This is a genomic window from Methylovulum psychrotolerans (genome assembly GCF_002209385.1).
Taxonomy (GTDB): Bacteria; Pseudomonadota; Gammaproteobacteria; order Methylococcales; family Methylomonadaceae; genus Methylovulum; species Methylovulum psychrotolerans.
Genome location: NZ_CP022129.1, coordinates 4,840,106 through 4,897,270 on the forward strand (window position 1 = coordinate 4,840,106; position 57,165 = coordinate 4,897,270).

Here is a 57,165-nt window from a genome sequence, read left to right on the forward strand (position 1 = left end):
GCCGGAACCTGGGCTGGATACCAAATTCAGCACCAACATGCCGCGTTCGCTGAAATAGCGGCGGTTTTCGCTGGCATAACGGTTATTTTTCGCCAAAATATCCTGTTCGATTTGCACCATCCGCAATGGGCTTAAGCCGGGGGCATGGGCGTGTGAATGTCCCGCACTGTGATCGTGAGCATGATCATGGGGATGGTCGTGATCGTGCGAGTGGCCCTCGCCGCAGCCGCAGACAGCACACATTATTCTACCTCCAATTCTTTGATACGCATTTGATCTCCGTTAGTGATCTGTAGTTGATAGCTGCCGCAGTGCGGGCATACATCATATAATTGCTGGACGGTAACATGGCTGGCGCACGGCAAACACCACGCTTGGCCGGGTACGGCAACCATTTCAAGGTGGGCTTGGTCGGCCAAAGAGCCTTGCATAACGACATCGAAACAGAACCGCAACGCCTCGGCATCAACCCCGGCCAACGCGCCGATTTCTAACCAAACGGTTTTGACTTTGTGGTAGTGCTGAGCTTCCGCCTGTTGCTCCAATACCTGCAAAATGCTTTCGCACAGCGACATTTCATGCATGTTTTTTTACTCGATCATCAAGTTTTTCATAAAACCTACCCTGAATAGGGTGGGGAATTTGTTAAAAACACAGACCTTAGGGTAAGGCCGCTCCCTCCCCTGATGGGGAGGGCGGGGGTGGGTAGAATAAAATCAATAACTTATTCTTATGTCTCAGAGATTTTAAACAGGCTGTTTTTAGTCTGTTTAATGAAAAAAATCCTTATTTAGATTCTCCCCACCCCAACCCTCCCCATCATCGCCGACAAGCCCGTCGCCGTTGCAAAGCCTTGATTGCAGATCAGGTAGTCTGTGTAGAGTTCTATTTTTTCTTTTTCCATCCGTCAATGATACTCTTTTTGGGATGGGGTGCGTAACATCAGTTAGAAATATCAAGATCAGTTACAGTGTGTTCTGAAGTATCCCCCAGTTTGAGCGATTTTTTGAGGTGCCGCCTATACTCGATGATTGCGCGATCTGCGCGGATAAACCGATCCTGGTTTGCATCTAAACTATTTGTCGGGGTTTGCTTCAAAATTACTCGTTTGTCTTGGTTAAGAATAAATAAATTGCTTAACCCCATTACCTTTTCGAAGAGCATCGAAATGATGGGTATATGAACGTGGTGATAGAGGCGCAGATAATAGCGGGTTGACTGATTGTTAACCGGCACAAACGCAATAAAGTTCTTCAGGTCAGAACTGATATTCAACAGCCATGTTCCTGGGAATTGGAAACTCAAGCTAGGTTCCTTGCCATCGGCTTCCTTGGCGAGTTCCTGTCGTGCAAGATGCGGTTGCCCATGATCCTGATGATTGGTGACCCAGACCCGTATCCCTTGTTGGTCAGCTTCGACATACGGGCCATCAACGAAGCTTTTTCCGCCAGTCCCAATCGTATTCGCGTGAACAAATGGCAAATGCGCCACATCAAGTTGATTCTCAATAGCCCGGGTGTAGTGGACTGGCCATTCAACGATGTTTGTATGGTATTTCCAGCCAGTTTCCAGAATAGAAAAAAAAGGAACCCCCGGATATTCATCCTGAGCATCACCCCACCAGAGCCAGATAAACCCATGGGTTTCACTTAAAGTAAAACTGGTGGCTGACATGCCTTTTGGTACTGTAGACTCCTTGCCGTTGGCGGGAATGTGAACACAAGCGCCAGAGCCATCAAACTCAAATCCATGGAAAGGGCAAACTAACCGATCACTGATAATGTGTCCTGCACTTAGCGCCGCACCAAGGTGCGGACACCGTTCGATTTGCGCATGAGGTTGTCCATCCTCAGTACGCCAGAAGACCATTCTCTGTCCAAGGCGTTCGATTCCAAGTGGCTTATGCGTGAGTTCTACGCTTTCGAGTACCGGATACCATTGATCTCTCATAAGCGCCATAGTGGAAGAAAGTGCTTTCGTGCAAAATTGGATACTGTTCATCGGAGTTTGTCTGTAAGACTGAAACGATCATAAATAATGACTACATGAAAATGGGAGCCGCTAAGCGCAATAACCGTAGACGTGTCGCAAGAAAAATATGCGGCAGTGATAATCGGCGTTACGCAAATGGCTTGTATCGATAGACAACCGTTAATTCGGTCTGGGGCAAGAATTTAATCAACCCAGGCGCGATTACACGGAAATCTTGCGCAAGTCGGATAATATGGGCCGCTGTTCAAAATGGCAACTATATACGCAATGTTCGACTTTTTAGGCCATTTTAAGGGTACAAAGGCTTAACCGACATTCCGCATACTTTTTTAAATTTTTGATATTTTATTAACCTATTGATATTTAATGGCTATGTATTTAGAGCATGAAAACTTATTGCTTCTACAAATTAGAAATAGTGTCATTGTCATTATTTTCCTTAGGGTTATTATGTCATCAGGTAAGGTTTTAGGATGAATTTATTCACCGCAATCTCATGCGAATAAAGCAGTAGAGGCGAATGTGCCAGCATCGGCAAATAAAGTTCCTTTATAACTTGCCGGGTATTTTCATAACACATTGAAAATACCCGTTTCATGGCTTTTTAAAGCCGTCTTCGCACATGTTCTGACAATTGACTTTTTGGTCAGTTAAAAAATGACTAATCATCAATAGGGCAACCCAATAATGAAACAACTTCTTCATAGCCGATAAGGATTTTGTTGCCATCGATAATATAGTTGGCCAATTTGGTAATCGCCGCCCAGCTTTGCTGATCTTTTATGAAGCCAAACGCTATAGAAAACAATTCATCCCGCTTCTTGTCCTGCTGTTGTTTGTATGGAGAAAAGCTTTGTAAATAGTCATTAACTAGCGCAAGATCAGAGCGTCCGCCATAATGCTTCAATGCGTTCAAGTTGACTAATTTCTGGTTAAATATTTCACCGTCAGTATCGGCAACATATTTGGCTTCTGCTAGTGGCCCTATAAGCAGGTTAATGATGTCGGCTTCAATGGCTTTTATTAAATCAGCCATGGATTCATCATGGCTTGTTGTGTTATCCGCCAAAGCATCGATAGATGAGGGCAGAAACTCGACTAACCGGCCTCCTTCAACTCCCACAATGCAGTCATCATGCATTGTCTGACGTGTCTTAAGATATTCTTCAGGCTTTCCGTTTATGTTTTTAAGATTAATTTGAAAAAAAACTGGCGGCAGATTTCTGGCTTTATTGTTGAAATAAATAGCCGTCGCATGTCCCGCCTCATGGAAGGCAATCCGTCGCTTATGCTCCTTTAATTGATCCTGGCCGATATTTTCAGATGTCACTATTACCCTTTATTTTGAATGCCATAAAATGAAATTGATAGGTGTTCGGCTTAATGCAACGGCACATAAGTAACCGCTCATAAATCATTTAACATTTTTATCTCTGCAAGCCTTTAAAAATCTGGCTTGCCTGTTAAAAGACTTTTGCACAGTTGTTTAACCGGCTTTTGCGGCAATACCTTGTCCTTCTGGAGAAATCATAAAATCTACAAAAGTCCGCAATACCGGAGAGGGCGGCTTGTTTTTGGGCTAGTGAATGGCAATGCCCAAAATACGGCTCATCAGGTACTGTCCAGAGCAGATATTGTCGGCCATAGGCACTAAGCCAGAGCGCCTTTACGCGCGGTAATGGCAATTGAATGGATACCCACCGCACGCATTGTGTTGCTGATAAAGCCAATACGGGCAGTATCAGTGATAAGCTCTTGGCGTATGGACGAGACGACCATCAAAATCAAAGGCGAATGAGTTTAACTGTACCTCGCGGTCGTCAAGTTTGGTGATACGGTTAATTTTATGCTGTCCGAATGCCGCGACGAAGCGGCGGCCACCGGTTTCTTCAAGTAAGCCATTGATGGCTATGGTTTGCCCGAAAAAGTGGTCATGGACAAATGCGGTGCCAACCTGGCCAGGTTGGAAAACATCAACGTACTGCTGGTGTTGGCAGGTTTGCTATACCTGATGGTCGACATTTGCCAAGTCAAATGCCTGAATGACCTGATGGGACAGGATCACCGATTTACTTGTGCCCTTTGGGTATCAAAAGGATCACCGGGCCAATTTTAACCTGTCAACGTTTATATGGTCAGCAACATTTAGGAAAGATGTCTATTAAATCATTTCATTTTGCCTGAAAAGGCAAAGTGGTAGGGACACGCGATTAACCTATTCGGTCGTTTTGCCGTCGAAATGCTCGTTGTCGGCGTCGGCATCCTTGAAATGGTCTAATAAAGCCGGACACTTCCAAAGGCATATTATAATGTCAGCAGAGGTGAAAAATGAGCAAAACAGATAAAGTCAAAAAACCCAAATTTACCCTGGAATTTAAGCAAGATGCGGCCAGCATCGCCGACAAGCCCGTCGCCGTTGCAAAGCCTTGATTGCAGATCAGGTAGTCTGTGTAGAGTTCTATTTTTTCTTTTTCCATCCGTCAATGATACTCTTTTTGGGATGGGGTGCGTAACATCAGTCATTAAAAATATTAAACGTCCTTTCTGTAAATCGTTCTGTCAGGTGGTTAGATAGGTATCCACCCGCTATTGCATCAAATTTACCGTTTCTGTTTGAACTAGCCATTTTTTCACCTAAACAAAAGATCTAAATATAATGTCTACCCTCAAGCTTTTACTTAATCTTAAATATTCCTGGCTAGTCGCATTGATGTTATATTCTGGCATCGGTGGCATTCTGTCCATATTCATTACGTTTAACAAAAGGTTAATATATTGATATTCGCTAAAAAATAACAAGCAGTAGGTTTAAAGCTGACGGGGTTCAAAATAGTATCCTGAAATTTGTGGTAAATAGTGTCTGACCGAAAATTCATATTTTTATTTAAAATCATGTACTTAATATGCTTTTTCGGTAACGAGTTTTTTCTCGACCAAAAATAGCACTATTAATTTATGCTTATTTTTCATGCTATTATAAGTCTTACTGTAGCATCTATATGTTGCCGCAGGGCGTAATCATGCATTTTTTAAAAAACTCGCGTTCAAAAAATCGCTGTATGCCTTATACCGTAAGGCTTGTAGCCTTTTTCGGTCAGGCACTAAATAGGCATCCGATTTACACAAAAAACACCAACCCAAAGGTCAGTGTTTTAATCGTGTTAAAATTTAGTTCAGAACTCTAAAGGTTTCAAATCAACTGTGGTTGGGTCAAAATCTTGACCCATTTCCCACGCTATAAAAATGGCTGCATACCATTTTTGTTGGAGGTCTGTAAATGTCCCAGGGTGAACCAACACTTCAGGATACCCTTCTTCATCAATGTCCCACAGAGAGTTGTGGTATATGGTTTGGGTAGCTGATGTGGTGGAAGATGGAGTGTCCAACGGTTCCAATTCAACCAGAGAGGCAAGCGTCTTTTCAGCAACATTAATAACCTTTTCAGAATCATGAGAAATTCCTCCGTCATCATTAACCAATGGCGTTTCCATAACAGACTTAATCGTTTTGGCAATGGAAGCAGCCATAAAAACGCCCTTTTTATCGGCTTCTGAATATGTTGAATAATTGGTGTTTGACAAAACTAATGCTGTTAATGAAGACAGTAGCGGAATAAACCTGTCATTCAAAGCGGTTAGCACGGAATTGGTTTCATTGAAGCGTCGTTCGATACCCTTTGTCGCCACTGTCGCCGATTTCATTTCCTCTGCTGCAAGTTCAGCTTTATCGTGATCGGCGTAAGCATCATGTTTTGCCGCCTCAGCTTTTGAGGCCAATATCATTCCGCCTACAGCGAGAACAGGCCCTGCGACGATCCCCCCAGAACATACACTCCCCCTGCCATACCCCAACCACCAGCAGCAAGTGAACCTCCGCCCAACCAAGCTAAGGTGGCGTTTGTTGCCGCAACACCACTCAGCGTAGCAATTGCTGTTCCTGTTGAAGCAGTACCCAATAAACCAACGCCACCATAAGCGGCTAAACCAGCCAAACCGCCAGTGCCTAGCGCGGCAATTCCACCGCCAACAATTTCTTTCATTGCTAAAGCCGCTTCCCTAATTTCTTTAAGCTCCGTGTTGCTCACTTGAGGTAAATCACGCGCATCAAGAAGGCTATTGTCATCAAAGTTAATGTGTTTTATATTCGAAAAAACCTCAACGAAAGGAATAATGGATTTTTCGTAGATTTCAAACTTTGATTCCCCCAAGTCTTCCATTGCTTGCCTTGCATTATTATGGGCAAATTCCAGATCATTTTTTGCCTCATCGTATAGTTCTTGGGCTTTTTCTCTCCAGTATTTAGCAGAGTCAAAATCCGATTTTGCATTCATACCTTTTTTGATCCCATAAACGGCAGAAATAAGAGCCGCCCCCCCTAAAATAATCGGTAATGGCATAATATCCTCAGTATCCAATGAAATTTACAATAGTCCGCCCTTAAATGGGCGATAAGGGGCAATGATGGTGTAAAACCATTAAGCGACAATAACATTTGAAAATAGCAAAAGATATTAACTTTTACCTAATAATAAGTGAATTTTTCACTAATTATTAAAGCGTCTGTTTTATTTACGGATTTTCTTAATTTTGTTTTTAAATTTTTTTGGTTTCATCAAAAAAAACTGAATTTCATCCAAAATAGCCGTATTCGCTGCGGAGCGTAAGGGGAGAAATAGCTGGCATATAAAAAATGGGGCTGATAGTGAGATAAGCGGGGGTAAGCTACTCGGCAAAATGCGGTGGGGTGGGGAGCTACTTATTGGAACCCGTCATTATCTTTGCGATAGCGTGACTAAATCCCATCGAACCCAATTAAAAATGAAGGTATCCTGCTATCTATATGTAGGACGTAAATTCGCCTTGGATTTTAAAATTAGACCTGTTATGTCCGGTAGCTTTGTGGCTCAAGACACTAGGCACGGTAGGGTTTTTAACCTGACCATACAGTCGGATTGGCATTACAAAGCCCCTACATTCAACTCCGCCGCAATCCCTTATGAATAGGCGTTTTAAGGACAAGTCCGTATACGTTTTTTGGGCATTTTATTGGCTGATCTTAGGGGGGTCTTAAGGCTTCCAGGTTGGGGAAATATTCAGGCATAAACACCCTTGACCGCTTGCCATGAGGTGTCAGATTAGCGTAGCCAGATTCTGGAAACCGCACTCGCCACGGCCAATGGCTTGTCAAAGCATTCTGGCCGACCGCCCTATATCCCTATCGCCCTCTTCTTCAATCGCGGCATCCTAATCCTGAACGTTATAGGATATGATTGCCCGACCACATATTGATGTGGCAACCGTGCCAAATTTAAGCAAAGGCCATTGGTTGCCCTATCCGTGCCACCGCCCATCATTAGGTTTTACACTTAATCCATAAAACCTCCCATACCAAGACTAATAAAATTCTTCGCCTTGGTATGGGCGATAATCAAATTATCCAATGGGTAAGTATGTATATGATTTATATTGCATTGTTATAAATTTTACAATAGCCGAACCTAGACGGTTAGCGGGATTGCAAGATTTTAATTTTTTGTTTATCGCTTATTTTAATTCTGGTTAAATTATAAGATTATAAGCAAAAGTTATATTAATTATATAGTTACAAATTACATTCTTGATATATTGGAAATTGGCTAATTATTAAAAAACCAAATCAGATTATTTTATATACAGTGAGAGAAGATTATTTGCAATACCACTCAGCACACTATCAGGGAGATAGTTTGACTTAAACTCATAAACGTCAATATTGATAATAATAACTGATGTTACGCACCCCATCCCAAAAAGAGTATCATTGACGGATGGAAAAAGAAAAAATAGAACTCTACACAGACTACCTGATCTGCAATCAAGGCTTTGCAACGGCGACGGGCTTGTCGGCGAAAGCTGTCCGCATCGATCAGATCCCGGCTCCGCTCAACTGCCCGCTTTTTTTAACCATGTTAATAATCTAAAAAATTCGTTTATTATCGTCCATATAGCCACAAAAACCCTTAACTTAATGGCAGTGACCCCAACCCTCCCCATCAGGGGAGGGAGACGGGCTTCGCTGCAACTTGTTGTTTTAAATAATTTTACAATATCCGCTAGCTAAGCTATTTATCTGAATGTTAAAAACTTGAACATCGAGTTAAAAACCCTACTTCACCAACTCCAACTTAGCATAACTCAACATCAACCACTTAACCCCCTCGGCAAACTTAACCTGCACCCGCTCATGCTTGCCTTCGCCCTCACTTTGCAAAATCCGCCCAACCCCAAACTTTTCATGGCGCACGGTCTGCCCAGCCTGAAAATGGTTACTTTCAGTCAATAAAGCCGGTTTAGCAGCGACATTGACAGTCGTCACCGGGCGGGTGATTTGCGCCCGCAGGCGCACTTCTTGGATGGTATCGGCAGGGATTTCGCGCAAGAACCGGGACGGTTTCGGGTAGCTTTCGCGGCCATAGAGCTGTCGGGATTCGCTGTAGGTGATATAAAGCTGTTCCATGGCGCGGGTGATGCCGACATAACACAAGCGCCGCTCTTCTTCTAAGCGGGCAATATCATCAACAGATTGTTGCGACGGGAACAGGCCTTCTTCCAGCCCGACCAGAAACACCAGCTTAAATTCCAAGCCTTTGGCGGAATGCAGGGTCATCAATTGCACACAGTCGTCGAAATCCTCGGCCTGCATGTCGCCGGACTCTAAGGCCGCGTGGGCCAAAAACCGATCTAAGGGGCTAAAATTATCCTCATCGGCGGGCAGTACCGCCAAGTCAAAATGGCGGGCGGCGTTGACCAGCTCATCCAAGTTTTCGACTTTTTCCTCGCCTTTATTGGCGGTATCTTTGGCATAATAATCCCGCAGGCCGCTTTTTTCCAAAACCACTTTGACCTTTTCATGCAGCGGCAACGGTTCGGCCTGTTCGGCGAGTTTTTTAATCAGCATTAAAAACCCGCTCAGGGCGTTGGCGGCACGTGCCGCCTGTTGCCCGCTTTGCAGCAAGGCAATCGCCGCCGCCCACAGCGATTGGTTATCGCTACGCGCCAGGGCGCGGATGTCGTCTAAGGCTTTCGCGCCGATACCGCGCGTGGGGGTGTTGATAATCCGCTCGAACGAGGCATCGTCATGGCGGTTGGCGAGCAGGCGCAAGTACGCCAAGGCGGTTTTGATTTCGGCGCGGTCGAAAAAGCGCAGGCCGCCATAGACCCGGTAGGGGATGGCGGCCTGCATCAGGCGTTCTTCAAATTGCCGGGATTGGGCGTTAGAACGGTATAATATAGCGCAACCGTTGCGGGCGTTGCCCGCTTCCGCCCAGGCGCGGATGCGTTCGACGACAAAATACGCCTCGTCCTGTTCGTTAAAGGCGGTATATAACAGGATAGGCTCGCCGCGCCCGGCTTCCGTCCATAGCTCTTTGCCCATGCGCCCGTTGTTATTGGCGATAATCTTATTGGCGGCACTGAGGATATTGCCCGTAGAGCGATAATTTTGTTCCAGTTTAATGACTTCGTGGTCGGGGTAATGCTGCTGGAAGCCGTAAATGTTTTCAATTTTCGCACCGCGCCAGCCGTAAATGGATTGGTCGTCGTCGCCGACCACAAACAGATTATTGCTCTCTTGGGTCAACAGGCGCAGCCACGCGTATTGGATGGTGTTGGTGTCTTGAAACTCATCAACGTGGACTTGCTGGAAGCGTTGTTGATAATGTGCCAAAATAGCAGGGTTATCGCGCCATAATTCATGGACGCGCAACAACAGTTCGGCAAAATCGACCAAGCCGGAACGGTCGCACAGCTCTTCGTAAGCGCGGTAAATCCGCAGCATGGTGCGCTGGTACACGTCCCCGGTCTCTAAACCATGGCGGGCGCGGATGCCCTCGTCTTTTTGGGCATTGATATGCCATTGCACTTGTTTGGCGGGCCATTTGGCCTCATCATAATTTAATGCGGCCAGCACCCGTTTAATGACCCGCAATTGGTCGGCGCTGTCCATCACCTGAAAGGTGTCGGGCAGTTTGGCATCGGCGGCATGGCGGCGCAACAGGCGGTGGGCTATGCCGTGGAAGGTGCCTATCCACATGCTGTGCGCCGAGACATTGAGCAGGGTTTCGATACGGCTGCGCATTTCCCGCGCCGCCTTATTAGTAAACGTCACCGCCAAGATGCTTTGCGGCGACAGGCCTTCCACTTCAATCTGCCAGGCAATGCGGTGGACTAGCACACGGGTTTTGCCGCTACCCGCGCCCGCCAAAATTAGCATGGCCTTGGAAGGGGCAGTGACGGCTTGGCGTTGCGCGTCATTTAAGGGGTCGATGATTGTCGTTACGTCCATAATAAATTTATATCGCTTGCAGAATTTTGGGAGCTGTGTATATTTGATCCGGCTCTTATGAGCCATAACCTATTGCTGGCAATAGAAATAACAACTACATAGAGAGAGGATTTTCAGATGAGTTTTGATTTTAAACGTATGCTCAAGTTTGAACACAACGTCGGTGAAAAAGAGAAAAAATACCGTTTATACGCAGGCGCAGGCTTGCTCGTTGTGTCCGTATTCACCGCCCAAATTGCTTTATTGTTAGTTGGCTTAGTGTTGGTCGGCACAGGTTTTACCGGTTTTTGCCCTGCTTATGCGGGTATGGGTAAAAGCACTTGCGACGCTGCCGCCAGCGAAGCCAGCACCCCAGCCGCTGATGACAGCGCCGCCAGCTAAACCTTAGTTAAACAAGAACTACAAGGAGGTAGTTCTTTTGGGTTTTAGTCTTCTTTACGGAACTCGCCTTCCAAGGCATCGCGTTCGGGCGTTTGGCCTTGACCGTATCCCCCTACCGCTTGCAAGAGATGGTTTTCCAAAATATATTGGGCAATGCGTCGGCGCAAGGCCGGCACCAAACAGGCAAAACCCAGTATGTCGGTCAGAAAGCCCGGCGTTAACAGCAATGCGCCACCCAATAAGATAATCGGCCCCTCAATCATCTCATAAGCCGGCATTTCGCCTTTTGCCAAACTGGCCTGAAAGCGTTGGAAAGTCGCCAAGCCTTGCCGTTTTAATAGCCACGCGCCCAGCATGGCGGTGAACACGACCAGAAAAATGGTCGGAAACGCCCCGATCAGGCCGCCCACTTGCAATAACAGGTAAATTTCTATAAACGGTACGGTCAGCACCACCAGAAACAGTATTTGGATGATTTTCATTGCAGGCTCCTTGGGCAGTCGTTATCTTTAAATCTGAGGTTCAAATTAAAATAAATGGTTCAGATCGCGGGTAACAAATAAGTTATTATATTTAATTAATACAACAAGTTGCAACGAAAATCCGTCTCCCTCCCCCTGATGGGGTTCAAGCTCGAATGCCTGAAGATAAAACATAAAACCAATCATTTCGCTATGCGGGCCAAGCTGTTCGTCAAGGCCAACCAAATGGCTTATGAAGAGTTGCAAAAACTAAGGGCTGCGTAACATCAGTTATTTCTTATATGTATGCCTCTTGTTCTTATAGTGCGACATCAACACCTACGCTGGGACAATGCCCCATCTACGCCCCCAGCCCGGGTCCCAAAAACTTTGGTCCGGGTTCCAACTGCCCCGTAGGCAACCCCATCAACCCCGGTACCGGCGACAAGCTCCAAACCGAAACCGATTACCCCGGCAACGGTAAGCTGCATTTTGTCCGTTACTACCACAGCTCAGCCATCGCCGCCACCGGCAGTGTCGGCAGCCAATGGCAGCATAACTACGACAGTAAGATATATTCTGATGGCAGCACTGTCGCCCGGGTCATGTATGCCAACGGTAAGCAAATCGTTTATAAGCCTGGCAGCGGCGGTTGGTTTGCCGATGCCGACAACGATGGCAATATTGATACCGACATCACCGACAAGCTTGCTAAAGTATCCGGCGGTTGGCAACTGACCACTGCTGACGACACAGTGGAAAGCTACGACGCTAACGGCAAGCTGATTGGCATCAAAGACCGTTCCGGTTATACCCAAACCTTGTCTTATAATGGCTTAGGGCAATTACTGAGCGTCACGGATACCTATAACCGCTCCCTGACGTTTGCTTACGACACCCAAGGCCGCGTCTCCACCCTGACCGACCCAGCAGGTAGCCAGTATATTTACGCTTACGACAGCAATAATAACTTGGCCGGAGTCACTTACCCGGACGGTAAGCAACGCACCTATAGCTACAACGAAAGCGCATATACCGCCGGTGCCAACTTGCCCCACGCCCTCACTGGCATCACCGACGAAAACAGCAACCGCTTCGCTACATTCAATTATGACGCGACGGGCAGGGGCATCTCCACCGAACATGCGGGCGGAGTCGAAAAATACCAACTGGCTTACAACACCGACAGCACTGGGCAACAGATCCTGTCCTCAGCCATTACCGAGCCGTTAAGCTCAACGTATACGCGCAATTTCACCAGTATCCAAAATGTGGTTAAAAGCACTGGCCAAAACCAGCCCGCTGGCCCCGGCACCAACTGCCCCGCCGCCGCCAACGCCATCAGCTACGACACCAACGGCAATGTCACCCGCCGCACCGACTTCAACGGCAACACCACTTGCTACGCCTACGACACCTCGCCCAACACTATCGGAAAAGGCCGCAACCTCGAAACCGTGCGTATCGAAGGCATGGCCTCCGGCACAACCTGTCCGGCCAATTTAACCACCTACACGCCCGCCGCCAACGAGCGCAAGATCACCACCGAATGGCACAACCGTTGGCGGGTGCCCATCGCCAAAGCCGAACCGTTGCGCCTCACCACTTGGGCATGGGCGGACAGCACCGACAGCACCGCCCCGGTCTGCGGCGTGGCAAAAACGTCTTTACCACCATGGACACCAATGGCGGGCAAGACACCAGTGCCGCCCTAGGCACCGAACGCACTTGGCAATATACCTACAACAGCGATGGCAACCCGCTCTCGGTTGACGGGCCGCGTACCGATGCCAGCGATGTCACCACCTATACCTACTACCCCGCCACCGTCGACAGCAACACCCCGGCCAACGCGGTTAAGCGGCTGCATACCGTCACCAACGCCCAAGGCCACACCACCACCTACAGCAACTATGACGGCCACGGCCACGCCCTGACTATCGTCGACGCTAAAGGCCAAGAAACCGATTTGACCTACGACCTGCGCGGCCGCCTGCTCAGCTCTACTACCGCCGGACGCACCACCCAGTTCGTCTATTATCCGACCGGATTGCCCAACACCGTCACCACCCCCGCCAACGGCACCATCACCTACGGCTACGACCCCGCGCACCGCCTGACCAGCATCACTAATGCGGCGGGCGAAAAAATCACCTACACCTTGGACAATATCGGCAACCGCACTAAAGAAACCGTCACCTACGCCAACGGCAGCACCGCCACCGCCGTCAACCGCACCTTCGACAACCTCAGCCGCCTGTGGCAAACCCTCAACGCCGCCAACCTGCCCGTACACACCTATAACTACGACGCGCAAGGCAACGTGACCTTAGACATGGCCAGCCCCGGCGACGGCACCAGTCAAAACACCCAATACACCACCTACGACACCCTCAACCGCTTGTTGACGATGCTTGATGCGGCGAACGGTAACGTCAGCTACCAGTACGACAACCTCAGCCACCTGAGCCAAGTTACCGACCCGAAAGGCAACCCCAGCACCTACGACACCGACGGCCTCGACAACCTCACCGATGAGAGCAACCCCGACCGTGGCACCATCACCAATAGCGTCTACGATGCCGCCGGCAACCTGTTGACTAGCCAAGACGCACGCGGCAACACCGCCACCTACAGCTACGACAGCCTGAATCGCCTGCTCAGCGTCGCCTATGTTTCTGCTGGTAATGCGGCTGCGTCTAACATGGACACCAATCCTAACGTCACCCTCAATTACCGCTACGACGGCAACCCCAACCCCGTCAACAACGCCAAAGGTAAGCTCAGCCATATCGACGACCCCACTGGTGCGACCGATTGGGTTTACGACAGCGAAGGCCGGGTGCAAAGCAAAACCCAAACCCAAGGCAGCGTCGTAAAAACCCTCAGCTACGGCTACGACACCACCACCGGACGGCTGCTAAAGATGACTTACCCATCCGGTATGGTCGTCCAGTACAGCTACGACAGCACAGGCCGCCCCAGCAGTCTTGCCGTTAAAAAACCCACTGGGGCTAACTTCAATACGCTAATCGGCAACATCAGTTACCGCCCACTCGGCCCCATCAGCCGCTACCAACTGACTGGCGTGACTGGCACACCCACCATCACCCGCAGCTACGATAGCGACGGGCGCATGACTGGCTACAGCCTGATCAACGCCACCAAACAACTGGGTTATGACCGCTTGGGCAACATCAAGACCTGGGGCAACGGCGATGCCAACGACCAAACCTATACCTACGACGCACTCAACCGTCTGACCGACACTATCATCCCCAACACCAGCAAGGTACATTACGATTACGACACCAACGGCAACCGCACCCATGCCTACACTTACATACCGCCGACTATAGCTAATCCGATATAAAAAGATGTCCTGTAACCGCCCCAGTGAAGAGGTCGTCAACGGAACATCGTGCTTGGTTGCGGATGGATTTAAGCTGTGCCCATTTGTGTTCGATAGGGTTAAGGTCTGCCCAGCCCCCACTACAAACCGCCCGCGCAAATCCGGCGTACCGTTCGTGCCGTCACATAACGCCCAATGCGCCGGAATGGTATTCACCGCCCCCGACCACATCGCAATCATTCCCACTGGCAAACGGTTCCTGACAAACTGGGTACGGTTCAGCAAGGCCTGAATGACCGTATTAAACACCCCATCCGTCACCTTATCGGTGCTGACCACCTTATACACCGCATCAAAACTATCCACCGCCGTTAAATTAGCCACCTTACCCCCTATAAAAACTCAATCGACCAACGCCCCGACAATGAAATATCGCCCGTCTTCGCCAACGCCTGGGTGCGCACCTTCCGCGCGAACAGCGTGCCATTGCCCGCCAACAGGCCAAACTCAAAAATTGCCTTACCGTTTGCCTCACCCGCGTCCAAACTAAAGGCAAACTCCACCTTATTCGCCGCCGGATAAGCCACCCCATCCACCGCCTTAACAAAACCATTCGCCAACACCGTCTGCTGAAACGTCGGCGTCACCCCGCTAGTGCCGAAGCCGATCTGGCTGACCGCCCACTGCCCTGCTAAGCCGCTGCCCAACAACTGCGCCAACATCGCCTGATAACCCACCACAATTAAATTCGGCTCATCAACCCGCTCGCACAACTGCCCGTCCCGGAACACCTCCAACACAAACCGCCCCTGCGGACGCAATAAACTGTCTCTCATAACACCTCACCCGTCATCGTCGCCTGAAACTGAATAACCCCGTTAAACCCATAACGGCCATCAAAAAAATGCGTCTGGCTAATGGTCAGCGGCAAACGGTCGCGGGCTTTTTGCGCCACCGCCAGACTGTCGCCAATCGTCGGCGTGACCAGGCTCAACGAATCCAACTGCGTCCCCGCCGCCTTAGTGCTGCCGATAAACGCCGCCATCGCCGCCGCAAATTCCGTCGGCGACGTACCGCCCAACAAATCGAACGCCGACCGCACCCGAAACCAACTGGGGCGTTCGGCAATATCTTCAACACTCACCGCCTGCCGGAACAACGCCTCAATAGCCACTTCCATACTGACATTATTACACTTCGGCTTAATCAGCCCGGCGACGATACGGCGCACATAATCGTCATCCGCCTCGTCCAACAGCCGCGCCACGCCAAAATAACCGCCCCACACCTCCAGCCATTCGCCCGCCGCCGTAGCCAAATACGCCTGCGCCAGCATCGCCGCCATATCGTCACGCACCGCCTCCAACTGCGTCGCATAAGTATCCAACAGCACATACAACAGCGACTGGTACGCCCCGATCACAAACACAAACTGCCCGGAAGACGAATCCATAAACCGGCGCGGCGGCAACAAAATCCGCGCCGACTTATCGTCTAAACCGCCCTGCAAGACACTATCGGGATACAGCACCGCCAACTGACCATACACCTCGGCCACCGTCAGCTCATCCACCACCACACTCAGCACCACCGCATCCGCCTGACGGCACACCAAGGTGTTATCCTCCAACGTCAGCCGCAAACTGCTGTCCGGGGCGCGGATAACGATCACTTCCACCGCCGCAGGCGAGCGGCTAAACCCGTCATGCACCCAATCCAAAAAGCGATTAAGTAAACGCATACGCCCCCTTAATCGCTTTTTCATAAGGATTGACCGCCACATCCGCCGCAGGTGCAGTCAGCTTAATATTCGCCACCCCCGCCACCCCCATCGCTGCCGCGACCAACTCCGCCACCAACACCGCCTGACCGCTATCCAAGCCCGCCAAGTACGCCGTCAATGCCGCCTCGATCTCAACCGCCACCACCGCCGCATCCGCACCGGACACCAACGTCACCTCGCCCGCCAAATCCACCGCAACATTACTGGTCGCCGCCACCACCAACTTCACCCCCGCCGCCTTCCAACCCGGCACCGCCACGCCATCGGCATCGGTATAACCGCGCAACACTTGGTCACACGCCGCCAACAACGCCGCCGACGCACCATCAATCCCGTTATGGATATAACAATGCGCCTCGACCACATCACCGACCACCACTTCCGCCACCCGCGCATACTTCACCGCCTCCACCACTACCCCATCGCTATTCAGCAACGCCACCGTGGTCGCGCCATACGCCAAGGCCGTTTCGGTGCTGCGCCCCAAATTCTGCACATAAGCGATAAAACGCTGCTGGCGTTGCGTGTCGGTCTCCTCATCCGAGCCGACCGAAAAATCCGCCTTCGCCACCGCCGCCGTCAACCGCGGCACCGCCGCACTAAACCCCGTTCCCGCCAGCACCGCCGTGGTCACCCCCGCATTAATGCTACTGACCTGCACCTCCAGCGTCGTTTCCACTGTCGCCTGCGTCACCGCCACATCCACCAAGGTCGCATACACCACCGCCGACGAAGCCACCGAAGTAAACCGCGTCCCCGCCTGCAAAGTAAACGCCTCGCCCGCACTCAAGGTCAGCGTCACCACCCCCTGCGCCGCCGTCGCCGGCAAACGCGCAAAATCAAACGCCGCATACACCGCCACCGGAATCGCCTCCTTCAGCCCCCACCACATCTGCTGGTACAACTCATCCATCTCAATCGCCGCGCACTCCAACACCGTCCGCACCGCCGAACCGACCGTAAAATCCGTCAACTTATTCTGGGTCGCCTTCGCGTAATTCATCATCGACGCGGCAATACTGGCAAAATCTTTGATTTGGAACATAGTCAAAGCCAAGGTAGTGGGAATTGCCGGGGAGTGTAGCGTCACGACGGGGGAGAATAGGCGGGGAATGGGGAGCAAAACCGCCGACCCAATTTACGCGGTGGCACTTTAATTTTATTTACAATGTAGACTCTACATTATAGAATATATTCCGTTGCCAAAGCCCAGTAGGTAGCGAAACCGAAAGGCCGTTCCCTGAGCGAAGCCGAAGGGAACGGCTCCTAGAGCTTTCCTCCTAGCCCCACCTGTACGACAGGGAAGCCCTTCACTCCCTCCCCTGCGAAGGGGAGGGCTGGGGTGGGGTTTTGAAATGGTCTAATAAAGCCGGACACTTCCAAAGGCATATTATAATGTCAGCAGAGGTGAAAAATGAGCAAAACAGATAAAGTCAAAAAACCCAAATTTACCCTGGAATTTAAGCAAGATGCGGCCGCGGCTTCCGGGATGGTCAGGCCCTGTTCTTTCATCACTGAAAGCAGTTTTTTTCTGAATGCCGCTGGATAAGCCATTCGTTTTCCATTCAAGATGATCGTTTTTACAATAGCCTATTATCATATCAAATTATATTGGCTTGGCTATAGACAGCGGTTACAGGGTGTTTGGGACGCTGAGAACCGCCGCAGATGCGGTCCGTTGCCAAGCTAAGTGGGGGGGTTGTTCGTGCCTTTGCTTGCTGACGTGCGGGACGGGGCTGCCTTGCGCCAGGCGGTTGTGACGGTAGAAGCGGCTTTGGCAGGCAGGCCACTCAATGTTATTGTTAATAATGCGGGTATTGTCATGCCCGCGCCGCTGCAATTGCAACCGCTGGATGACATACAGACGATGCTGGAGGTGAATGTGTTGGCGCCGGTTCGGGTCATACAGGCTTTTTTGCCGCTATTGGGGGCGGATAGTGCGGGCATTAGGCCTAAAATCATCAATATCAGTTCGGTTTCTGGGCAACTGGCCATGCCATTCTTAGGCGGTTATACGGCAAGCAAACATGCGCTGGAAGGCTTGTCTTATAGTTTAAGGCGTGAATTGCTGCTGTTGGGCATTGATGTTGTCGTGGTTGCGCCGGGCAGCGTCAGAACGCCTATTTGGGCAAAAGCGGCAACCCCTAATTTCTTTCCGGGGAGCTGCTACGAGCAGCCGTTTAAAAAATTTATCGCCATCTCTTTGGCGGGCGAGAAAAAAGGCTTAAGCCCTCTCGTTATCGCTAAGCTGGTGCTAAACATCATGCAGGCCAAGCGCCCTAAGGTGCGCTACAATCCGGTTCCGCAAAAATTTGCCAATTTTTATTTGCCAAAGCTGTTGCCCGCGAGGCTATTGGATAGGCTGTTGTTTGTGTTGTTGGGGGAGGGCAAGTCTGGCTAGGGGAAAAGGTGGCGTTTTTACTTCTTAATGGGGCGGATATGTACAAGCTTTATGATTTTTTGCCGTCGGGCAATTGCTACAAAATACGGTTGTTGCTTAAGCAGTTGGGCATTGCCTACGAAAGGGTTGATGTCGATATTTTAAGCGGGCAATCGCGTACTGATGCGTTTTTGCAGCTTAACCCTAATGGCCGGGTGCCGGTGTTGGCGCATAACGGCAACTATTTGCCGGAATCGAACGCTATTTTGTGGTATCTGGCGATGAATACGGCGTTTTTGCCGACCGATGCCTTTGCCCAAGCGCAAGTCTTGCAGTGGCTGTTTTTTGAGCAGTATAGCCATGAGCCAAATATTGCCACAGCACGTTATTGGATCAGTATTCTCAAGGCGAAAGACCATTATGCGGAGCCGCTGAAGGGTAAGATGGAGGCGGGCTATGCGGCTTTGGATGTGATGGAGCGGCATTTGCAAGCTAAGTGCTTTTTTGTCGCCGACCAGTATAGCATTGCCGATATGGCCTTATACGCCTATACCCATGTTGCCGAGGAGGGCGAGTTTGACCTGTCCGCTTATCGGCATATAAAGGCGTGGTTCGGGCGGGTGCAAGCCCAAGCAAACCATATCGGTATCCAATGCGCCTAGGCACGTGTTTTGTGGCTTAGCTGCATATCGGTAAGCGGCGGTAAGGTATCTACGTTCCAGGGCGTATGCCTATACTTTAGGTTTGCCCACCCGTCACCCGCGCTTGTCCCGATAAATCTTTATGCGTCCGTACATCCTGATAACCAGATGCTTTAAAAATAGCCTGTACGGCAGCCTCTTGGTCATAACCGTGCTCTATTAGCAAATATCCTTCTTCGCTCAGCCAGTGTCTGGCGGTAGCCACTATGGTTTTAATGTCCTGCAAGCCATGGTCGGCGGCGATTAATGCCGAATCCGGTTCGAAGCGGACATCACCCTGGTGTAGGTGTGGGTCTTGCGGATCAATGTAAGGCGGGTTACTGACGATGAGCTGAAAGCGTTGCGGCGGCAGGTCGGCAAACCAATTGCTATGATAAAAGCCGATATTGTTGAGATGATGGCGGGCGGCGTTTTGTTGGGCGACGGCTAAAGCCTTAGGGCTAAAGTCAGTGGCAGTGACGTGGGCGTTGGGGCGTTCGGCGGCGAGGATAATGGCAATGATGCCGGAGCCTGTACCTAGGTCGAGAATAGGGCCTGGTGCATCGTGGGCGACCAAGGCCAAGCTGAGTTCTATCAGCAACTCGGTATCAGGGCGCGGGATCAGCACGTCCGGGGTGACGATAAAGTCGCGTGACCAAAATTCGCGCTGTCCGGTGAGGTAAGCGATAGGATGGCCTTGTTGACGGTGGCGGCAAAGTTGCCAAAATTGTTCTTGCTCGGTTTCTGTAAGGGTATTGTCGCACCAGGCGCGTAGATAAGAGCGGTTTTTTTGCAAGACGTGACATAGGATAACTTCGGCATCTAGGGCAGGGGAGCCGCTGCTGGCGTTTAGGTTTTGGGTGGCTTGCGCCAAGAGGGCTTTAATGGTGGGCATGGGTATTTGGTGTTGGGTAGGCGCGTTAAGGCCTACATGAATGGGGGTAGTGCCGTATTTCAGCATTGCATTTATAGCCGAAAGAGAAATGTCTGCCCATTATGCTCTGTGGAGATAGGGAATACTTGGAAAGGGAAAGTGCCTTTAATTCTTAGCAAGTGCGGCGCAGTTCGGCGATAGTAGCGGCGGGCAAGCCGGTTATTTCGGCAATCGCGGCATCATCCATTGAGCTTAACAGCTTGCGGGCCGCATTGAGCAGGGCTTCTTGTCTGCCTTTCTGCAAGCCTTCTTGCAAGCCTTCTTCTCTGCCTTTGACATAAAAATTTTGCCCGTATTTTGCTAATGTTTCTGTTAACACGTTTGCCACCTTTTCTTTCGAATCATAGATTGTATTCACCAATTCCTGATAGCCGTCACCGGATACTTGTAATGGTCAACAAAAACCGGACACTTTCTTAGGCAACCTTGCTGTAAAATTCCCGCTCAAATTCCAAAGGGGTTTTATAGCCCAATGTCGAATGCGAACGTCTGCCGTTATAAAAAGCGAAATACTCTTGATACTTTAGTAATAACTCTGATTTTTTTTGAAGACATTAAAAAGGGTTCAAAGCCTTGCTGTATATGGTTCTCAACCTATTTCTTGAAGTGATTTTTGGTATAATGGACAGGCAAAAAAAAAGCTCGTATAGTGGTGGGTATTCGACATCCATTCACTACTTGAGCTTTATGAGCCTATTATATCATTGTGATGATCTTCTGTACAATGCAGAAGATACATTCTTATCTGACCTTGCCCCCCATGAAATCACTTGGGATCAACATCGATCATCTGCTGAAGACATCGCTGTCCTGTATAACAAGGACATAGAGTTCGAGAAATTGGCTGACCGTATCAATGGTTGTAGTGGCTATCTAAAATTTGGCGTTAATCCTGAAGGTGGGGCATTGGTCTTAAAAGAGGTCTGGTTCTGCCGTGTCCGCCATTGCCCAGTCTGCCAATGGCGGAGGTCTTTGCGTATGCGTGCCTTGATGTATAAAAATATTGAATCGGTAATGAATAGCTATCCCTCACATCGTTGGATATTCCTTACCCTCACTGTGAAAAATCCCCATGTGACCGACTTGCGTTCAACTCTGAAGGAGATGAATGCAGGGTGGCAAAGGCTTAGACAAACTAAGCGATTTGAGTCTGTGGTTGATGGTTTTCTGAAAGCGACAGAGCTAACACGCCCAAGATACAAGGGACAAGAGATGCACGCACATCCGCATTTTCATGTGATGCTGTTAGTCAAATCGACTTACTTCAAGGGTACGAGTTACATCAAGCAATCGGAATGGACGGAAATGTGGATTAAGGCAATGCGGCTCGACTACTATCCGCAAGTGGACGTTCGGGCAGTCAAGCCAAATAAGAAGAAAACGGCAGAGCAAAACCAAGCCGCTTTGCATGATGCGATCCTTGAGACTTTTAAATATTCGGTCAAGCCTGCGGACATGTTGCTTTACGATGATCAAGGGGCATGGCTTCACGAAGTCACACGCCAAACCCACCGAATGAGGTTTTATAGTGATGGGGGTGTGTTGAAAGGAATCCTCAAAAATGAGGATGAAATCTCAAATGAAGAAATGATTTCGACAACTGAAGAAGTTGTTGAAACGGACGAGACTCGGTTCGGGTTTTCGTATCTGCCAAGTCAAAGGCGGTATGTCTATAACCCGAAATTTAATGTCTATCCTGAAACCGCCTAAAGGCGGTTTTGCTTTTTGGGGTCAAGGGGTTCGCCCCTTGCTCACTTACTTTTAAATGGGGTTTACCCCGTTTAAAAGTGGAGTGAGTCCACTTTGGCTGTCGCAAAGTTTCCCCCGATCTGATACCGTGTGTTTTTTGGGCATTGGGTGGCTCGTATGGCTTATGCTATTTTGCGCGTTCAAAAGCTGAAGACAATGGGAGATATTGGCGGTTCTTTATCCCATAATTATCGTAATCGGTTGACTCTTAATGCTGATTCTGATCGTACACATTTGAATAATCATGACCTAGATACAAACGAAAAATGCATGACTGCTATTCGTGATCGTATCCCTGAAAAAAGACGTAAAGATGCAGTTTTGTGTATTGAGCATTTAATTACGGCCAGTCCTGAGTGGGATGGGTGGGGAGATCCTAAGCGTGAAAAAATATTTTTTGAGAGGTCTAGGAAATGGCTAGAAAATAAATATGGCAAAAATAATTTGATTAGCACATCGATTCATCGTGATGAAACTACACCTCATTTAGTTGCCTATGTTGTGCCGATAGACGAAATCACTGGCAATTTAAATGCCAAAAAATTTATTGGCGGTACTCGGAATGTTCTTTCAGAGATGCAGACGAATTTTGCTAAAACTGTTAGTGATTTGGGACTTGATCGGGGGCGTGAAAAATCGCTTGCAAAGCACAATTCAATAAAAAATTACTATGCAACCGTGAATACAAATATTGATGAAGCGACCAGGAAAAAAAATGAGGTTGATGTAGATATTGAATTGAACATTCCTCAAAAATCGTTTTTTGAGTCTTTTGAATCCTACGAACCCAAGTTACATGCCGCTATTAACGCATCATTTGACGAATACAAGCGAAAACAAAAAAAGTTGATAGACGATATGTATTCGCAGTATTTGCGCTTACAGAGCGAAAATAACGCACTGAGAGACAAATACAACAAGCTGATTGCTAAAACGATGTCATTTTCAGAGTTTTTGAATGTAGCCGATGCAAACGAAATTAATAAAACTAAAGATTTTCTTAGAGAAAGAACAATTGAATTAACCAAAGATCGTGAAATCGCTGCTCAGTTTAAGATTGAAATGACGAAAATTCGGGAAAAAGCGTTATCTGAAAACACACCACCATCCTTGCACCCTGATTTAAAAGAGGTTACACGGCTGCAAGAGCTTCAAGATAAGGCTTTTTTGGAAGATGATGGAACTAGTTTTAAAAAAGCAGTAGCTAGAAAATACGAAATTTTAGGCTCAGTTGGTCGTGATTTACGGTTCAGTGATGATGTGAAACGTGTGATGGAGTATGACAAAGCAACTACGCAATCAAATTTTATAGATAAAAATCTCATTGTTGCTGCTGAAAATAACCGTTACACAGGCAAACGGTCTGCTATTTCACAAAATTTTGAACCAGAGCATAAAAAACAAAACACAAATGATTTTGAGAGGTAACAGAGAGGGCGGAGTGCCCTCGAACTGATGTAATTTGCCTCTAAAACTCCCTTTCCCTGATTACAAGCTTCCAGTCGCCCACAAACGGGCGTAACCGAGCAAAGCGACCTCACCATAGGCTATTTTAATCTCATTAAAAGAGCGGCAAATGAGGGCTAAAAACAGCCGATTTTGGGGTGGTTTTCCTTCTCTTGATACTTTAGTAATAACTCTGATTTTTTTTGAAGACATTAAAAAGGGTTCAAAGCCTTGCTGTATATGGTTCTCAACCTATTTCTTGAAGTGATTTTTGGTATAATGGACAGGCAAAAAAAACAAGCTCGAATGCCTGAAGATAAAACATAAAACCAATCATTTCGCTATGCGGGCCAAGCTGTTCGTCAAGGCCAACCAAATGGCTTATGAAGAGTTGCAAAAACTAAGGGCTGCGTAACATCAGTGATATAAGAAACTCGCTTAAATAAGATAATGATTATTGGAAATAAGTCTACATTTGCTATTGAGTCGAGCATTACTCGGGCTTATGGCCGTCTTAGCTTTCGTGCGCTTGGCTATTTCGTAATTCATATTGGGGGGACAAGCTATGGTATCAATTCGCCAGATGCAACATTACTTGCTTGCTCATTTGATGAAATTAAAAATCGCTTCATTGATCGAGGTACGCATAAAGCATCTTTTGCTATAGAACCAAGCGCAAAAAAAATTGCCAACGCTATCAATATGTCTATCTACTCAGAAAGTCAGATAGATGAAAATTTCTTTGGAATGTCTCTATCTGAATTCTATGACATTGTTACAACGAATCATATTATTTGGGCTCCTGATGGTGATGAGGCTTTTGATGATGGTAGCCATGTATTGCATTTTGATATCGAAAACCATGTCCGCTTAATAGGCTTTAAACGAGGGAATAGTGATATTGACGATAAGGAATATCATAGTTTAATTGATTTATGGCTGGATGCAGATGAGTTTTACTCGATTCTGATCCGTTGGTATGATGTTTTTGAGTCAGAATGGGAGGCAGCGGTAAAATGGGATAATATCGAATAAGCTAGGTAGGCACACTGTGCGCGTACCAACGCGACAATCTGGGGCGCATCACCCAACGCCAAGAAACCCTGCAAGGCGTGACCACCACTTACGGTTATAGCTACGACCCCGCTCGAAGTCACCGCCGACGGCAACAGCCTGGCCACCTACAGCTACGATGATAACGGCAACCGCACCAACACTAGCCCGAACGCAGGCGCGGCGGTCATCGCCCACTACGACGACCAAGACCGCCTGCTAGACTACCCTTCGACAAGCTCAGGGCAGGCCACTTTATACAGCTACACCGCCAACGGCGAACTGCAAAGCAAGACCAAAAACGGGCAAACCACCCAATACACCTACGATGTCCTGGGCAACCTCAAACACGTCACCCTGCCCGACACCACCGCCATTGATTACCTTACCGACGGGCAAAACCGCCGCATCGGCAAAACCGTCAACGGCGTGTTGGTGCAGGGTTTCCTCTACCAAAACCAACTCAACCCCATCGCCGAACTGGACGGCAACAACCGGACCGTCAGCCGCTTCGTCTACGCCAGCAAAGCCAACGTGCCGGACTACCTGACCAAAAACGGCGCAACCTACCGCATCATCAGCGACCACCTCGGCAGCCCCCGTTTGGTCATCAACACCGCTAACGGCAGCGTCGCCCAACGCATCGACTACGATGTCTGGGGCAACATCACCCAAGACACCAACCCCGGCTTCCAGCCCTTCGGCTACGCAGGCGGCCTGTACGACCAACACACCAAACTTGTCCGCTTCGGCGCAAGGGATTATGATGCCGAAACCGGACGCTGGACGGCGAAAGACCCGATTGGGTTTGGGGGTGGGGACAGTAACCTTTATGGGTATGTGCTGGGGGATCCGGTTAATTGGGGGGATCCTCTAGGATTATTGAAGGAAAATGCATCTGGTCACCCTTGTGATATTGCATTTGGTCTTTGTCAAAATAACTCAGAAAGATTGTATGACAAAGGATATCAAGGGGAATCTAACGATTTATATAAAGGGTGTCTAGGGGCATCCATAATGTGTAAAAGTGCTGAAGCGGAATCACAAGCGAACCCTTTCGCTAAACATATAATTTATTTCCCCCCAGATAAGAATAGGAATGGAGGTGGTCATGTGACCTGTTGGTTTGGTGTTTGTTACTTTACTCCACCATCATGTGACCCGGTTGGAGAGTATCCGCCAAAAAAATAGCTTCAAAGTGTTAATGATGTGTCAATTTATTTAATATTATGCAGCAATGAGCGGAAAAGTAAACTATTGGCCGATATTTAGCGTTTTATAAGCAAGTTATTAAAAAATAAAAGTTTTTAGTGCATTTAATGTTGCTCCGGTTAACACTAACCATAGTGGTATGAGGTATGATATGGAAAGGCCATCCCCAGAGTTCAGCTCGTTTGAGCGAGTATTAAATGGTAAGGAAATTGATGAGTTGCCTTGTACAGTTGTGGTCAGAGTCGGTGCTTCTAAATATGACGGGATAATTTTGGAAAGTGAGTTTGTCACTCAAGATGAAAGGTTTGGATATGTTTATCGCTATGATATTGCAAATTATATAGTTGATGACGGAAATTTTCATCCTGAGATGGGTACAAAAGGAATAGTCTCAAAAATTATTTCAAAATTGGTTATATACTCATCTGATTGTATCGATTTCACTTTTGAAGTTGGAATTGAATCTGTAGATGGAAGGAAAGTATGACAATCAGCGGGTAGCCTTACGCTCAGCCGCAATATCCAGAACGGTCTACTCGCCGACATTACCCTAGGCCGCATAAAAGACAACTACACGACCTGCTTAGCACCACCGCCCTGGGTAAAGTCACCGACAGTTACACCGCCAACGGCGAACTGCAAAGCAAAACCAAAAACGGGCAAACCACCCAATACGCCTACGATGTCCTGGGCAACCTCAAACACGTCACCCTGCCCGACACCACCGCCATTGGTTACCTTACCGACGGGCAAAACCGCCGCATCGTAAACGTCTAGCCAATCCACCTAGGCAAACCTGATACGAACTGTCATCCTTGCCCTTTTGTATGGGGAATAACGATGGCATCATCAAAGAAGTGGATTGGGCATATTGAAGCATGGCAGGCCAGCGTATTTCGCTTTTTATAACGGCAGACGTTCGCATTCGACATTGGGCTATAAAACCCCTTTGGAATTTGAGCGGGAATTTTACAGCAAGGTTGCCTAAGAAAGTGTCCGGTTTTTGTTGACCATTACAATTTATCAGGGTCGGATAGTGGCGGAGGTAATAGAGAGTCAGCAACAGGCGGTCTTCCGTGGTCAGTTTGGAGTCTTTCCGGCCTCGCCTTGTCAACGGGCTGAGGGCTTTTTGTTCGCCGATGTAAACGCACAGCTTGCTGTTGAGGTGCTGGAAATCTTCTTTTGACAACCCGACAAGGCGTTTGTATTCTTCGGGGTTGTCGGTGGGTAGCTGGGCATACGGTTTCATGGCTTTTTGGTGGGTCAGGATAAAGCTTGGTATTTTAACCTGTCAACGTTTATATAGTCAGCAATATTTAGGAAAGATGTCTATTATTCACCCTATTCAACAAATTCGGCAATCGCCAAACGTTTGGGTATTTCTGAGGCCACGCTCCGTGGTTACTGGGATATAGACAAAATGCCGCAGCCGACCATCCCGGATAAAAATGTCGAGAAATTTTGCGAACTATTGGAAGAAATTCTTCTGAAGAAAATTTCAAAAACATCCGCCATACAGTTGCTACAGGGGTCACCGCTTATTTTTCATAACGCCTTATTGCCTATTGCCGGCACAGCATGGCGGGATCTGTTCAGGGAACATAGTGTAGCTTCCGGCCTTGATGTCGTCGTTAAGCCGATGCTGTCGCTACAATTTGGAGAACCCGATGATGAGCCTGACGGCCAACCAGCGGCGACAGTAAAAATGTACCAACGTTTTTATCTGACCGGGTCTGTAACATGGAAGGGGGAAGGCGTTGTGTTTGCCGAACATATGGGCGTATGGCATATTTGTGAGGCCAAAAGCCAACAACGGATTGTGCAACTTAACCGGAATACTTTTGCAATACCCCCACAAGATCAAATAAGCCCCATCTATTTTCGGGAACGGGGCAAAGTGGGGTTGTACCGCTATTTCGTGATAGCCTGTAAAAACAGTTTTTCTGACGTGCTACGCAGCCAGCTCCATAGCGCCAATCCTATCCAACAACATACCTTAGATATGCTAGGCGAGCTATTTAAATCTTACGGAAAAGATAGCTGCCAAGTGCTGGGTACAACAATCTTGGTCGAAAAATGAGCATGGATATTATTAAGAAGCATTTTGGCCCTTGCCTAACCTATGAAACGCTGGATGAACCAATACAAGATTTTTATACAATAGCAGTAGATATTGCAAGCCATTCACTTTCCCAAGCAATGCTTTACCGCAAGGGTAAAGCGCACCCTTACCCTTGTTACGTCGGTTTTCCGCTTAAACCCACTTTTAACGCCGGCACCTGCGATCTCGCCCAAGGCGGCAGTATCATCGCCATCAATGCTGCCGTCCCTTACCTGCTGTTTAGCGCCTGCTTTATCTATTCCACAAGAATAGATGCCACTGTCGGCTTACCCATTGAAGTTGACGGTAAGTTGTTGGTATACGACACCAAGCTGGAGCTGATCGGCAAAATATCGGCTTTGCCGCCGACATCGGACGGATATTTTCAGCTATTTAACCAGCTCTTTTCCAAGGCAGAATACCAAGCGGCAAACCTTACCTACGCGATATTTCTGTACACTATTACCATACGCTTCATCGTTATGCACGAAGTGATGCACATCGTTTTGGGTCATACCGCCTACATGCAAAAAGAAATGTCGTTAGGTATATTTTTAGAACTGTCCTCAGAGAGGGAAAGCGACACAATAAACCACGAATTTCTCCATTGCCTTGAATTTATAGCAGACAGAAACGCCGTGCGCGGTATTGCTCGTAAAATGGTTCAAGGGGATCCTAATTTTTCTAGCCAGGCAGAAACGGACCTGTTGCAAGGCACGGCCATCGGCAGGCCTACTTATATCATAAGGGGCATAATGACTGCTGCTACGTTAATGTTCCATATGTTCGCCTCACGCGACGAATCGTTACGAAAACCCATCTGCTCGCATCCCAATCCTTATATCAGATCACAATGGCTGGCAATGGAGTTAGGCCATGAATTAGGTGAAGAATACGGCTTTAAGGAATCTATACTGACCCCCATGGCTTATACCGCAGCTACCTTAAGCGCAAATTTTCAATGTCCGGGGAATTGGCGTTCTGCTTCTGAACAAGATGCCGATCCCGATAACGGAAATCGCCCTCATATTTCAGATGCCGCCTACAGCAATATTCTTCGCCTTGCACAGCATTGGAGCGGCCACCTCTACCAGAATTTCGCACCCAAATTTGTTACCGAGAGTGGAATCATCATTCCCTAATCATCAGTGGGACAATACGCCTACCGTACATTATTATAGAGTCCGAAGCTGATTAAGCGACACCGGCGGCATACAGGGTAGGTTTTGTCGCAAATATCCCAAACTTTGGAGATAATCTGCTCATTTTCGTTGCCAGACTATGAAAATCAGCTTTAAAGGTGTCCACGATCCGAAAAACGTTATCTTGTACGCGGTTTTCTTCTATGTCCGGTATGGCGTTTCCTACCGTGATCTGGAAGAGATTTTGGCGGAGCGCGGTGTCACCGCGGACCATGCGACCCTGAACCGCTGGGTTGTCCGTTATTCTCCATTGATCGCCCTGGCGACAAAACCCACGCGCTTACGGTCAAGCACTACTTATTAGAAACTGATGTTACGCAGCCCTTAGTTTTTGCAACTCTTCATAAGCCATTTGGTTGGCCTTGACGAACAGCTTGGCCCGCATAGCGAAATGATTGGTTTTATGTTTTATCTTCAGGCATTCGAGCTTGAAACTTATACATATTACGAAATAAATAAAGAATTTTGTAATTTATTAAGCAGTTATAATGATTTTTTTGGATTAAAGTTTAGTGTTTTTGATTTTGTTCTTGATAAAAATAATAATTTAAAATTTCTTGAGTCTAATCCTAATGGGCAATGGTTATGGCTTGACAAATATTCAGATTTAAATATATCTAAATACCTTGCAGAAGTTTTAACAAGTTAGATTGTCGCTCTTCTTTTTTTTAATCTCCCCCCAACTAATACCGATAATATCCATTATCGGCATTAGATTTGACTTTTTAAAACTTATCCATAAAATGGGTGGGAATTTAATTTTTAACAAATAAACCTATGATTTCCGTTAGCGTGCATTCAGACCAAATCACCCTTCCCAATGAAGTGAGCGAGCAGTTGGCAATCATGGACGGGGACGAACTGGACTTGTCAGTCCATCAGGGGAGCATCATATTGAAACCCAGAATCCGCCAGGGGTTCGTCAAACAAAAGGTGTTTTCATTGGTGGCTATGATCGGCAAGGGTCAGGGGGCTTTTGAATCCCCAGAAGAGGTGGATCAATTTATCCGTAATGAAAGGGACAAATGGGGATAAACATTTTTTCAGGGAAAAAAGTTTACCTGGACAGCAACATTTTCATTTATGCCCTTGAGGGTTTCAGCTTGTACAAAGCCTTGTTGACCTCTTTTTTTGAGGCGGTTGAAAGGGGCGAATTCAGTATCGTAACAAGCGAGCTAGCCTTGGCGGAATGCTTGGTCAAGCCCTGCAAGGACAAAAACCAAGACTTGATAGCCCTTTACCTGTCCGTTATCCAATCCAGAAGTATCTTGACCGTATTGCCTGTCAGCAAAGACATTTTGATCCAATCGGCACAATTGAGGGCGGATATTGGCGGGGCATTGCCTGATGCAATCCATGTTGCATCGGCTGTTGCAGAAGGGTGTGACATATTTTTGACGAATGACAAAGCCATAAAAAAGGCAACCGCATTAGATTTTTTAATTTTGTCTGACTTATACGAGCTATGAACCCTTTAGCCGTCAAAAATGAACTGGATGCTTATGGCGAGCTGTCAATGGGCGAGGTGGTCGAAGCCTTCACCCAGACCAAAAACTCGGAACATACCAGACGAAGCTACCTGAACGACATCACCGGCTTTTTCAAGCCCCTGGACGGGGTGGTCTTTTTGACGGACTTTTTCCAAATCCCCTACCCCCAAGTCGTTGAGCAGGTCAAAAGCTTCCTGCAAGGCTCCACCAAGCAAGACGGCCTGTCCCCAAGGGTGTTGAACCCGAAGACGGTCAACCGCAAGGCCTATGCCCTCTCCTCTTTTTTCGGCTACTTGATGCTGGTGTACAACTACCCCAAGAACCCGACCAAGCACTTCATCCCGCTGAAAACCGCCCGCAGAAGCACCACGGCCAGCCTGAGCAGGGCGGAAGTCATCGACTTCTTGGCCTTCGCCAAAGCCGAACACCGACTAAGCGAAAACAAGTTCAGGGACTACCTGATCCTGGTGTTCCTGTTCGGTTTGGCACTCAGGAGGGACGAGGTGGCGAACCTGAAATGGGGCGACATCGACTTCCAGCAAAGCACCGCCAACGTTTATCAGAAGGGAGGTAGCTTGAAGCTACTGCCCTTGCCCATCGGCATAGCCTACCTGCTGGGCGAATTCAAAAAGCTTTACGGCGACACCTGCCCGTACATTTTCCGTCCGGTCAGGAACAACCGCACCAAAGAGCTTAACAAGCCGATCAGGACGGAATACATCTTTGCGATGGTCAGGAAGATAGCCGTCCAGGTCGTCCCCGACAAGAACATCACCCCGCATTCGTTCAGGAAAACATTCATCGAGCTGGCCTTATCCAATAAGGAAGACTTCATCAGCATAGTCAATGCCACAGGCCATGCGACCGTGGAAATGGTCAAATATTATGACACCAGGGACGCACTCAAAAATAACGCCATCCACTCAATCGCCAACATCATTTAAAATTTCTGGGTAATCAAGTAAATCTATTATTTCTATTAAATAGAAATAATAGATTTACTTGATTGTTTTGATTTAATTGAAATCATAGGCTCATCTTAAAAGTTGACTTTCTAAAAATATGATTAACATATAAAAACCATATAATTAACGACTAATAGCCGTATGGTTAACAAATGATTATCATATTTTTATATTCCTTTTTGTCCCTGTTTCTCATGGTGGGAGACAGGGATTGAAAAGGAGTGTTTATTTTGAAAGTCATTGTCATACTGGAACAACCGCCCTTGTTTGACCTGGGCGAAGTTTACGCCACCGCAGGGGCTAACCAAGCATTGCAAACCCTTAATGTTGACCCCACAGTTTTGCTGATCCGCCATGTGACAGGCGATTGGGCGGAATTATCGGAAGAAGACCAGCAGGAAAATAAAAATGCCGTGGAGAATGGCGGGAGGGTGTTTTCATCTTACACCTTACCGCCGGACAAAACCAAAATATGGATTATCACCGAATATGACAGGTCAGCAACAACCTTGTTGCTACCTGACGAGTATTGACTGATCCAACCCGATTCACCTTAAACTGAAATGGTCTAATAAAGCCGGACACTTCCAAAGGCATATTATAATGTCAGCAGAGGTGAAAAATGAGCAAAACAGATAAAGTCAAAAAACCTAAATTTACTCTGGAATTTAAGCAAGATGCGTTATTTCGCTTTTTATAACGGCAGACGTTCGCATTCGACATTGGGCTATAAAACCCCTTTGGAATTTGAGCGGGAATTTTACAGCAAGGTTGCCTAAGAAAGTGTCCGGTTTTTGTTGACCATTACATTTAACACGCTGAGGCGTAATGGAACGCCGACTTTATTTCATGCGCGTTCCTTACTGATCGGAACCACACCCACCCCAACCACTAAAGCAGACCGAGACCTTATGACCAAACCGACTCAACAAAAACTCGTCACCCTGGGGGATTTAGAAAAATTCATCTTGCTGGCCATCCTCAACAACCGCAACTATTGCTACGGCGTTGAGATAAAAAACAATATTAAGGAAAGAATCGACAAGGACATCTCCGTCGGCGCCCTGTACACCACCTTAGACAGGCTAGAAAACAAAGGCCTAGTCAAAGCGGAACTGGGGGAAGCCACGGAAGAACGCGGTGGCCGCGCCAAGAAATATTTTCAAGTAACCGCCCTGGGGCAAAAAACCCTGTACGCTTCCCTACGCGAAGTCGCCCAGATGCAAACCAACTCTAAACCCATTGCCATTTGACTATGAAACCTGATAACCAACCAAAGAAAGAGTGTGATAGCTTGGCTAAAAATAATCTTAACGACAACCTCATGGAGAAGAAAATGTATGGATCAAGATTAAAATTAGCAGGGGCAGGAATCGTAGTAGGAGTAGGAACAACAGGAGCAGCAGTAGCCCTAGGAAGCGGAGGAGAAGCAACCGCAATAGCATTAGCTTTAGTAATAGCTCTAGGTCTAGGCCTAGGATTAATCTTATTAAGAACAGAAGGCGAATGGAGGGCGAAGATAGTAAGTGTAGAAGCAGGGATAGCGATAGGAGCAGGAATAGGAATAGCAGTTGGAGTGGGAAAAGGGGCAGCAGGGATAGGAGTATTCTTAGGAACAGCAGCAATATCAGTAGTAATAGAAACCTACTTTCAATTAATGCGCGCACCTAATAAGAACTCTCTTGATGTATCCCAACCCTCAAACATCCCTCCTAAAACGGCAAAATACCTACTCTACCTAGTAGTCCCCAGAAAAAACCGGGATGCCCTATTAGGCGACTTGGAAGAAGACTTCAACGAAGTGCTGGAAAAATTCGGCCTAAAACACGCTAAATTCCACTATTGGGTACAAACCTTCCGCTCCATCCCACCCCAATTAACCGCCTCACTCATCGGCTCGGTAGTGAAATACTTCAAAAGCACCACCTAAACCCCCAACGGCGCGTAACAGCCCTACCCTACGCGCCCTACCCTCACAGGACACCACTATGCAAACCATAGACGAAGTAACCATCGCCGCCCTAATCCGCACAATCGCCAGCCCGCGCAGCAAAGAACAACGGGCGGCACTGCTTAAGAAAGCACAGATACTGGATGATAATGGCGATTAGGCCGAAAGCCTATTCTCCAAAGAAACCATCGAAAAAGACCAAACCCATCGCCTACCCCCACCTATCAACCCCCCCTTAGCATTAAACCGCTTCACCGCCCCTACATGCTGGCGACACGGGAAAACATCGGGCAACAACCAGCCTACCCAATCCACGCCGTACACCATCAGTTAATCCGCTCATGCCGGACAGTAGACAGCCTAAACTTTCCCAAAGCATTGCCGCCAAGCCCATCACCCTCATGCCGACCATCAAGTCCACATTAAAAACCAACAACTAAATAATAACAATTATCAACCACTATTTTAATAAAAATCACTAAAAACCCAGCAAAAAACTCTACTTTAGGCCAGTAAAACAAAAAAAAATCGCTATTAAAATAAAAACCACTACCAAAGTCTTGTAAAAATGAATACAATTAAACCGTACAAAAAAAGTGGTAAATGTCCGTTTACCCTTACTGTGCGCTTGCACAAAAAAGCCACCATAACAATTAATTTAATGCAAGGGGCATACTATGAACACCATTATCCGCTGGTCTTTAGCAGCAACCTTAAATGGTTGCGGCCTCTCCCAAATAACCAACCGGGAAAGCAATCCGGTCATTAAAGACTATGTCGGCAATCCCATTAGCCACTGGTTTAGTGACGACGATGTCCTCAATACCTTTGCCACCACCGCCAGCCGCCGCATGGTGATGATTAGGGACTACCAAACAACAGATGGCACAAACAAAGCCAGAGCCGCCTTCACTTGCGCCGAACCATCGCCCGATGTCGGCGAGGCCTTTAGCTCGGCGCTTGCCGACGGCATAAAAATAGCCGTGCCCGTCGAAGGGGTGTCTGCCGAAGTATCCAACCAATATGCCAGAGCCGTCGCCACCCAAATCACCCCGTTGCTTTATAGGACCCAAGGCCTACAACTGTACAGAAACGCCATCTATAGCCTTTGCATCGACAAAATGAACGAGGCTTTAGCAACGACGACCGTCAACAACAACGCCAGAAACGCGCCATCAGACTCCGATTACGAAGCACAAAGAAAATACATCTTTGACCAATCCGTAGAACTGATAACTGATGTTACGCAGCCCTTAGTTTTTGCAACTCTTCATAAGCCATTTGGTTGGCCTTGACGAACAGCTTGGCCCGCATAGCGAAATGATTGGTTTTATGTTTTATCTTCAGGCATTCGAGCTTGAATCGTAAAAATTAATATCGTCGACGGGATGGAAAGATAGCCGGTTGCAATTGAATTTTGCATGGCCTCTGCAATGCGGCTTAGGATAGCTGCTATGTCCTATTTTTACACGTATGTCGGCTGTACCCCTATGTCCCAATCAACTGCCGTCCATCCAGCTTTGTACATGTCTAGGATGGTTGGGTTGAGGCGTAGCGCGTAAGTCTCGGCTGTTTCATCATGGATAAATTCCAACAGGCTACCGCCATAGGTATAACGTCCGTGGGTAATTTCGACACCTGACGACATAAGGCGGCGCAAAACATCCTTTAACCACTCATGTTGTGATTTTCCCGTTTGTCGTCCTAGTGCCTTCAAAAATCCGTGAATGGTGAAATGGCAGACATTCCCTAAAGGATGGGAACGGGCAAGTTCGGCGGCCTGTTCCCACACGTCAAGGTCTGACTGGTCAAGTTGCATCCCTGTAAATCTGATTTTGATGCCGTCACGGGTGGCCAGTATTTTCCCTTTGAAATATTCCCGCTCTTTGCCTTGGATGGCCGCGAACAATGCGCCCCTTAAAAAGCTGTTTGGTGTGCCTCTGGTGACTTCCGGCCATAAGGGTAGCTGGATGATATCGGCGGTTTTGTGGGCGGGTTTTTCGGCCTCGGTCGGCTTCCCTTCCTTGGCGGTGCGTTCTTCGATGGTGCGTTGCAGGTTGGCGAGGCTTTTTTCAAGACTGCGGTTCGGTTCGCTCATTTTCGGCCTTCCCTTTTTCATGGGTTTTGTTAGACTGGCAGTGCGGTACAGGGTGAGAACCCGATGACCGCACGATGTGATGAAAAGCCGCTGTATCTTGCTGGACGGGCGGCTTTTTTTCTGTCTGAATCTTAGGGTGAGAATCCATAAGGCGCAAGCTGCTGTTTCTTATGTCCAGCGGGTTCGTGCAAGGAAATCGGCAACGGACACGATAGGGATGCCATCGAATTTTTTGAGTATGAGCAGGTGCAGCTTGTCGCCAGTCACCAGATAATCAGCCAGCCCGCCACTCGCCGTGGCAAGCAGATAGTTGTCGTAAGGGTCCGGTGAAACATCAACCTGCGGCAAATCATCGACCATAACGGCAATGTCGCGCATTTCATTGATGAGCCGCCCCGTAAGGACACTGTTGAGCCGATCGCGGACTTTTGGGTAGCGGGTGACGCGCATAAGTTCGTCAACCTGCGGTGCCGATGTCAGGAGCTTGAATTTCCCTTCCCGCCACCGTGCGATAACCTTGGCAGGTTGGGAATTGGGCAGGAGCATCGCGCTGATGATGATGTTGGTATCGAGTACAACCAGCATTAGGCTTCTTTTCTTGCGAATTCTTCGCGCATGTCTTGGCGGACGGCGGTTGTCGCTTCGTCAATTATTGCCTGCATTTCTTCGGGCGGGATGTCGGCGACCTGTTCCCTTACTTCGGCAAGGGTCTGCTCGAAGACACGCCATTTTACGGCTTCTTCGACAAACTTTGAAATGTCGCCTTTTTTCATGCCGCGTTGTGCCAAAAAACAGCGCAAGGATGTGTCTGTTTCTTTTGAAACGGATACCGTCCATCGGGTTGTTGTGCTGTCGTGTAATGTTGCCATAGTCTGGTGTCCTCATTGGGTTATAGTCATCTATCACCATAGCAGCATAAACGCCTATTATCAAGATAAATGCCACCATGTCTAACAAAGGAAGGTTTTTTAGACAATCGGCGAAACGCGCAGAATCAACGGCTTGCAAGTCCAGCTATTTTGTCTAACAATAGGGGGTGCTAATCAACAAAAGGCTCTAAAGTTCCACGGGGTTTTGGCTAACCTATTGTCCATAAAGCCCTAAAGGCGATTTTCGATCTCTCAAATTTTAGCTTATTTCAGACGTGCCTTTTGAGAACGTAAAATGCGGGTATTGCATACTCTACATTTACAAAGTTTCATCTATTGGGTTCGTTTAAACAAACGACACCAAAGTCCCATAGGATTGTCATACTTCAACTAGAGCAGACATTAATTGCTGTTTCGTTTGCCTTATGTTAATTTGATCAAAAGTTAACTTGCCTCTTAAAAGAAACCGTGATGAAAGCGTTGTACGCCAAAAGAAACCGCCCTTACCTGCACACATTGGTGTTTGTGTTGCTGGTGAGCTTGGTCTCTTTGATCATTTCGGCAACCTGTACCATGCCTATGCCTTCGGTAGTGACGGCAATGTCCGGGCACATGCCGGGATGTCCTGAGTCCGTTACCTTTGAAAATTCCCCGAAGGACATGCACGATTGTGCCTTAAAGCCTTGCCTTGATTCACAAGACAATTCGCCTAGCTATCTGACCCGTCTTACCCAACCGGATTTGCCGGTTTTTATTCTGAGCCTGATAGGGACATTTTTGTTCTTATTCCCTGATGTTACGCAGCCCTTAGTTTTTGCAACTCTTCATAAGCCATTTGGTTGGCCTTGACGAACAGCTTGGCCCGCATAGCGAAATGATTGGTTTTATGTTTTATCTTCAGGCATTCGAGCTTGAACGTAAGCGTGCGTCCCTACCACGTTGCCTTTTCAGGTAAAGTTTGTTTAATCGCCGTTATTTGTTCGGGGGTCAAAGGCAACAATTCATCAATGCGGCTATTCGGCCACACGGGCAGTTTTTCTAATGTTTCTTTCAGCCATGCCGCCGGGTTTAGGCCATTAAGCTTGGCCGTGCCCAGTAAGGTTTGGATCGCGGCGGCACGTTGCCCGGCACGTTCGGAGCCGGCAAACAGCCAATTTTTCTTGCCCAACGCAATGGGCCGGATGCAGTTTTCCACGGGATTGTTGTCAATCGGCAGATGTCCGGTTTCCGCATAACGGATCAGGGCGGGCCACCGTTTTAAGGTGTAATCCAAGGCTTTGGCGGAAGCGCCGCCGGGGGCGGTGACGGTACGGGTTTTCAGGAGCCAGTCATGGAAGGCGTGCAGTTGGGGCTGGCTTTTTTCCGCCCGCAGTTGTTGGCGTGCCGCAATGCCCAAGGCTTTGCCTTCGGCTTCGACGGCATAAAGCACGCTGATGCGTTGTAATGCTTCCCATGCCATTGGACTCTGGTTGGCTTGGTGCAAGTCGAAGAACTTTCGCCGCGCATGGGCAAAGCAGGCCAGTTCGGTGCAAGGGCCGTTGTTGCCGGTGTCCGTGAACAGGGCTTTGTAACCGGCATAGCCGTCGACCATCAGGTGGCCTTTCCACGCGCCCAAAAACTGGCGGGCATGTTCGCCGCCCCGGCCTTTCTGGTAGTCGAAAACGATCAGCCGCGGCCCCGGCTGTAAATCGTTGCTGCGGTATGCCCAGAGATAGGCTTTGCGGGTCTTGCCGCTGCCGGGGTCAAGCTGCGCCACGGGGGTTTCGTCGGCATGTAAGGCGCCGCCCTGCAACAGGTGCCATTTCAGCCGCTCCGCCAACGGCTGCAACGCGACGCCGACACGCCCGACCCAATCGGCCAGGGTTGACCGGGACAGGATGACCTTGTCGCGGGCGGCGATTTGTTCGAGGCGGTACAGCGGCAGGTGGTCTTGGTATTTGCTGACCATCACCCAGGCCAGCAAACCGACCGCCGCCATTCCCCCGTCGATCACCGCAGGCGGGATCGGGGCGGCGGTGACGGTTTCGCAAGCGCGGCAGGCATATTGGGGACGGATATGGCGGCGGACAAAGAACTTGGCCGGTTCGACATCGAGTTGTTCGGTGACATCCTCGCCGATTTTGACCAGGTTTTTGCCGCAATGCCCGCAAGTGCAGGATGCCGGCTCATGGTGGTGGTCGACACGGGGCAGATGGTCGGGTAAGGGTTGGCGTCCGGCGCGGGGGCGTTTGGGTTTCGCCACTGTGCCGCAGGGCTGGCCATCCTGAAGCTGTTCGGCCTCCGCTTCGATGGCGGCAAGGTCAGTGTCCAAGGTTTCCTCGAACACGTCACGTTGCAGCGGGGACAAGGTTTCGCTTTTGGCGCCAAAGCGGATGCGGCGGATATGGGCGAGTTCGTGGCTCAGGGCTTCGATTTTGAGGTCTTTGGCTTGGAGGGTTTTGGCATCGCGTTCAACCTGTGCCAACAATGTCTGGAACATCGCCGCCACTTGGCTTTTGGCAACGGGGTCGATGTCTAAACTGTCGAGTTCGGCGAGTGGGTTCATAGGCCATATTATACCTAAAAAAACGCCTGTATGCCTTGTCAATAGGGGGTTTTCCCCAAATTTCTGGCGGTGTTTTTGGACACGGGAACCAACCTGTTCAGGCTTGCCAATGTGCCGGGGGAACCGCCGACAAACGTTGCCAATCGACCCCGGCCACCAGCCAGTGCCATTGCGCCCCGGTGACCTGGAAAACCGTGTCGCCCGCCGCCGGCCAGACGAAACCGCCCCGGTGCAAACGGCGCTGGCACAACCAAACGCCGTTGCCGTCCCACAGCAACAGCTTCAGGCGGTTGCCCGCCCGGTTGCGGAACACGAACGCGGAGCCCGCGCACGGCGTATGCCCCAACGCCTGCTGGACGATGGCCGACAGGCCATCGGCGCCCTTGCGCATATCTACGGGCGACACCGCCAACCAAATGTGCGGCGGGCATGGGATCAGCCCAGGCATCGCCACAGCTCCGCCAACCAAGCCGCCGATACGCCCGGCGGCAGCTCAAGCCGGTGGCCGCCCGCGTGCCGCAGCACCAAGGGGGTCGGTGCCGCCGTATCGACTTGTACGGGAATGAAGGCCGGAGGCGGCGGTAATGCCGGTTGCACACGACGGTATTCGCACAATCGTGCCGCAAAGGTTTTGGCGTTTAACTGCTGTTGCCGGCAATAATCCGCTTGCGGCAGGCCGCTGGCCTGCCATGCTTCAATATGCCCAATCCACTTCTTTGATGATGCCATCGTTATTCCCCATACAAAAGGGCAAGGATGACAGTTCGTATCAGGTTTGCCTAGGTGGATTGGCTAGACGTTTACCCGCATCTTGCTTAAATTCCAGGGTAAATTTGGGTTTTTTGACTTTATCTGTTTTGCTCATTTTTCACCTCTGCTGACATTATAATATGCCTTTGGAAGTGTCCGGCTTTATTAGACCATTTCACTTTCCCCCTTAGCATTCACCTGTACGACAGGGAAGACCTAAGCTCCCTCCCCTGCCAAGGGGAGGGCTGGGGTGGGGTTCCAACACGCTGTGGCGTTAGAAATTTCTTTCTATAACCCCCTCCCTCCTGAGCGAAGCCGAAGGGCTCCCCCTTGCTAGGGGGAGGAGCTTTCCCCCTCAAACCGACGGCGGCTGCTCCACCGTATTCACCTGCGCCACCCGCAAATACCCCGCCGGATCATCCGTACCCGGCACCCCGTCATCAGCGCGGTTCGGATTATCGGCAGTCGGCGCGTCATACAGCGGCACGGTCGCCTGTAAGACAAAATCCGCCGCAATAACCGTCAGATTGTGATAATCATGCGTCACCGTCTTAAACGCCACCCCGGACTCTGCCAACACCACAGGCCAGTCATAACTTAAGCCCGCAAACGTATAAGCCGCCGTAAAGCGCCGATTGGCAGGTTGCCGCATATACAGCCCCAACTGCGCCGCCAACGCCAACGCCGTCGGCTGCTCGGCCGCCATCACTACCACCTGCATCGGCAACGCCGCCATTACCGTCTTTAAACCAAACAAGCGTTGCTTAGCGTCATCCGCCAAAATAATCGGCAAGGTCTCCGCCAACTGCGGGGCACTGTTAGCAACCGGACTATAATTACTGCCCATCGCCACCAACAGCACCGGCAACGGAGCCGGCGTAGTCGCCTCGCCGTCGTTGGCATGTTCCTGCCACGCCGCCAACATCGCTTCCGCCTGATCGACCATCCGTCCCGGACACCAGACGATACTCTTGGCCAACCCCCGCGCACTATAAGCCTGCAAAGGCGCGGACGTGGCGACCAGCCCCGCATAAAACCGCCCCAGATACTCGCCAAACCCCACCTTAACCGGACCAAACATCTATGCCACCCTCAAAAGCCAAAAACCACCACCGACACTATACCCGCCGCGCCGCCCCACCTACAGGCCGCTTTTCCTACCGCGCCGCCTCGCCGCGCAACATAAACTTCGCCTTAGCCAACCCCGTCTTTGCCTGCGCCGCCAAGGCAAACGCCTCATCGGTGGCCTTCACCAAGGCCGCGCCGCCGATAATCTCCTCATCAAAAATCGCATTCTTACGGCGCACCGTCTCCAGCGCGTTATAAATCTTCGTGATTGCCGTCAAAGCAAAATGCGTCGCCTTACCGCACGCGTCAATCTTGTGGCTGATCGTGCGCACCTGGTTCAGCTCCGCCGCCCGCATTTGCAGCAGACAATCCGACAACATCCGCGTCACTTCCCGCTCCTGACTGACCTGGGCATCGCGCTCCCAATCTTCCGACACCCCGAACAAAAAGTCCGTCGAGACAAAATACACCTCCGAAGCCCGCACCACCAACCAGATCGGCACTGACAAGCCATTGCTGGCATTCTCAATTTTCGACAGCATCGAGGCATTGCTGTAACCGAACAGCGGATAGGCCTCACTCAACGAGTAATTATTCAACTCCCGCGCCGCTTTCATCCGCCCGCCAAAGGTCTGCGCCCCTTGCGATTTATCGACTTCCTGAGGCACCTGAATCACCAGCTTATTATCAACAATTTCAATCATTACCGTTCACCGTAGGGGTTGGTGGCCTAGTCGGCCTTGAGCTTAAGGGGAGACTTGCCGGACACCGCCAGCAAGCCGCAACGCCAGCACAGCTTAATTTCACGCCCGCCCGTCACGCCAACCGCAAAAATACCGCCAAATTCCCACCCCAAACCCCACAAAACTGCCCACCGCGCCAAACACCCACGCACTCCCTGCCGCCCACCTCTAGCCAACCCCTCACCGCATCACCGCAAAGCTGACAATATCAACCACTTAGCTTTGTCACGACCGACTTGTCAGACAAAGTCACGACCTCCCCTACCTACCCACACCCGCGCCGCCGCGCCCAAATACGCAAGTGCCCGCCTGTATCTTGTTCCTGTTCTTGCTCTTGTTCCTGTTCTTGCTCTTGTTCCTGTTCTTGTTCTTGCTCCTGTTCTTGTTCTTGGCTTAACAGGGGCTTACAAGGGGCTTAGCCAACAGCCCCGCCAAAAACCCGCCCAAGCCCCGCCCGCCGTGGCTTGGCGCGGATTTTTCCGATCATTTATTAACTAAAAAGACGAATAATAGCCTTTCTCAAGCACCAATTTGGCCGCATCTTGCTTAAATTCCAGGGTAAATTTGGGTTTTTTGACTTTATCTGTTTTGCTCATTTTTCACCTCTGCTGACATTATAATATGCCTTTGGAAGTGTCCGGCTTTATTAGACCATTTCAATTAGCTATACTGCCAGTTTGATAGGTGGCGGTGCTGGTCGAACTGCAAAGCAAGGGGGTGGCCTTCCTGTTAACGTGTCATCTGTTTGACGAAGGTATTGAACACTGTTGCTAATTAGCTCTGATCTACCGCCGGGCGTATCGGCCGCATGGTTGGAGTTAGACTCAACAACAATTTGGTAGATTAGCATCAGATATCCACCACTATTGAATAGTAATCTGCTCATCTCTAAAAATTTTATTACTTATAAACTCTTGTTTTGCCGCAATAGGATTCTCAGTAAACATGATAACCCGCAAATCTTGTATCGCCCGTGAAAAGCAAACATAAGCAAGATTAAGGCTTTTTTGCTTTTGTCCTGCTGTCGGTTCTTTTCCAACGGATATTGGTGTTAGCAATTTAGAAAAACTGTAAATATTCCAATTCGCTTCAGTGTCATCAAAAAACACAAGCACTTTTTCAAATTCATCGCCTTTCACGCCATGCTGAGTGCTATAAGGTGTTAAATCTAAAATGAATTTTCGGTATGAGGCAAGTTCATTGGTTTTATGCGTTAAAAACTTATCCATAAGCCAATCACCTTTTTCTAGTCCATACTCGGTTTCATTGTACACCTCTGAACGAGGCTTTCTTTGAAGATGCTCGGTAAGCCTTTCTGAAAGACTAATTAATCCATGCTGACTTGCTACGTTTAGAATTTTTTTTACGGTTTGGTTGGACCAGATGGAAACTAAAGCGTTAATTGCCGTTTGGGCTTTTTCTGTAACGGTTTTAATGGTTAAATCTTTGCTGGCACCTTCTGGATCAAGCAAAGGACTGTATTCACGCAGAATTTGGATAATGGCGGCATGGTCATTAATTTTATGGGCTTCAACCAGAGGTATCAAAACTTCTATAAATGGCTTAAGAGCAAAATGTTCGCCTTGTTTAAATGAATCTTCAGCCGTTTGTGATGCATAGCATCCAGTAAATAATTGATTAAGTTTAGAAAAACCAATACGATGAGCAATCATTTGCCTGGTAAGAAACAGTTGTTTAATACCATCAGAGTTATTCCATTGAAAATGAGCAAGCGCACTATCAAATTGATTTAATGCGCTGGAAAGCTGGGCATCTGTATAAGTATTCCTATCACCATTGCCTGATTCAGCTTTTATCAGCCTTATTTCCACACTACCTATTACATTATTTGGCCCTGATGTCTGTCGTAAATCTGGTCGAATAGCATTAAGCAGCTTAATCACTTCCTTTGAACAACGATAATTTTCAGTTTTCTTGATTAACCTATAACCATTTGGGCCACTGAATTGCCCGGCACGATTTTCATAAATCTGCTGCATTGGATCACCAAAGTAACCAATCATCGGCAACCCTTCTTCCGAGGCGATTTGGTTTAATGCTTTCATGACATTGCCAAAGGTGTCTTGCGCTTCATCAATAAAAATATAAGGAAATTTTTGCCCGATAATCTTTTGTAAATTAGGTAAGCGCAAAATCATCATCGAAACCAAATCAACTATATCATCGTGACTTAAGCTGCCTGTTGAGAAATCCCGCCTTCCACTGTCGTCATAGCTGAATTTTTCAACAAGTTGGAGGTTATCAAGATCACTTTGTAATTTTACCACTTGCTCTCGTGCTTTTTGTGCAGCTACACTCCTCCCACCATTATCCTCTTGCCGCTTTTTTTCAATGCGTTCGGGGATAAGCTGATCTCTCAGGGTATTACAAATATCTGATTGATAATTTTCTACTAAGCCCCACAAAAAACCGTGAATCGTTGATACAGCAAATAATTCGTCTAAATTCGTCCTGCGTTTAATGTTTTCAACCGCAACATTTGTGTAGGTAATACAAGCAATTTGTTGATTTGCGGCTCGAAGTGATTTTCCATACTTACAGCGAATATCGGGTACAGCCGACATACATGTAAAAATAGGACATAGCAGCTATCCTAAGCCGCATTGCAGAGGCCATGCAAAATTTCAATTGCAACCGGCTATCTTTCCATCCCGTCGACGATATTAATTTTTACGAGAAGCGCTTCGTTTTTCAGCGATGTGGGAAAAAAACTTCCGTCTACCTACCCCCGCAATCTCACAAACCTCGGCAGATTGAAGCCCGCTTATGTCTATGCCCCGGTATCCGCGAGGCCGTGGTCATCGCCAGGGAAGATGTGCCGGGCGATAAGCGCTTGGTCGCCTATCTTATCCCAGAAACAGGCCACACCCCCGACCCCGCCGAATTGCGCCGCCAACTGGCCGGGCAATTGGCGGACTATATGTTACCCGCCGCCTTCGTCACGCTGGAACAGTTCCCGCTCAGCACCAACGGCAAGCTTGACCGTAAAGCCTTGCCTGCGCCGGACGGCGGCAGTGTCGCGGCGCGGGTCTACGAAGCCCCCCAAGACCCTACCGAGACCGTCATCGCCGCACTTTGGCAAGAGCTGCTGCACCTGGAGCAAGTCGGGCGGCATGACCAGTTCTTTGAATTGGGCGGGCATTCCTTGCTGATCGTCACTTTTATTGAGCGGCTGCGTCAACAAGGGCTAAGCGCGACGGTACGTCTGGTTTTTACCGCGCCGATACTGGCCGATATGGCGGCGGCGATAGACGCTGAGCAAAACCCGGCAACAGCAACGGCAATACCGCCTAATCTGATACCTGCGGCGTTTAGCCAACCACAGACAGAAACCGTTATGGAGGAATTTCATCTATGAATTTAGCAGAACTGACATTACACATTCAGGAAAAAAATATCGGCCTTTCTGTGCATAACGGCGAGTTAATTATCCGCGCCGCCCAAGGCGTTATTAGCCCGGCATTATTGGCGGCATTAAAACAGTACAAACCGGAATTGCTCGCCGCATTGCAAAAAGACGGGGGGGCATTAGCCTTTAAAGCCGTAACACCTCAAGTGCCGCCAGTTAAGATCACCCCAGACTTATTGCCTTTGGTCAGCCTGACTCAGGCCGATATCGACCTTATAATCGGCAATGTGCCGGGCGGCACTGCCAATATCCAGGACATTTACCCTCTGGCTCCGTTACAGGAAGGTATTTTGTTCCACCATTTGTTGGCGACCCAAGGTGACGATTACCTATTGCGCACTGTGCTGAGCTTTAGCCAACGCGGACATTTGGAGGCTTTCCTCAGCGCCTTACAAACGGTAATAGACCGTCACGATATTTTACGCACGGCCATCTACTGGCAAGACTTACCGCAACCTGTGCAAGTCGTACAACGGCAAGCCCTGCTGCCTATTATAGAATTGCCGGAAAACGGGGCAGATGCGGCTTATAGCCAATTACTGGCCGCCACCGACCCCCGGCAAGTGCGCATCAACTTACAACAAGCACCGTTGTTTGCGGCTTATACCTTATATGATGCGGCAGCGGGAGAGTGGTTATTGGCTTTGCTTAACCATCATTTAGTCAGTGACCATTTGACGCTGGAGCTTATCATTGCCGAAATTCAGCTCATCATCAGCGGCCAAGCCGAACGTTTGCCGACACCGTTACCTTACCGTAATTTTATCGCCCAAACCTTAGCCTTGCCGCCTGCCGTACACGAAAGCTATTTCAAACAACAATTGGCCGATATTGATAGCCCCACCGCGCCTTTCGGCATCCTTGCCACTAACAGCGGCCCGCTGAACGAAGCCAAGCGGTTGTTAAACCCAGAACTGGCCCGCTGCATTTGCCTGAGCGCTAAACAGCAGGGAGTCACGGCCGCCGTGCTGTTCCATGTCGCGTGGGCGCAAGTGTTGGCGCAATGTACGGGACGCGATGCGGTAGTGTTCGGCACGGTCTTATTGGGGCGTTTACAACATTCCGGCGGTTCTGACCGGACACTCGGCCTGTTCATCAATACCTTACCACTACGCATCAACTTGGCTGGCCAATCGGTCAGCGGGCTGGTCAAGGCCACTTATCGGCAATTTATGGATCTGCTCGATCATGAACAAGCTTCCTTAGCCTTGGCACAACGCTGTAGCAGTGTCGCCCCGCCTTTGCCTTTGTTTACCAGTTTGTTTAACTATCGGCACAGCACTGCCGCTCCTGCTACCGACGTGGCTGTGGCAGCACTGTGGCAGGGTATGCGCATCCATCACAGTGAAGAGCGCACTAACTACCCCATTGCCCTGTCTGTTGATGATCTAGGCGAAGGCTTCCTGCTCACCGCCCAATGCACTGACGGCATCGACCCGGGGCGCATCGCCGGGTATTTGGAGACTGCCCTAGAGCATCTAACCGCCGCGCTGGCGAATAGACCGGCTTGTCCGGTCAGCCAACTCAGCATCTTGCCGGATACGGAACGGCGGCTAGTGCTGGGTTATGCGGAAACCGGACATCTGCCGATTGACAACAACCCCGTGGAAAATTGCATCCGACCCATTGCGCTGGGCAAGAAAAATTGGCTGTTTGCCGGTTCCGAACGTGCCGGGCAACGTGCCGCCGCGATCCAAACCTTACTGGGCACGGCCAAGCTTAATGGCCTAAACCCGGCGGCATGGCTGAAGGAAACATTGGAAAAACTGCCCGTGTGGCCGAATAGCCGCATTGATGAATTGTTGCCTTTGACCCCCGAACAAATAACGGCGATTAAACAAACTTTACCTGAAAAGGCAACGTGGTAGGGACACGCGCTTACATATCATCGGCGGGCGCAGCATCATAGCGGAAAACTACCCGATCCTGATGGGCGGCCTGTCCATCCCCGTCGTGCTGACTGGCACCCACTACGACAAACTGCCCGCCACCCTGCAACAGCAGATCAGCTACAGCTTTGCCCAAGACATTCAAGGCGCTATGCTCAACCCCACCACCCTGCCGTTCGCCCAAGCCAACAACCAAAAGCTCACCCTGTCTTTCCGCCCCGCCACCGATGCCGACAGCCAAGCGTTGCAGTCCCTCTTGCCCCAAGGCGACCTCACCAGCCTCAGCCAACTGCCGCAAAGCATCCCCAGCTACTTGGTCAGCGTCGTCCCCGAACTCAAACTCAACGGCCAGACCCTCAAAACCGGCAGCCCCCTGCGTTTAGGCGAAGAACTGCCGCTCAGCACCGCCGTCAGCTTCGCCGGGCGCGGCCAAACCCTAGCCCCGCGCACCTACTACGCCGTCGCCGGGTCTTACCTCGCCGTCAACGCCTACGCGGGCAGCGTCTCGCCGCAAACTCTCAAAGCCACCCAAGCCCACCTGCAACACACCCAAAGCGTCCTACAAAGCGCCGACACCAGCCAAATCGCCGCCCTGAACCGCGAAGACCTGCTCGGCGACCTCTTCCACGCCGGGGGCTTGGGCTACTATGCGCAACTGACCGCCCTCAGCCAACTCATGGGCCTCCAAAACGGCGCTCACTACACCCTCGCCGTCGGCACCGGCACGTTCGGCTACGAACCCACCGTCAGCTACTTCTTCGGCTTCCCCCGCAGCATCAAGCCCGGCGGCATCGCCCTGGACATCCCCCTGGTCAGCGTCACCGCCAGCGACGACGGCGACGCCGCCCACAAAAAACAGTACACCCTGCAAACCGGCATCCTCAGCTCCGCCCTCGAAAGCGCTGTGCCGGAGCAACTGTTCACCAACGCCCAAAACCCCGGCGAAGCCATCTCCGCCGGGCAACGCATCTACCACATCACCCCCGCCAACCAAGCCGCCACCCTCGCCAACATCCACCACGATGCTGACACGATGGCCGACATCCGCAACGCCCTCAACGCGGGCAAGGAAGTCATCACCCATACGGATAATGTCAGCGTGCCGGGCTGGACGGGCGCGGGCTATATCATCACCGATGCCGACACCGGGGCGGGGGCTTATAAGATTGCGGGTGGGGGGAATAGGTCATGGTATTTTGTTGTCGGAATGCTCTCGTTTTTAATTCCGTTTATTACCGCTCTATTTTTGGGCATAGGACTAATTCCATTGCTTATACTAGCAGGCGTAGCAATATACGGGTTATACGGTTTCACTTAATATGTCATATCAATACTGGATAATAATAATTTTTCAGATCCACAAAAGGAGCAGAATATCATTAACATTGTTGGATTAATTGTTTTGGGGAATTTTTTAGGTGCCGACAAGCTTACCGGTAGTGGTGAAGCGGCTGTTTTATCTCTATATATGTCGATTGTAGTTCCGGTATATAAATTTTTAACTGATAGTTTGGCGAATATATTTGCAGATGCTAAAGAATAATTTTTTGATCAAATTACGGCCTTTTTTTATGATGCTATATAGCTTATTCCATGTATTAGGATGTTGGCTTGGGCTATCTTTTATGTTATTGCATTATAAAGTTGACTTTTGGGTTGGCTTGTTGACTACATACATTTTGCTTCTTCCTATCGCTTTATATAAAAATGAAAAAGCTGTGTTAATTTTAGCTAATTTACTGATGTTACGCACCCCATCCCAAAAAGAGTATCATTGACGGATGGAAAAAGAAAAAATAGAACTCTACACAGACTACCTGATCTGCAATCAAGGCTTTGCAACGGCGACGGGCTTGTCGGCGATGCGTTCAAGCTCGAATGCCTGAAGATAAAACATAAAACCAATCATTTCGCTATGCGGGCCAAGCTGTTCGTCAAGGCCAACCAAATGGCTTATGAAGAGTTGCAAAAACTAAGGGCTGCGTAACATCAGATAATAAATTGGGCAGAGCCACCGTACTTTTATATTCGCCATACCAGATTAATCGCAATTGACAGAATTTAGCTATCCTACAAAAATCATCACCCAAAATACCCACTGCCTATGGTATGCTAGAAAAAATACTAAACAGCAGCAGTTGAAGCAATGGAAAGACACAGCGAAATATCAGAATTTATCTGGGGCATAAAAGAACATATCCGCGATGAATATAAAGAAAAAGACTACGAAGAAGTCATCCTTCCTTTTACCTTGTTACGGCGGATAGACTGCGTACTAGAGCAAACCCACAAACAAGTCGAAAAAACCTATCAGCAATATAAAGACCAAGCCAATCCAGACGTATTAGAACAACTGCTAAAAAAAGCCTCAGGCCAAAATTTCTACAATATTTCCGGCTATACCCTGCTCAGCCTTGTTAAAGACAGTAACCACCTTGGCGACAACTTTAAAGCCTACCTGAACGGCTTTAGCGACAACATCAAAGATATTCTGCTTAACTTTAGCGGAGGTCCTGAAAAAGGCCTCGCCCCGATTTATGAAACCCTGCTCAGAAAAGAGCTGCTGTACATTGTGACATTTGAATTCACCAAACAGGATTTAAGCCCCGATAGCATCAGCAATCACGACATGGGAACAATTTTTGAAATCCTGATCCGTAAATCCAAAGAAGCCTCCAACGAAAAAGCCGGACAGTTTTATACCCCGCGTGAAATCGTGCGTCTGATGGTCAACCTCGTTTTTTCGCATGACACCCACGAACTCAAGCAACCAGGGAAAATTGTCAGCATCTATGACCCTTGTTGCGGCACGGGCGGAATGCTCACCACCGCCAAAGATTACTTGCAAGAAAGCGTAAACCCTAACCTGAGCGTTTACACCTTCGGGCAGGAGATCAACGAACAAACTTACGCTATCGCCAAATCAGACATCTTAATGAAAGGCGAAAACACCGACAACATCAAACATGGCAACACCTTAACCAAAGACCAGCTGATCGGCAAGACCTTCAACTACATGCTCACTAATCCGCCCTTCGGCGATGATTGGAAGAATATCCGTAAAGTTATTGAAGATGAGTCCGAAGAAAAAGGCTATGAAGGCCGTTTCGGCGCAGGCACACCCGATGTGAGCGATGGCTCGTTGTTATTCCTGCAACACATGGTCAGTAAGATGAACCCGCAAGGCAGCATTATAGGCATCGTCTTTAACGGCTCACCCTTGTTTAATGGTGATGCGGGAGGCGGTTGGAGCAATATTCGCGGCTGGCTAATGGACGAACCGAACGACTTGCTCGATTGCATTGTCGCCTTGCCCAAAGATTTGTTTTACGGCACAGGCATTGGCACTTACATCTGGATTTTAAACAACAAAAAACCCACCAACCGCAAAAACCAAGTGCAGTTAATTAATGCCGTACACCCGCAATTCACCAAAAAAATTAAATCTTTAGGCAAAAAACAATACGAAATCAGCGATGATGGCATCCGCCAAATCACCGACATTTACAAAGCCTACCAGCCTTACAGCATCAGCGTGGACGAAGGCGGCACACAACGTCAACTTGAAATCAGCAAAATTTATGACGTGGCGGATTTTAAATACACCAAAGTCATCGTTGATCGGCCTTTACGTTTGGCGTATGCAATAACCGCCGACAAACTCGCCGCACTCAAAACGCACCCTAAGTTCATCGAATGGGCGACCAGCAAAAAAAAGGACAAAACCGCCGCCGCAGCCGACATAGCCAAAGGCAAAGCCTTACAGGACAACATCATAACCGCGTTGGCAAGCTTTACAGGGCAATCCCGAATCATGGACGATGCCGCTTTTTTTGCCGCGTTTGCCAAAGCGTTTGGCAGCAAACCCAACAAAAACTTGCTAAAAATGCTCAGGGATAGCCTCACTGCCATTAAGTTAAGGGTTTTTGTGGCTATATGGACGATAATAAACGAATTTTTTAGATTATTAACATGGTTAAAAAAAGCGGGCAGTTGAGCGGAGCCGGGATCTGATCGATGCGGACAGCTTTGGCCGCATCTTGCTTAAATTCCAGGGTAAATTTGGGTTTTTTGACTTTATCTGTTTTGCTCATTTTTCACCTCTGCTGACATTATAATATGCCTTTGGAAGTGTCCGGCTTTATTAGACCATTTCAATGTGCCGATGAAGGATTCGGGTATTGAGTGGCTGGGTGATGTACCGGAGCATTGGGATGTTATGCCTCTTAAACGAAACTTGGCTTTTCTGACAAGTGGTTCACGGGGATGGGCAGAACATTATTCTGATGATGGAGAATTATTTATTCGTATTGGCAACCTGACTAGGGACAGTATCCATCTCGATTTATCAGACGTTCAAAGAGTAATGGTCTCAAAAGGAACTGAAGGTGAACGAACAAAAGTTCGATCAGGTGATGTGCTTTTCTCCATTACTGCATATCTTGGATCGGTCGCAGTCGTCCCAGAAAAATTGGAACCTGCGTATGTTAGCCAACATGTGGCATTAGCTAGACTTAAGAAACAGCATTTATTGCCAGAATGGGCTGCTTATGTAACATTTCCAAGGCAATCTGAGGTAAAAACTCTCAACAAAGTTATAAATTTCATCGAATGGTGGCAAATCCCCTTCAATTTCAGGGGCAAGCTTTTTGTATTCCGCTTCGGAACGGCGGCGAATTTCAGGGTTTGACATGGCATTGGGGTCAACAAGTAAATTCCGATTTTTGGATTTGTCGATAAGCCGTGCCAGAATAGTTTCCTTGGTCTTTGTATCTTCACGCAGCGGTTGATCACTAAGGAGATAATGGAGATCGTAAATGTCTTGCCTACGAAAGCGTTTTCGCTCCTCTTGTTGGAGAACCCCACGAAGTTTCTCGGCCACCATTTCCACAAAACTGTAGGTGTAAATGAGATTGTCCTTTTCCAGCTCAAACAGTACAGGCTCTTCGACGGGTTCATTCAAACTGTAGTCAATTCGAACGACCATGGTGGCTTTCTTGGCTAGTAAACGCTTATGGGCTGGACTGCCCTTTTCTGCATAACCGATGCTAATCTGAATGGACGGAAAGGTGGCGTTTTCGTTTTCGGGACGTGATATACAATTTTGAATCTGGCAGTCGAGGCCATAGCCCGCAGTTTCCACGGCGTAAAGCAAACTTTCTTCGAATTGCCGCCGGAAATCATCAACATCAAAGCTTGAACGCTTGATTGCCGTTGAGAAGTCGATGTCCTTAGTATAGCGTTGGCTGTTGTAGCCAATGGCCAGCAGCACACCGCCTTTCATGATCATGTTGGTCTGTAAGGAAGGTGTACCCGCTATAGCGGTGAGGATGATATGCACAGCTTGGCGGAAAGTGCGTTGGTCGGGTTTTTGATTGACCCATTCCCCAATGTCGAATTTCTGCAACTATGCCTCCTCAGCTTCTTCTATATTGATGGATAAGCACCATTTTTCTGAGAAGTTCGGGCTGTAAGCGGATTTGGCATGTAACTTTTGTGAGCCACCACGTTGTACTAGAGTATGCCAATTTTCGATAGCAGGATGAGCAAGGCCTAAACGTTCCCCAAGAATATATCCTGCCCGCACTTTGTCGATTTTGCTGCCGTGCCGGTCAATTACATCGACGATCAACCGCAGATAGCGGCTTGCGTGCTCAGCGTAAATGTCAAGCACATGATAGATACCGCCACACAAATCAGGTTCACGGATCATGTCAAGAAATGTGCGGCCAATTGTGGAGACACGCAAAAACCGTCCCTGCACATTCACATAAGATCCGGGATCGCAATGCACGGTGGAATGGATGTTAAGGGTCTTACGGTGAATTTTTATCAACCGCAAACGGCGTAAGGTGGGCAAGGATGACCCTAAATAATGTCCAATGGCTTCTTCCCCAAGGTCTTTCTGCATTTTCGATGTGGCTGACTGTTTCCATTGTGTATGGGGAAGCGTGGTGAGGAACAGTATCTTGGGTAGTGAAATGGTCTAATAAAGCCGGACACTTCCAAAGGCATATTATAATGTCAGCAGAGGTGAAAAATGAGCAAAACAGATAAAGTCAAAAAACCCAAATTTACCCTGGAATTTAAGCAAGATGCGGCCGGCGGCTTGGGCAACGACACCCTGACCGGCGGCGCAGGCTCGGACGTTTTCCGCTTCAACACCGCACCTTCCGCCGGCAACACCGACACCGTACTCGACTTTACGGTCGCCGACGACACCATCCAACTGGAAAACGCCGTCTTCACCCAACTGACGGCCACCGGCGTGCTCAATGCCGCCGAGTTTAAAATCGGTGCGGCGGCGGCCGACGCCAACGACTTTATCATCTACAACGCCGGCACCGGCGCCCTGTCTTATGATGCCGACGGCAACGGCGCGGGCGCGGCGGTGCAAATCGCCATCTTGGGCGTGGGCCTGGCCTTGACCAACGCCGATTTTGTGGTGATTTGACCGGCCACTAAGTGTGTCGGGCAGGCTCCTCCTGCCCGCAATACTGTTGACTTAAGGGGGTAGAAATCCACGGTTGGCGGTAATAGGTCGGGCAACCACTTGTTGCTACCCAACATTACAACACACAAAATATTGAAAAATATAGCAATATAGACAGGCCTCCCAGAAAAGCCTAGCCCAGTCATTAAACCAAAGCCACTGGTTTCAGAGTAAACGGGGCTTAAGGGTTCTGTCGCAAACTTTCCAATTTTGGGGTCAATTAACCAAAAGAACGGTTTGTCCTGAGGTACCTCTGAATTTTTTGAACACATCCCGTAATCCGGTGCAATCAGGGTTTTTAATATGACAAAAACTTATGAAACAGTCAGTTTATCTGAAGTTGGGTTTGATTCAGACCCGTTGATTGTAAGATACAGCCGTTTAGCATGGCTTTATCCCCCTGTATTATTCACTGTTATGGCTGTCGGCATAACATTGGCTGTAGTGGTGGTAAACCAAAGCCCGATGGCTTTGGCTTATCTTGGCGGTGCGATAGCCTTTTCTTACTTTATATTTTCCAACACCTTAAAAACTGGGGCGTTGGTGTTCGCCGCTAACGGGCAAGGCATTTACTACCCTATCTATAACCAAAAAGACCAGTTCGTTTTTCTCAGTTGGGACGCAATAAAAGAAATTGCCGTTTATACCGATGAGGCCGGTAAGGCGTTGGAAATAACCACTAATTTTGAAAGCTATACAAGACTGCCTAAGCCTTGTAACGGACATTGTTCTTTAAAAAGGGATAGTCTATTCACCGCAAAGCCGAATGGGGTGACCACTGTCGAACTTTATGTGAAAACAGGGCGGCAAAGAACGTCAGACATTATGAAGGCCATTGACAAGCTAAGCTTGTCAAAAATAAAAATAAGTTAGCCTAGATAAACTTCATTGGATACCATACCACACGACCCAAGGCATGGCCCAATTCATGCAAAAGGCTATAAAACCCAAATTGGCCTGATGCCAACTGATGAAGATTTTCGTCAGCAACGCCATTCTTGTCATTAATGTTGAACCAAATATCGCCACTTGCACTATTCTTGTCAAACCCGCCATTAGTAAAACTCGATCATCAAGTTTTTCATAAAGTCACCTCTAAATAGTGGGGAAGATTAGCGGAGAGCTAAGGCTTGTTAAGGTGGGCAGCTCCCTACCCTGATGGGGATGGCTGGGGTGAGGAGAATAAAATCAATGACTTATGATCATGGCTAAGAGATTTTAATCAGACTGTTTTTATTTCGTTTAATGAAAAAAGCCTTATTTAGATTCTCCCCACCCCATCCCTCCTTACAAGTGTAGGTTTTCTTACCCTCCACCCCCTTCTGCGTAAATAGCCAAAGTCACGCCGTTGATTTCCGTCAAACCGGGCCGCCCCGGTTTGACGGGCAGGAGTTGGTGGTTCAGCAAGGCGGCGACAATCAAAGACCAGCCGTGTTGGAAAATGCCGACCATCCGCCAGTGATGTGTCAACACTTTTCCGGACACATGGTTAACTGCAATTCGTAGTCTACAGGCGACAAATAGCCATTGGCTGAATGCCGCCGCTCTCTGTTGTAAAAGACCTCAATATATTCAAACACAGCCTGTTTTGCCGTAGAACGGGTTTGATAAGTCTCATGGACCGCCGCGCCCACCAACACCCCCAACCCGCGCCACGGACACCGCCACGCCAACAGCCGGACACGGAACAGCACATTATCGACACTCAACAACGGCGGCAAGGCTTGGTCACGGATATGCTCCATCAACGCCGCCAACAACTGGCTATCGTTTTGATAATGCCAGGCATTCAGCCACACCGGATACACCTCACCACGCAACTCCTGCTTCAACAAACCCAACAGCGAACTTTTGCCGCTGCCCCACGGTGCCGTCACCGCAACCGCCAAAGGCGGCACGGTATCGCGGTTACGGATTAAATCGGCAAGGGTTTTCGCCAACGCCGTACGGCCTAACAGGTCATGGGCTGAATCATCTATCGGCGCGTCGCTGATACCGCCTTGTAATAAATGCGGTTTGCCGTAATAAGCGTGGAGGCTGTGGATTAGGAAGAGTAGGCTAAACAGTAGGGCGACTAGGGCTAGGGGGCTGGGGTAAGTCGCTAGTTTGGGTCGGCCTTCTCCGAAGACTTTGGCGGGCGGGGAAATGTTTTGCCAAGTTTTGCCGCCGTTGGCGGTGGCGAGGATTGTGCCCCTATAACCCACCGCCCAGCCGTGTTGCGCATCGCTAAAATGGACGGACTCAAGATCTGCCGTCACTCCACTGGTTTGGGCGACCCAGTCTTGCCCGCCGTTGACGGTGGCGAGGATTGTGCCACTATCACCCACCGCCCAGCCGTGTTGGGCGTCACTGAACTGGACGGCATTAAGCCATGCCGCCACCCCACTGGTTTGGGTGTTCCAGTCTTGCCCGCCGTTGGCGGTGGCGAGGATCGTGCCATCTTCACCCACCGCCCAGCCGTGTTGCACGTCGTTAAAGTGGACGGAAAAAAACCTTGCCGTCACGCCGCTAGTTTGGGTGCGCCAGTCTTGCCCGCCGTTGACGGTGGCGAGGATCGTGCCACTATCACCCACCGCCCAGCCATGTTGGGCGTCGCTGAACTGGACGGCATTAAGCTGTTCCGTCACGCCGCTGGTTTGGGTGTGCCAGTCTTGCCCGCCGTTGGCGGTGGCGAGGATCGTGCCACCTTCACCCACCGCCCAGCCCTGTTGTGCGTCGCTAAAGTAGACTGACTCAAGCCATGCCGTCACCCCGCTGGTTTGGGTACGCCAATCTTGCCCGCCGTTGGCGGTGGCGAGAATCGTACCATCCCAGCCCACGACGCAGCCGTGTTGCGCGTCACTAAAGTGGACTGACTCAAGCCCTGCCGCCACCCCGCCGGTTTGGGCATACCAGTCTTGCCCGCCATTGGCGGTAGCAATAATCGTACCATCCCTACCCACTGCCCTGCCGTGTTGCACATCACCAAAGTGGACGGCATTAAGTGCTTCCGTTACCCCGCTGGTTTGGGCGTGCCAGTCTTGCCCGCCGTTGGTGGTGGCGAGAATGGAGCCATCCCTGCCCACCGCCCAGCCATATTGCGCGTCGCTGAACTGGACAGAAAAAAGCCATTGCGCCATCCCGTTGTTTTGAGCGTGCCAGTCTTGCCCGCCGTTGACGGTGGCGAGGATTGTGCCTTTAATTCCTACCACCCAGCCGTGTTGCGCGTCACTAAAGTGGACGGCATTAAGCCCTTCCGTCACGCCGCTGGTTTGGGTGTGCCAGTCTTGCCCGCCGTTGGCGGTGGCGAGGATCGTGCCATTATCACCCACCGCCCAGCCGTGTTGCGCGTCGCTAAAGTGGACGGCATTAAGTGCTTCCGTTACCCCGCTGGTTTGGGCGTGCCAGTTTTGCCCACCGTTGGAGCTGGTGAGGATCGTGCCTTTATAACCCACCGCCCAGCCGTGTTGCCCGTCGCTAAACTGGACGGAAGTAAGCCCTGCCGTCACCCCGCTGATTTGGGCGTGCCAGTCTTGCCCGCCGTTGACGGTGGCGAGGATTGTGCCTTTAATTCCTACCACCCAGCCGTGTTGCGCGTCACTAAAGTGGACGGCATTAAGCCCTTCCGTCACGCCGCTGGTTTGGGTGTATTACAACTCCCTGAATTAATGGAATGGGCTGACAAAGCCTTACGAATAGAGGTTGTTCTCCGTTCTATGCAACTAAAAGATATGCTCCTTTCAAGGGGTTCTAACTGGTGCACTGACACAGCAAAAATGTTACTCTGTTCCCTAGTTTTAGAGAATTTAGAGATCACAGATAACATGGCATTACCTGATGATTTACT

58 protein-coding genes and 9 pseudogenes (2 of these 67 only partly in view) are annotated in these 57,165 nt (G+C 49.1%); 34 read left to right on the plus strand and 33 right to left on the minus strand.

Annotated features, from left to right (window positions below):
- From hypB to CEK71_RS21910, 6 genes are all read right to left on the minus strand, one after another.
- Positions 1-243: the 5' portion of a hydrogenase nickel incorporation protein HypB gene (gene hypB / locus CEK71_RS21880; RefSeq protein ID WP_088621354.1), read on the minus strand. Its footprint begins 543 nt before the window's first position; only the first 243 of its 786 coding nucleotides appear in the window; it begins with the start codon at positions 241-243; the stop codon falls past the left edge of the window.
- Positions 243-584, minus strand: coding sequence for a hydrogenase maturation nickel metallochaperone HypA (gene hypA / locus CEK71_RS21885; protein ID WP_088621355.1), 342 nt, complete (start codon positions 582-584; stop codon positions 243-245). Before hypA ends, hypB begins: the two co-directional genes overlap by 1 nt.
- A gap of 358 nt (positions 585-942) precedes the next feature.
- On the minus strand, positions 943-2,001 hold the full coding sequence (locus CEK71_RS21890; RefSeq protein WP_088621356.1) for an aromatic ring-hydroxylating oxygenase subunit alpha: 1,059 nt from the start codon (positions 1,999-2,001) through the stop codon (positions 943-945).
- A gap of 652 nt (positions 2,002-2,653) precedes the next feature.
- Entirely contained in the window at positions 2,654-3,322 is a 669-nt protein-coding gene (locus tag CEK71_RS21895) for a hypothetical protein (RefSeq protein WP_232463715.1), read from the minus strand.
- A 1,843-nt stretch (positions 3,323-5,165) separates the two neighbouring features.
- Complete coding sequence (locus CEK71_RS21905; protein ID WP_157679569.1) at positions 5,166-5,768, minus strand: hypothetical protein; 603 nt, start codon at positions 5,766-5,768, stop codon at positions 5,166-5,168.
- An 11-nt stretch (positions 5,769-5,779) separates the two neighbouring features.
- On the minus strand, positions 5,780-6,388 hold the full coding sequence (locus CEK71_RS21910) for a hypothetical protein (protein WP_088621360.1): 609 nt from the start codon (positions 6,386-6,388) through the stop codon (positions 5,780-5,782).
- A 1,410-nt stretch (positions 6,389-7,798) separates the two neighbouring features.
- On the opposite strand from CEK71_RS21910, the gene CEK71_RS22980 reads away from it, so the two are divergent.
- The gene (locus tag CEK71_RS22980; RefSeq protein WP_157679571.1) at positions 7,799-7,951 is read left to right on the plus strand and encodes a hypothetical protein; all 153 of its coding nucleotides are present in this window, start codon (positions 7,799-7,801) and stop codon (positions 7,949-7,951) included.
- 185 nt (positions 7,952-8,136) lie between these two features.
- On the opposite strand, the gene uvrD is transcribed toward CEK71_RS22980, so the two are convergent.
- Positions 8,137-10,314, minus strand: coding sequence for a DNA helicase II (gene uvrD, locus CEK71_RS21915; protein ID WP_088621361.1), 2,178 nt, complete (start codon positions 10,312-10,314; stop codon positions 8,137-8,139).
- Positions 10,315-10,431: 117 nt separating this feature from the next.
- Here uvrD and CEK71_RS21920 point away from each other — a divergent pair, with 117 nt between their 5' ends.
- Positions 10,432-10,695 carry a YgaP family membrane protein gene (locus tag CEK71_RS21920; protein WP_088621362.1) on the plus strand — a complete coding sequence of 88 codons (264 nt, stop codon included), beginning with the start codon at positions 10,432-10,434 and terminating at the stop codon, positions 10,693-10,695.
- Positions 10,696-10,739: 44 nt separating this feature from the next.
- Here the strand turns inward: CEK71_RS21920 and CEK71_RS21925 are convergent, their stop codons facing one another.
- Positions 10,740-11,177 (minus strand): FxsA family protein, encoded by a 438-nt coding sequence (locus tag CEK71_RS21925; RefSeq protein ID WP_088621363.1) that lies wholly within the window; start codon positions 11,175-11,177, stop codon positions 10,740-10,742.
- 144 nt (positions 11,178-11,321) lie between these two features.
- Between CEK71_RS21925 and CEK71_RS24375 the strand changes: the two are divergent.
- The 3 genes and pseudogenes from CEK71_RS24375 to CEK71_RS22985 all read left to right on the plus strand — a co-directional run.
- A pseudogene (locus CEK71_RS24375) lies at positions 11,322-11,441 on the plus strand (IS701 family transposase); the annotation flags it as partial.
- A gap of 17 nt (positions 11,442-11,458) precedes the next feature.
- Positions 11,459-12,871: a DUF6531 domain-containing protein gene (locus CEK71_RS21930; protein ID WP_088621364.1), complete on the plus strand. Its 1,413-nt coding sequence runs from the start codon at positions 11,459-11,461 to the stop codon at positions 12,869-12,871.
- A 1,662-nt stretch (positions 12,872-14,533) separates the two neighbouring features.
- Entirely contained in the window at positions 14,534-14,800 is a 267-nt protein-coding gene (locus tag CEK71_RS22985; RefSeq protein WP_157679573.1) for a hypothetical protein, read from the plus strand.
- 100 nt (positions 14,801-14,900) lie between these two features.
- On the opposite strand, the gene CEK71_RS21940 is transcribed toward CEK71_RS22985, so the two are convergent.
- The 3 genes from CEK71_RS21940 to CEK71_RS21950 are packed head-to-tail and all read right to left on the minus strand — an operon-like array spanning position 14,901 to position 17,336.
- Positions 14,901-15,344, minus strand: a complete 444-nt coding sequence (locus tag CEK71_RS21940) for a hypothetical protein (protein WP_088621366.1) — start codon at positions 15,342-15,344, stop codon at positions 14,901-14,903.
- Entirely contained in the window at positions 15,341-16,249 is a 909-nt protein-coding gene (locus CEK71_RS21945) for a hypothetical protein (RefSeq protein ID WP_088621367.1), read from the minus strand. The genes CEK71_RS21940 and CEK71_RS21945 overlap by 4 nt, the downstream gene beginning before the upstream one ends.
- Complete coding sequence (locus CEK71_RS21950) at positions 16,236-17,336, minus strand: baseplate J/gp47 family protein (RefSeq protein ID WP_088621368.1); 1,101 nt, start codon at positions 17,334-17,336, stop codon at positions 16,236-16,238. The genes CEK71_RS21945 and CEK71_RS21950 overlap by 14 nt, the downstream gene beginning before the upstream one ends.
- Before the next feature lie 660 nt (positions 17,337-17,996).
- Here CEK71_RS21950 and CEK71_RS21955 point away from each other — a divergent pair.
- Entirely contained in the window at positions 17,997-18,692 is a 696-nt protein-coding gene (locus CEK71_RS21955; RefSeq protein WP_157679575.1) for an SDR family NAD(P)-dependent oxidoreductase, read from the plus strand.
- Positions 18,693-18,700: 8 nt separating this feature from the next.
- A complete protein-coding gene (locus CEK71_RS21960) occupies positions 18,701-19,333 on the plus strand; it encodes a glutathione S-transferase family protein (protein WP_232463716.1) in 633 nt (210 codons plus the stop codon).
- Positions 19,334-19,409: 76 nt separating this feature from the next.
- On the opposite strand, the gene prmC is transcribed toward CEK71_RS21960, so the two are convergent.
- Positions 19,410-20,246 carry a peptide chain release factor N(5)-glutamine methyltransferase gene (gene prmC / locus CEK71_RS21965; RefSeq protein WP_088621736.1) on the minus strand — a complete coding sequence of 279 codons (837 nt, stop codon included), beginning with the start codon at positions 20,244-20,246 and terminating at the stop codon, positions 19,410-19,412.
- 151 nt (positions 20,247-20,397) lie between these two features.
- A complete protein-coding gene (locus CEK71_RS21970; RefSeq protein WP_157679576.1) occupies positions 20,398-20,604 on the minus strand; it encodes an RpnC/YadD family protein in 207 nt (68 codons plus the stop codon).
- Positions 20,605-20,972: 368 nt separating this feature from the next.
- Between CEK71_RS21970 and CEK71_RS21975 the strand changes: the two genes are divergently transcribed.
- From CEK71_RS21975 to CEK71_RS21995, 6 genes and pseudogenes are all read left to right on the plus strand, one after another.
- The gene (locus CEK71_RS21975; protein WP_157679578.1) at positions 20,973-21,995 is read left to right on the plus strand and encodes a protein rep; all 1,023 of its coding nucleotides are present in this window, start codon (positions 20,973-20,975) and stop codon (positions 21,993-21,995) included.
- 156 nt (positions 21,996-22,151) lie between these two features.
- Complete coding sequence (mobV, locus tag CEK71_RS21980; protein WP_088621373.1) at positions 22,152-23,462, plus strand: MobV family relaxase; 1,311 nt, start codon at positions 22,152-22,154, stop codon at positions 23,460-23,462.
- 316 nt (positions 23,463-23,778) lie between these two features.
- Positions 23,779-23,895 (plus strand): annotated as a pseudogene (locus CEK71_RS24380) (IS701 family transposase); the annotation flags it as partial.
- A gap of 35 nt (positions 23,896-23,930) precedes the next feature.
- Positions 23,931-24,515, plus strand: coding sequence for an Imm42 family immunity protein (locus tag CEK71_RS21985; protein ID WP_088621374.1), 585 nt, complete (start codon positions 23,931-23,933; stop codon positions 24,513-24,515).
- Positions 24,516-24,653: 138 nt separating this feature from the next.
- Positions 24,654-25,724, plus strand: coding sequence for an RHS repeat domain-containing protein (locus CEK71_RS24385; RefSeq protein ID WP_456299080.1), 1,071 nt, complete (start codon positions 24,654-24,656; stop codon positions 25,722-25,724).
- 172 nt (positions 25,725-25,896) lie between these two features.
- Positions 25,897-26,232, plus strand: a complete 336-nt coding sequence (locus CEK71_RS21995; RefSeq protein WP_157679580.1) for a hypothetical protein — start codon at positions 25,897-25,899, stop codon at positions 26,230-26,232.
- A gap of 83 nt (positions 26,233-26,315) precedes the next feature.
- On the opposite strand, the gene CEK71_RS23800 is transcribed toward CEK71_RS21995, so the two are convergent.
- Together CEK71_RS23800 and CEK71_RS23805 are read right to left on the minus strand one after the other, a co-directional pair.
- A complete protein-coding gene (locus CEK71_RS23800) occupies positions 26,316-26,531 on the minus strand; it encodes a hypothetical protein (protein WP_232463717.1) in 216 nt (71 codons plus the stop codon).
- Positions 26,485-26,994 (minus strand): transposase family protein, encoded by a 510-nt coding sequence (locus tag CEK71_RS23805; protein ID WP_232463718.1) that lies wholly within the window; start codon positions 26,992-26,994, stop codon positions 26,485-26,487. The genes CEK71_RS23800 and CEK71_RS23805 overlap by 47 nt, the downstream gene beginning before the upstream one ends.
- Positions 26,995-27,165: 171 nt before the next feature.
- Here CEK71_RS23805 and CEK71_RS22010 point away from each other — a divergent pair, with 171 nt between their 5' ends.
- The 3 genes and pseudogenes from CEK71_RS22010 to CEK71_RS22020 form a co-directional block, all read left to right on the plus strand.
- Positions 27,166-27,825 carry a hypothetical protein gene (locus CEK71_RS22010; protein WP_088621376.1) on the plus strand — a complete coding sequence of 220 codons (660 nt, stop codon included), beginning with the start codon at positions 27,166-27,168 and terminating at the stop codon, positions 27,823-27,825.
- On the plus strand, positions 27,822-28,988 hold the full coding sequence (locus CEK71_RS22015) for a hypothetical protein (protein ID WP_088621377.1): 1,167 nt from the start codon (positions 27,822-27,824) through the stop codon (positions 28,986-28,988). The genes CEK71_RS22010 and CEK71_RS22015 overlap by 4 nt, the downstream gene beginning before the upstream one ends.
- A 139-nt stretch (positions 28,989-29,127) precedes the next feature.
- Positions 29,128-29,307 (plus strand): annotated as a pseudogene (locus tag CEK71_RS22020) (IS6 family transposase); the annotation flags it as partial.
- Positions 29,308-29,361: 54 nt separating this feature from the next.
- Here CEK71_RS22020 and CEK71_RS24390 read toward each other — a convergent pair.
- Positions 29,362-29,487, minus strand: a pseudogene (locus tag CEK71_RS24390) (IS701 family transposase); the annotation flags it as partial.
- A 338-nt stretch (positions 29,488-29,825) separates the two neighbouring features.
- Between CEK71_RS24390 and CEK71_RS22030 the strand changes: the two are divergent.
- From CEK71_RS22030 to CEK71_RS22060, 8 genes are all read left to right on the plus strand, one after another.
- The gene (locus CEK71_RS22030) at positions 29,826-30,083 is read left to right on the plus strand and encodes an AbrB/MazE/SpoVT family DNA-binding domain-containing protein (protein ID WP_088621379.1); all 258 of its coding nucleotides are present in this window, start codon (positions 29,826-29,828) and stop codon (positions 30,081-30,083) included.
- Positions 30,074-30,517 (plus strand): type II toxin-antitoxin system VapC family toxin, encoded by a 444-nt coding sequence (locus CEK71_RS22035; protein ID WP_088621380.1) that lies wholly within the window; start codon positions 30,074-30,076, stop codon positions 30,515-30,517. Before CEK71_RS22030 ends, CEK71_RS22035 begins: the two co-directional genes overlap by 10 nt.
- Complete coding sequence (locus CEK71_RS22040) at positions 30,514-31,482, plus strand: tyrosine-type recombinase/integrase (RefSeq protein ID WP_088621381.1); 969 nt, start codon at positions 30,514-30,516, stop codon at positions 31,480-31,482. Before CEK71_RS22035 ends, CEK71_RS22040 begins: the two co-directional genes overlap by 4 nt.
- Positions 31,483-31,733: 251 nt before the next feature.
- Positions 31,734-32,036 carry a hypothetical protein gene (locus CEK71_RS22045; RefSeq protein WP_088621738.1) on the plus strand — a complete coding sequence of 101 codons (303 nt, stop codon included), beginning with the start codon at positions 31,734-31,736 and terminating at the stop codon, positions 32,034-32,036.
- 378 nt (positions 32,037-32,414) lie between these two features.
- Complete coding sequence (locus CEK71_RS22050; protein ID WP_088621382.1) at positions 32,415-32,756, plus strand: PadR family transcriptional regulator; 342 nt, start codon at positions 32,415-32,417, stop codon at positions 32,754-32,756.
- A gap of 2 nt (positions 32,757-32,758) precedes the next feature.
- Positions 32,759-33,433: a permease prefix domain 2-containing transporter gene (locus CEK71_RS22055; RefSeq protein WP_088621383.1), complete on the plus strand. Its 675-nt coding sequence runs from the start codon at positions 32,759-32,761 to the stop codon at positions 33,431-33,433.
- A gap of 58 nt (positions 33,434-33,491) precedes the next feature.
- A complete protein-coding gene (locus CEK71_RS24030; protein WP_269766592.1) occupies positions 33,492-33,614 on the plus strand; it encodes a hypothetical protein in 123 nt (40 codons plus the stop codon).
- Between the two features lie 517 nt (positions 33,615-34,131).
- On the plus strand, positions 34,132-34,749 hold the full coding sequence (locus CEK71_RS22060) for a hypothetical protein (RefSeq protein WP_088621384.1): 618 nt from the start codon (positions 34,132-34,134) through the stop codon (positions 34,747-34,749).
- Here the strand turns inward: CEK71_RS22060 and CEK71_RS24395 are convergent.
- The 4 genes and pseudogenes from CEK71_RS24395 to CEK71_RS22075 all read right to left on the minus strand — a co-directional run.
- Positions 34,697-34,816 (minus strand): annotated as a pseudogene (locus CEK71_RS24395) (IS701 family transposase); the annotation flags it as partial. The gene CEK71_RS22060 and the pseudogene CEK71_RS24395 sit on opposite strands and share 53 nt — an antisense overlap.
- A gap of 103 nt (positions 34,817-34,919) precedes the next feature.
- Complete coding sequence (trfA, locus tag CEK71_RS22065) at positions 34,920-35,552, minus strand: plasmid replication initiator TrfA (RefSeq protein ID WP_088621385.1); 633 nt, start codon at positions 35,550-35,552, stop codon at positions 34,920-34,922.
- 168 nt (positions 35,553-35,720) lie between these two features.
- Positions 35,721-36,137, minus strand: coding sequence for a putative toxin-antitoxin system toxin component, PIN family (locus CEK71_RS22070; protein WP_088621386.1), 417 nt, complete (start codon positions 36,135-36,137; stop codon positions 35,721-35,723).
- The gene (locus CEK71_RS22075) at positions 36,137-36,421 is read right to left on the minus strand and encodes a ribbon-helix-helix domain-containing protein (RefSeq protein WP_088621387.1); all 285 of its coding nucleotides are present in this window, start codon (positions 36,419-36,421) and stop codon (positions 36,137-36,139) included. Before CEK71_RS22075 ends, CEK71_RS22070 begins: the two co-directional genes overlap by 1 nt.
- A gap of 471 nt (positions 36,422-36,892) precedes the next feature.
- On the opposite strand from CEK71_RS22075, the gene CEK71_RS22080 reads away from it, so the two are divergent.
- On the plus strand, positions 36,893-37,270 hold the full coding sequence (locus CEK71_RS22080; RefSeq protein ID WP_088621388.1) for a hypothetical protein: 378 nt from the start codon (positions 36,893-36,895) through the stop codon (positions 37,268-37,270).
- Here the strand turns inward: CEK71_RS22080 and CEK71_RS24400 are convergent.
- The 8 genes and pseudogenes from CEK71_RS24400 to CEK71_RS22110 form a co-directional block, all read right to left on the minus strand.
- A pseudogene (locus CEK71_RS24400) lies at positions 37,218-37,337 on the minus strand (IS701 family transposase); the annotation flags it as partial. The gene CEK71_RS22080 and the pseudogene CEK71_RS24400 sit on opposite strands and share 53 nt — an antisense overlap.
- 15 nt (positions 37,338-37,352) lie before the next feature.
- A complete protein-coding gene (gene tnpC, locus CEK71_RS22085) occupies positions 37,353-38,966 on the minus strand; it encodes an IS66 family transposase (RefSeq protein WP_088621389.1) in 1,614 nt (537 codons plus the stop codon).
- Between the two features lie 97 nt (positions 38,967-39,063).
- On the minus strand, positions 39,064-39,414 hold the full coding sequence (gene tnpB, locus CEK71_RS22090; RefSeq protein ID WP_088621390.1) for an IS66 family insertion sequence element accessory protein TnpB: 351 nt from the start codon (positions 39,412-39,414) through the stop codon (positions 39,064-39,066).
- Entirely contained in the window at positions 39,402-39,695 is a 294-nt protein-coding gene (tnpA, locus tag CEK71_RS22095; protein WP_088621391.1) for an IS66 family insertion sequence element accessory protein TnpA, read from the minus strand. Before tnpA ends, tnpB begins: the two co-directional genes overlap by 13 nt.
- A gap of 376 nt (positions 39,696-40,071) precedes the next feature.
- Entirely contained in the window at positions 40,072-40,797 is a 726-nt protein-coding gene (locus tag CEK71_RS22100; protein WP_088621392.1) for a hypothetical protein, read from the minus strand.
- Between the two features lie 76 nt (positions 40,798-40,873).
- A complete protein-coding gene (locus CEK71_RS22105; protein ID WP_088621393.1) occupies positions 40,874-41,488 on the minus strand; it encodes a helix-turn-helix domain-containing protein in 615 nt (204 codons plus the stop codon).
- A gap of 26 nt (positions 41,489-41,514) precedes the next feature.
- Entirely contained in the window at positions 41,515-41,703 is a 189-nt protein-coding gene (locus CEK71_RS22990) for a hypothetical protein (protein ID WP_157679582.1), read from the minus strand.
- 687 nt (positions 41,704-42,390) lie between these two features.
- A complete protein-coding gene (locus CEK71_RS22110; protein WP_088621394.1) occupies positions 42,391-44,112 on the minus strand; it encodes a UvrD-helicase domain-containing protein in 1,722 nt (573 codons plus the stop codon).
- A 50-nt stretch (positions 44,113-44,162) separates the two neighbouring features.
- Between CEK71_RS22110 and CEK71_RS22115 the strand changes: the two genes are divergently transcribed.
- From CEK71_RS22115 to CEK71_RS22140, 6 genes and pseudogenes are all read left to right on the plus strand, one after another.
- Positions 44,163-44,906, plus strand: a complete 744-nt coding sequence (locus tag CEK71_RS22115) for an AMP-binding enzyme (RefSeq protein ID WP_088621395.1) — start codon at positions 44,163-44,165, stop codon at positions 44,904-44,906.
- A complete protein-coding gene (locus CEK71_RS22120; protein WP_088621396.1) occupies positions 44,903-46,825 on the plus strand; it encodes a condensation domain-containing protein in 1,923 nt (640 codons plus the stop codon). The genes CEK71_RS22115 and CEK71_RS22120 overlap by 4 nt, the downstream gene beginning before the upstream one ends.
- A gap of 61 nt (positions 46,826-46,886) precedes the next feature.
- A complete protein-coding gene (locus tag CEK71_RS22125; RefSeq protein WP_088621397.1) occupies positions 46,887-48,164 on the plus strand; it encodes a hypothetical protein in 1,278 nt (425 codons plus the stop codon).
- A gap of 84 nt (positions 48,165-48,248) precedes the next feature.
- Positions 48,249-48,389: a hypothetical protein gene (locus CEK71_RS22995; protein ID WP_157679584.1), complete on the plus strand. Its 141-nt coding sequence runs from the start codon at positions 48,249-48,251 to the stop codon at positions 48,387-48,389.
- A 324-nt stretch (positions 48,390-48,713) separates the two neighbouring features.
- Positions 48,714-48,833, plus strand: a pseudogene (locus tag CEK71_RS24405) (IS701 family transposase); the annotation flags it as partial.
- A gap of 159 nt (positions 48,834-48,992) precedes the next feature.
- Positions 48,993-50,843, plus strand: a complete 1,851-nt coding sequence (locus tag CEK71_RS22140) for a type I restriction-modification system subunit M (RefSeq protein WP_088621400.1) — start codon at positions 48,993-48,995, stop codon at positions 50,841-50,843.
- Between the two features lie 531 nt (positions 50,844-51,374).
- Here the strand turns inward: CEK71_RS22140 and CEK71_RS22145 are convergent.
- On the minus strand, positions 51,375-52,253 hold the full coding sequence (locus CEK71_RS22145) for a nucleotidyl transferase AbiEii/AbiGii toxin family protein (protein ID WP_088621401.1): 879 nt from the start codon (positions 52,251-52,253) through the stop codon (positions 51,375-51,377).
- Positions 52,254-52,757, minus strand: coding sequence for a hypothetical protein (locus tag CEK71_RS22150; RefSeq protein WP_088621402.1), 504 nt, complete (start codon positions 52,755-52,757; stop codon positions 52,254-52,256). It abuts the gene before it with no gap.
- Positions 52,758-52,886: 129 nt separating this feature from the next.
- Between CEK71_RS22150 and CEK71_RS22155 the strand changes: the two genes are divergently transcribed.
- On the plus strand, positions 52,887-53,300 hold the full coding sequence (locus CEK71_RS22155) for a M10 family metallopeptidase C-terminal domain-containing protein (RefSeq protein ID WP_088621403.1): 414 nt from the start codon (positions 52,887-52,889) through the stop codon (positions 53,298-53,300).
- Between the two features lie 342 nt (positions 53,301-53,642).
- Positions 53,643-54,212, plus strand: coding sequence for a hypothetical protein (locus CEK71_RS22160; RefSeq protein WP_088621404.1), 570 nt, complete (start codon positions 53,643-53,645; stop codon positions 54,210-54,212).
- 432 nt (positions 54,213-54,644) lie between these two features.
- Here the strand turns inward: CEK71_RS22160 and CEK71_RS23000 are convergent, their stop codons facing one another.
- The 3 genes and pseudogenes from CEK71_RS23000 to CEK71_RS23385 form a co-directional block, all read right to left on the minus strand.
- Positions 54,645-54,812, minus strand: coding sequence for a hypothetical protein (locus CEK71_RS23000; protein ID WP_157679586.1), 168 nt, complete (start codon positions 54,810-54,812; stop codon positions 54,645-54,647).
- Positions 54,806-54,949, minus strand: a pseudogene (locus CEK71_RS23815) (IS3 family transposase); the annotation flags it as partial. The pseudogene CEK71_RS23815 and the gene CEK71_RS23000, both read right to left, overlap by 7 nt.
- 129 nt (positions 54,950-55,078) lie before the next feature.
- Positions 55,079-56,950: pseudogene (locus CEK71_RS23385) on the minus strand (YCF48-related protein); the annotation flags it as partial.
- 9 nt (positions 56,951-56,959) lie between these two features.
- On the opposite strand from CEK71_RS23385, the gene CEK71_RS22170 reads away from it, so the two are divergent.
- Positions 56,960-57,165, plus strand: the 5' portion of a protein-coding gene (locus CEK71_RS22170; RefSeq protein WP_198328389.1) for a phage/plasmid replication protein, II/X family. The gene runs 241 nt beyond the window's last position; 206 of the gene's 447 nt are visible here — the first part of the coding sequence; it begins with the start codon at positions 56,960-56,962; its stop codon lies off the right edge, out of view.

Excerpts from the sequence above, each read along its gene's own strand:
- hypA (WP_088621355.1), bottom strand. The coding sequence starts at position 584 with ATGCATGAAATGTCGCTGTGCGAAAGCATTTTGCAGGTATTGGAGCAA.
- CEK71_RS21890 (WP_088621356.1), bottom strand. The coding sequence starts at position 2,001 with ATGAACAGTATCCAATTTTGCACGAAAGCACTTTCTTCCACTATGGCG.
- CEK71_RS21910 (WP_088621360.1), bottom strand. The coding sequence starts at position 6,388 with ATGCCATTACCGATTATTTTAGGGGGGGCGGCTCTTATTTCTGCCGTT.
- CEK71_RS22980 (WP_157679571.1), top strand. The coding sequence starts at position 7,799 with ATGGAAAAAGAAAAAATAGAACTCTACACAGACTACCTGATCTGCAAT.
- uvrD (WP_088621361.1), bottom strand. The coding sequence starts at position 10,314 with ATGGACGTAACGACAATCATCGACCCCTTAAATGACGCGCAACGCCAA.
- CEK71_RS21920 (WP_088621362.1), top strand. The coding sequence starts at position 10,432 with ATGAGTTTTGATTTTAAACGTATGCTCAAGTTTGAACACAACGTCGGT.
- CEK71_RS21925 (WP_088621363.1), bottom strand. The coding sequence starts at position 11,177 with ATGAAAATCATCCAAATACTGTTTCTGGTGGTGCTGACCGTACCGTTT.
- CEK71_RS21930 (WP_088621364.1), top strand. The coding sequence starts at position 11,459 with ATGTATGCCTCTTGTTCTTATAGTGCGACATCAACACCTACGCTGGGA.
- CEK71_RS22985 (WP_157679573.1), top strand. The coding sequence starts at position 14,534 with ATGTCCTGTAACCGCCCCAGTGAAGAGGTCGTCAACGGAACATCGTGC.
- CEK71_RS21940 (WP_088621366.1), bottom strand. The coding sequence starts at position 15,344 with ATGAGAGACAGTTTATTGCGTCCGCAGGGGCGGTTTGTGTTGGAGGTG.
- CEK71_RS21945 (WP_088621367.1), bottom strand. The coding sequence starts at position 16,249 with ATGCGTTTACTTAATCGCTTTTTGGATTGGGTGCATGACGGGTTTAGC.
- CEK71_RS21950 (WP_088621368.1), bottom strand. The coding sequence starts at position 17,336 with ATGTTCCAAATCAAAGATTTTGCCAGTATTGCCGCGTCGATGATGAAT.
- prmC (WP_088621736.1), bottom strand. The coding sequence starts at position 20,246 with ATGCCCACCATTAAAGCCCTCTTGGCGCAAGCCACCCAAAACCTAAAC.
- CEK71_RS21975 (WP_157679578.1), top strand. The coding sequence starts at position 20,973 with ATGAGCCTATTATATCATTGTGATGATCTTCTGTACAATGCAGAAGAT.
- mobV (WP_088621373.1), top strand. The coding sequence starts at position 22,152 with ATGGCTTATGCTATTTTGCGCGTTCAAAAGCTGAAGACAATGGGAGAT.
- CEK71_RS21985 (WP_088621374.1), top strand. The coding sequence starts at position 23,931 with ATGATTATTGGAAATAAGTCTACATTTGCTATTGAGTCGAGCATTACT.
- CEK71_RS21995 (WP_157679580.1), top strand. The coding sequence starts at position 25,897 with ATGGAAAGGCCATCCCCAGAGTTCAGCTCGTTTGAGCGAGTATTAAAT.
- CEK71_RS23805 (WP_232463718.1), bottom strand. The coding sequence starts at position 26,994 with ATGAAACCGTATGCCCAGCTACCCACCGACAACCCCGAAGAATACAAA.
- CEK71_RS22010 (WP_088621376.1), top strand. The coding sequence starts at position 27,166 with ATGCCGCAGCCGACCATCCCGGATAAAAATGTCGAGAAATTTTGCGAA.
- CEK71_RS22015 (WP_088621377.1), top strand. The coding sequence starts at position 27,822 with ATGAGCATGGATATTATTAAGAAGCATTTTGGCCCTTGCCTAACCTAT.
- CEK71_RS22030 (WP_088621379.1), top strand. The coding sequence starts at position 29,826 with ATGATTTCCGTTAGCGTGCATTCAGACCAAATCACCCTTCCCAATGAA.
- CEK71_RS22035 (WP_088621380.1), top strand. The coding sequence starts at position 30,074 with ATGGGGATAAACATTTTTTCAGGGAAAAAAGTTTACCTGGACAGCAAC.
- CEK71_RS22040 (WP_088621381.1), top strand. The coding sequence starts at position 30,514 with ATGAACCCTTTAGCCGTCAAAAATGAACTGGATGCTTATGGCGAGCTG.
- CEK71_RS22050 (WP_088621382.1), top strand. The coding sequence starts at position 32,415 with ATGACCAAACCGACTCAACAAAAACTCGTCACCCTGGGGGATTTAGAA.
- CEK71_RS22055 (WP_088621383.1), top strand. The coding sequence starts at position 32,759 with ATGAAACCTGATAACCAACCAAAGAAAGAGTGTGATAGCTTGGCTAAA.
- CEK71_RS24030 (WP_269766592.1), top strand. The coding sequence starts at position 33,492 with ATGCAAACCATAGACGAAGTAACCATCGCCGCCCTAATCCGCACAATC.
- CEK71_RS22060 (WP_088621384.1), top strand. The coding sequence starts at position 34,132 with ATGAACACCATTATCCGCTGGTCTTTAGCAGCAACCTTAAATGGTTGC.
- trfA (WP_088621385.1), bottom strand. The coding sequence starts at position 35,552 with ATGAGCGAACCGAACCGCAGTCTTGAAAAAAGCCTCGCCAACCTGCAA.
- CEK71_RS22070 (WP_088621386.1), bottom strand. The coding sequence starts at position 36,137 with ATGCTGGTTGTACTCGATACCAACATCATCATCAGCGCGATGCTCCTG.
- CEK71_RS22075 (WP_088621387.1), bottom strand. The coding sequence starts at position 36,421 with ATGGCAACATTACACGACAGCACAACAACCCGATGGACGGTATCCGTT.
- CEK71_RS22080 (WP_088621388.1), top strand. The coding sequence starts at position 36,893 with ATGAAAGCGTTGTACGCCAAAAGAAACCGCCCTTACCTGCACACATTG.
- tnpC (WP_088621389.1), bottom strand. The coding sequence starts at position 38,966 with ATGAACCCACTCGCCGAACTCGACAGTTTAGACATCGACCCCGTTGCC.
- tnpB (WP_088621390.1), bottom strand. The coding sequence starts at position 39,414 with ATGCCTGGGCTGATCCCATGCCCGCCGCACATTTGGTTGGCGGTGTCG.
- tnpA (WP_088621391.1), bottom strand. The coding sequence starts at position 39,695 with ATGGCATCATCAAAGAAGTGGATTGGGCATATTGAAGCATGGCAGGCC.
- CEK71_RS22100 (WP_088621392.1), bottom strand. The coding sequence starts at position 40,797 with ATGTTTGGTCCGGTTAAGGTGGGGTTTGGCGAGTATCTGGGGCGGTTT.
- CEK71_RS22105 (WP_088621393.1), bottom strand. The coding sequence starts at position 41,488 with ATGATTGAAATTGTTGATAATAAGCTGGTGATTCAGGTGCCTCAGGAA.
- CEK71_RS22110 (WP_088621394.1), bottom strand. The coding sequence starts at position 44,112 with ATGTCGGCTGTACCCGATATTCGCTGTAAGTATGGAAAATCACTTCGA.
- CEK71_RS22115 (WP_088621395.1), top strand. The coding sequence starts at position 44,163 with ATGCAAAATTTCAATTGCAACCGGCTATCTTTCCATCCCGTCGACGAT.
- CEK71_RS22120 (WP_088621396.1), top strand. The coding sequence starts at position 44,903 with ATGAATTTAGCAGAACTGACATTACACATTCAGGAAAAAAATATCGGC.
- CEK71_RS22125 (WP_088621397.1), top strand. The coding sequence starts at position 46,887 with ATGGGCGGCCTGTCCATCCCCGTCGTGCTGACTGGCACCCACTACGAC.
- CEK71_RS22140 (WP_088621400.1), top strand. The coding sequence starts at position 48,993 with ATGGAAAGACACAGCGAAATATCAGAATTTATCTGGGGCATAAAAGAA.
- CEK71_RS22150 (WP_088621402.1), bottom strand. The coding sequence starts at position 52,757 with ATGCAGAAAGACCTTGGGGAAGAAGCCATTGGACATTATTTAGGGTCA.
- CEK71_RS22155 (WP_088621403.1), top strand. The coding sequence starts at position 52,887 with ATGAGCAAAACAGATAAAGTCAAAAAACCCAAATTTACCCTGGAATTT.
- CEK71_RS22160 (WP_088621404.1), top strand. The coding sequence starts at position 53,643 with ATGACAAAAACTTATGAAACAGTCAGTTTATCTGAAGTTGGGTTTGAT.